The organism is Streptomyces sp. NPDC053513 (assembly GCF_044544765.1).
Lineage (GTDB): Bacteria > Actinomycetota > Actinomycetes > Streptomycetales > Streptomycetaceae > Streptomyces > Streptomyces litmocidini.
The window spans coordinates 242,647-297,457 of the sequence record NZ_JBITXP010000006.1; the positions used below are offsets into that span (position 1 = coordinate 242,647).

A 54,811-nucleotide genomic window follows, 5' to 3' on the forward strand; every position below is an offset into this window, starting at 1 on the left:
CCGGCGGATCGGCCTTGTACCAGCTGACGTTGTCGAGCCGCGGGCCCACCGAACCCCAGCCGCCGTTCGGCAGGTACTCGAAGTCGAGCTCGCTGTACTTGTCCGAGGAGTCCGAGGGGGAGATCGGGAAGAAGGTCTGGACGACGTGGTCGCCGTTGCGGCCGCTCGTGGGCTTGTCGCTGAGGTGGACGCGGGCGGCGAAGGTCCCCGTGAAGAAGTTCTTGCCGGTGGTCTGCACCTCGACCTGCCGGGTGCCCTGCGCGGTGCCGTCGGTGGAGGACCGCAGCTGCAGGGCCCTGCCCCCCTGGGCGGTCGTGTCGGAGGGGAAGCCGACGCCGTCGGCGGACCAGGTGTCCTTGATTCCCGGGCCGCCCCCGCCGGTACGGATCTCCCAGCCGTGGGCGGCGAGATCGGGGTCGTCGGCGCCGCTGTAGTGGAAGTCGTCGAACAGGGTCCCCGGCGGGCCGGTCGGGGTCGGCGAGGCGTCCTGCGCGGGCGGGGCGGCGTCGGCGCCCCCGCCGGAGGCGGGGCCGGCGGAACACGCGGCGAGCACGCACAGGAGGGCGGGCAGCGTGAGCACGGTCCACGCGCGGCGACGAGGGGTGCGGCGAGGCTGGCTCACACGGGCTCCTTGGGGGCGTAGAGGCGGTACTCGGACACGCCCGTTGCATGAGGACCGATCGCTGATCGGATGAATCGAGCGGTCATCCTAGCGAAGGTTTCAAGCCCTCCCGTCTCGTGTTCACGACCCGGCCGGCCAGGGCGGGCGCGTGCCCGTCCGGAGGGCGAAATCGCTTGCTGACATACCGATCCGGTTACGACACCTGATCGGATCACGCCAAAAGCGCATATGGCACACCAATCGATTCAGGCCATGCGCTACGGTCCGCTCTACGCTTCAACGGTCTCCATACCCTGCACAAAAAGGCCACAAGAGATGCGTCACGTCACCACATCCTTCGGGCACGGGCCGGCATACCCGGCGCAGCCCGGCGTGTCCGGATCGCATTTCCCCGGTGTGCCCGATTTCCCCGGTATGCGCGAATCGCATGTCGAGGATCCTGATCCGGCGTTCGAGGATCCCGATCCGGCACCGGTGTTCGTCGACCAGTCGGGTCTGCGCAGCCGTCTGTTCCGACGCTTCGGCTGGCCGGTCTCCGTGGTCGGCGCGATCCTGGCGGCCGCCATGGGCAGCAGCCTGGTCGGCATGCAGTCGGACGCCCCGGCGATGGGGATACCGCCGAAGCCCTCCTACCTGCCCACCACGGGCCCGCTGTCGCCCTCCTGGCCCTAGAGGCGCGGTCCGCGACACCCCACCCGAAGAGTTCGGCCACCACGCCGAACCCCGCGACATTCCACGACGTACCGCGACCGTCGTGCCGCCGGAGCAACGCCTGAGGGCCGGCCGAGCGTGCCTGATCGTCCGCACCACCCATCTCCAGGAGCGCCCTTGTCCCGCCACCAGCGTCGTCGGCAGTCCCTGCTGAGGCCGCGCCGACTGGCTGCGCCGCCGCTGCGCTTCTTCATGCCGCTGTCCCTGCTGGCCTGCCTGCTCGCGCTCCTCGTCCTGCGCGGCCTCGCCACCAACGAGGCGTTCCACGACACCCGGATCGCGACCTCGGTCGACAAGACGACCGTGCCGGAGAACCTGCTCAAGGGCGGCCCGATCATCGACGCGCGCGGCGCCAAGAACCAGCGTCCGGTGAGCTATCGGATCCCCAACCACACCGTGGTCCTGAGCTTCGACGACGGCCCCTCCCCGGAGTGGACCCCGAAGATCCTGAAGCTGCTCGCGGACCACGACATCCGCGCGGACTTCTTCGTGACCGGTGCGATGACCACGCGTCATCCGGAGCTGATCCGGCAGATCGTCGCGGGCGGCCACGAGATCGGCGTGCACACCTTCACCCACCCCGACCTGGCCTACCAGTCCCACGCGCGGATCAGCTGGGAGCTGGCGCAGACGCAGTTGGCGCTGGCCGGCGTCGCGGGCGTCCACAGCGCGCTGTTCCGTCCGCCGTACTCCTCCGACGCCTCGGCGCTCGACGACTGGAACTACCCGGTGATCAAGTACGTGGGTTCCCACGGCTACCTCACCGCGTTCATCGACCGCGACACCGACGACTGGAAGCGTCCCGGCGTCGACGAGATCGTCAAGGCGGCGATGCCGCGCAAGCCCGGCGCGGGCGAGCTGGTCCTGCTGCACGACGCGGGCGGCGACCGTGCCGAGACCCTCGCCGCGCTGGAACAGATCATCGTGAAGCTGAAGGGCGAGGGGTACCGCTTCGCCACCATCTCCGAGGCGCTCGGCGCCACCGACGCCACCGTGCCGGTGCACGGCTACCAGCTGTGGGCGGGCAAGAGCTTCATCTGGGCCAGCCAGGCCGCCGTGCTCACCCTGCCGGTCCTGGTCGCCCTCCTCGCCGTCGTCGGCTTCCTCAACTTCGGCCGGTTCGCGCTGATGCTCGTCCTCGCGCCGCTGCACGCCCGGCGCTCCCGGCGGCGGAACGCGTGGGGGCCACCCGTCACCGAGCCGGTCACCGTCCTCGTCCCGGCCTACAACGAACGCGAGTGCATCGCGAACACCCTCAACTCCCTGATCGCCAGTGACCATCCGATCGAGGTCATCGTCATCGACGACGGCTCCACGGACGGCACCGCGGACATCGTCGAGGCGATGAACCTGCCGTTCGTCCGGCTGATCCGCAAGGTCAACGGCGGCAAGTCCTCCGCGCTCAACACCGGTATCGCGGCCGCGTCGCACGACATCATCGTGATGATGGACGGCGACACCGTCTTCGAGCCGTCCACCGTGCGCGAGCTGGTCCAGCCGTTCGGCGACCGGGGGATCGGCGCGGTCGCGGGCAACGCCAAGGTCGGCAACCGCGACAGCCTGATCGGCGCCTGGCAGCACATCGAGTACGTCCTCGGCCACAACCTGGACCGCCGGATGTACGACATGCTCAACGTCATCCCGACCATCCCCGGCGCGGTCGGCGCCTTCCGCAAGGAGGCCCTGCGACGGGTCGGCGGGATGAGCGACGACACCCTCGCCGAGGACACCGACATCACCATGGCGGTGCTCTGCGACGGCTGGCGGATCGTCTACGCCGAGCGCGCCCGCGCCTGGACCGAGGCCCCCGCCAGCATCCAGCAGCTCTGGTCCCAGCGGTACCGCTGGAGCTACGGCAGCATGCAGGCGATGTGGAAGCACCGGCGCGCCGTGATCTCCCGCGGTCCGGCCGGGCGCTTCGGCCGGATCGGACTGCCGCTCGTGGTGCTGTTCGGCGTGGTCGCCCCGCTGCTCGCGCCGCTGGTCGACATGTTCCTGCTGTACGGGGTGCTGTTCGCGGACGCCCCGATCACCCTCGCCAGCTGGGGCGGCTTCATCCTGCTCCAGGCCGTGCTGTCCTGGTACGCCTTCCGGCTCGACGGCGAGAAGCCCCTGCATCTGATCAGCCTGCCGATCCAACAGGTGGTCTATCGGCAGCTGATGTACATCGTCCTGTTGCAGTCCGCGATCACGGCGCTGACCGGTGGCCGACTGCGCTGGCAGAAGCTCCGGCGCACCGGCGAGGTCGCCGCCGCACCCGTGGAGGCCTGACCATGACCGCATCCTTCGGGTTCGGGGGCACCCAGGACACCATGCAGCTGCGGATCCCCGCCGTTCTGCGACAGGAGCAGGAGCAGGAGTCGGAGCCGTCGGCACCGGCCCCGCGCAAGGGCGGCCGGGACCGCTATCTCGACCTGCTGCGCGCGCTGGCGCTGTTCCGTGTGGTGCTCTACCACAACTTCGGCTGGTTCTGGCTGCCCATCGTCTTCCCTTCGATGGGCGTGATGTTCGCGCTGGCCGGGTCGCTGATGGCGCGCTCGCTCAGCCGTCCCGCCCTCGGCGTCATCCGGGGCCGTCTGCGCCGACTGCTGCCGCCGATGTGGCTGTTCGGCGCGGTCATGCTCACCCTCGAGATCGCCGACGGCTGGGGGCCCGACGCCGAGGGGCACCCCGACTGGTGGTGGGGCAAGCTGCTGTTCTGGCTCGTGCCGCTGAGCACTCCGCCGTACGCCGAATCGCTGAACGGTTTCGACCATCTCGTGGGTCAGGGCTGGGCGGTGCAGGTCATCGTCCCGCTCTGGTACCTCCGCGCGTACCTCTGGTACGTCCTGCTCTCGCCGTTGATGCTGTGGGCGCTGCGGCGGATGCCGGTGGTGACGCTGGCCGCGCCGATCGCGCTGGCGATCGTCATGAACACGTTCTTCATCGACCAGGAGTTCATCTACAGCCGGGTCTGGGAGACCGTCAGCGACTTCGCCACCTTCGGCTCCTGCTGGATCCTCGGCATGGCCCACCAGGAGGGCCTGCTCAAGAAGATCCCGCAGTACGTCGTGCCGTCCGTCGCGCCGCTGATCATGGTGGCCGGCTGGTGGTACCTGCAGACCCGGCCGGTCGACCCGACCGTGCCCACCGACATCGAGAGCTGGCCGATAGCCCAGGCCCTGTGGTCCTTCGGCTTCGTCGCCATCCTGCTCCACGTCAGCCCCTCCTGGGAGCAGTGGCCCAGGCCGCTGGAACGCTGGAACGGCCTGGTCAGTCTGCTCAACTCGCGCGCCGTCAGCGTCTACCTCTGGCACGAGACCGCGCTGGTGGCCGCCATCCCCCTGATCGACCCCCTCTGGTCCGTCGGCTTCTTCTACGAGCACTGCCAGTGGCTGCTGACCAGCCAGTGGTTCCCGTTGCTGGTGGCCATCCCGCTGATCGGGCTGCTGGTGCTGGTCTTCGGCTGGGTCGAGGACGTGGCGGCCAAGCGCTCCCCGCGCCTCTTCCCGTATCCGCGCCGTGTCCGCGGCAGGCGTCGGGCCGGCATCTGACGCGGCTGCGGCGGGCCGTTCCCGGCTGATCGAAGCCGCAGGTCAGGGGCCGTTCCGGAGACATCCGGAACGGCCCCTCCGGCGTTCTCGGGGCCACTCGGGCGACTGTGATGCTCGTCTCCCGTGATAGGGGGATTCGCGGTGATTCGCACCCCTTCGTGTTGCGGCTGCGTGAACGGAGAAACGTTCTGGAAATCCAAGGCAATCTTTCTCTGTGACCTTGGAATGTTGCCTATTGCTGCCCTCTCGATCTTCCTATCTAATGGCCGATGTCCGGAGCGGTGACCCCGTCTCCGAGGTGATCCAGGGCGTTCCTCCACAGATCGGCGCGCCCCGACGAATCGGGAGTACGGCAGCGTGGCAGCGGTATCGGTGAGGGGTGCGTTCCGGCGCGATCGGGTCGGAACCGTCTCGCTCTGCGTCGTCGGGTTCTTCGTGCTCCTCGCCCTCGCGGCGCCCCTGGTCACCGCCCTCTACGGCAAGAACCCCACCGAGCACTACGGGCAGAACGAGCCGGGCCTGCTGAGCCCGGAGGGCCTGCCCGTGCTGCCCAACGGCGGCATCTCGGCGCAGCACTGGTTCGGCATCGAGCCCGGCCTCGGCCGCGACGTCCTCGCCCAGCTCCTCCACGGCATCCGCACCTCGCTGCTGATCGCCCTCGCCTCGGCCGTCGTCGTCGCCGTCGTCGGCGTGGTCGTCGGGGTGGCCGTGGGCTACCTCAGCGGCCTCGTCGACAGGGCGTTCACCTTCGTCTGCAACGTCCTGCTCGCCTTCCCGGCCCTGCTGTTCCTGATCACGCTGGGCCCGGTCGTCCAGACCCGCCTCGTCGGACCGGGCGAGAACGAACCCGTCTGGATGCAGTTCACCGTCCTCGTCCTCGTCTTCTCCGTCTTCGGCTGGGTGCCGCTCGCGATGGTGCTGCGCACCCTCGTCCGGTCCCTGCGCGAGCGGGAGTTCGTCGAGGCGGCCCGCGCCCTCGGCGCGAGCCGGCGGCACATCGTCTTCCGCGAACTGCTGCCGAACGTCTGGGCGCCGGTCCTCGTGCACCTCACCCTCGCCGTGCCCGCGATGGTCACCACCGAGGCGGCGCTGTCCTTCCTGGGCGTCGGCGTCAACGAGCCCGTCCCCGACTGGGGCCGCATGATCTCCCGGGGCGCCGACGTCTTCTACGACGACCCCACCTACATGGTCTTCCCCGGCGTCTCGCTCCTCGTCTTCGTCCTCGCCTTCAACCTCCTCGGCGACGCCGTACGGGACGCGCTCGACCCGCACACCATCCGCTGAGCCCCGGGCCCCCACCCTTTCCCACCCGTCACACCCGCACGACACAACGGAGTTCGTCATGCCCGCAATCACCCTGCGCGCCGCAGCCGTCCCGGCTCTCGCCACCGCCGCCGCCCTGCTGCTGTGCTCCTGCTCCGCGGGCGCGGGCGCGGACACGGCCGCCGGACAGGGGAAGAACAGCACCGCCGCCAAGAGCGGCCAGAGGCTGACCGCCACCCTCGGCACCGCGAAGGACAGCCGGGGCCCCGCCCCCGAGGTCCCCGGCGCCCGCAAGGGCGGCACCGTCACCGTCGCCAACGAGGCCGACTTCTCCCACCTCGACCCGCAGAAGATCTACGCCGGCGAGAGGTACAGCACCTCGCTGCTGTGGGGCCGGCAGCTGACCCAGTACCAGATCGTCGACGGCAGGCCCCGGCTGGTCGGCGACCTCGCCACCGACACCGGCACATCCTCCGACGGCGGCCGCACCTGGACGTACCACCTGAAGGACGGCATCGCCTGGGAGGACGGCAAGCCCGTCACCGCGCGGCAGGTCAAGTACGGCATCGAGCGCACCTTCGCCCCCGGCTTCGAACTCGGCCCCACCTACTGGCCGCAGTGGCTCACCGGCTCCGAGGACCGCACCGAGGCGGTGAAGAAGTACGGCGGCCCCGAGAAGGACGGCGACCTCGCGGCCATCGAGACGCCCGACGACAGGACCATCGTCTTCCACTTCCCCGAACCGCAGTCCGACGTGCCGTACATGGCCGCCCAGTCCTCCTCCTCGCCGGTCCGCGAGGACAAGGACACCGGCACCGGCTACGACCTGAAGCCCTTCGCCACCGGGCCGTACCGGATCGTCGAGCACAAGCAGAACCAGAGCCTCACCCTGGAGCGCAATCCGCACTGGAAGCCGGAGACGGACCCGATCCGCCACGCCTACCCGGACCGCTTCGAGTTCACCTTCGGCAAGGCCGCCCTCAACACCGCGCAGGAGGTGTTCAACAGCCAGGGCGCCGGCGCGACCACGCTCACCACCAAGGACACGCTCCCGCCGGAGCTGATCTCGACGGTCGAACGCGACCCCGCCAAGCGGAAGCTGGTCGTCTCCGGCAGCCAGGGCGCCTACACCCAGGACCTGTACATCAGGAACGACCGGGTCACCGACCCCGAGGTCCGCAAGGCCATCCACTACCTCTTCCCGCGCGAGCAGGCCCGCCAGGTCCTCGGCGGCCGCTACGCCGGCGACCTCGCGACCACCCTCTCCTCACCGGCCGTCGTCGGCTGGAAGAAGTACGACCTCTACCCCGTCGCCCCCACCGGCGACGTCGCCAAGGCCAAGGAGCACCTGGCCAAGGCGAGGACGAAGGTCACCAGGCTGACGTACGCGTACCCCACCGAGAGCCCGCAGGACGACCAGGTCGCCCAGGTCCTCGCCGACGCCTTCGCCAAGGCCGGGATCGAGCTCGTCGTGAAGGGCCTCACGCCCGCCGCGTTCAACGACGTGGTCTTCGGCGGCGGCGACAACCCGTACGACCTGTTCCTGTCCACCAACTCCGTGGACTGGCCCACCCCGTCGACCCTGCTCCCCCTCGGCTACGAGAGCCACCTGGACGCGGTGTCCAACCCCATCCGCTACGGCAACCCGCGGGTGGACGGGGAACTGGCCCGCATCGCGAAGATCGGCGACGCGCGGAAGAAGGCCGAGGAGCTGATCGCCCTGGAGCAGACGGTCATGAAGGACGTCCCCCTGGTGCCCTTCCTCTACAAGAGCGTCTCCCAGTTCCGCGGCGAGCGGATCGGCGGCGCCGCCACCCACCCGATCTACGGCGTCCCGGCCCTGACCAACGTGTACGTCAAGAACTCCTGACCCCTGCGACCATGACCCGATACCTCCTCAAGAGGGTCGCGCAGGCCGTGGCGGTGCTCCTCGCGACCACCGCCACGGCCTTCGGGCTCTTCTACGCCGCCCCCTCCGACCCGGCCCGGATCGCCTGCGGCCCCAAGTGCACCTCCGCACAGCTCGCGGCCGTCCGCACCAGCATGGGACTCGACCGGCCGCTCGTCTCCCAGTTCACCGACTACGTCGGCGGCGTCGTCACCGGCCGCACCATCGCGGACGTCGACGGCACCCCGATCCCCTGCCCCGCCCCCTGCCTCGGCTACTCCTACACCCTCCACCAGCCCGTCCTCACCGCCATCGAGGACCGCCTCCCGGTGACCGCCTCCCTCGCGGTCGGCGCCCTCGCGGTCATCCTCGTCCTCGGCGTCGGCTCGGGCCTGACGGCGGCGCTGCGGCGGGGCAGACCGACCGACCGTCTGCTGTCCGGCTTCAACCTGCTGGGCGCCAGCGTCCAGATCTACTTCCTCGGCTACGTGCTCCAGTTCCTGCTCGTCTACTCCACGGGACTGCTCGCACCCCCGCGCTACGTCCCCTTCGCCGACGGCCCCGGCCAGTGGGCCCTGGGCCTGGTCCTGCCGTGGCTGGTCCTCGGCTTCGTCAACGCGGCCGTCTACGCCCGCCTGACCCGCTCGCAGATGCTGGAGACCATGCACCACGGGTACGTCCGCACGGCCCGCGCCAAGGGCCTGGGCACCCTGCGCACCCATCTGAAGTACACCGCGCGCGGAGCGGCAGGCCCGCTGGTGCAGCTCCTCGGCCTGGAGGTCGGGGCACTGCTCGGAGGCGCGTTCATCACGGAGACCGTGTTCGGGCTCGGCGGCGTCGGCAGGCTCGCCGTCGACGCGGTGACCGGCAACGACCTGCCCACGGTCGTCGGCACCGTCCTCGTCGCCGCCTTCTTCGTCGTCGTGTTCGTGGCCGTGGCCGACCTCGTGGTGGCCTGGCTGGATCCCCGAGTGAGGCTCGCATGACCGATCGTCCCGCACTGAGCGTCCGCGACCTGGCGGTCACCTTCCGTACGGCGCACGGCCCCGTCCCGGCCGTCCGGGACGTCTCCTTCGACCTCGCCCCGGGCGAAGTCCTCGGCCTCGTCGGGGAGTCGGGCTCGGGCAAGTCGACGATCGGCCTCGCCGCCCTGGCCCTCCACGACCCGGCGCGCACCCGCGTCGAGGGCAGCATCCGCCTCGGCGGCGACGGCCTCGAACTGGTGGGCGCGCCCGAACCGGTCCTGAAGGGGGTCAGGGGCTCCCGCGTCGCGATGGTCTTCCAGGACGCCCTGGACGCGCTGTCGCCGTACCACACCATCGGCGCCCAGGTCGCGGAGGCGTACCGCGTCCACCACCCGCGGGCCGGCCGCAAGGAGGCGCGGGAACGGGCGGCGGCGATGCTGGACCGGGTGGGCATCCCGGCCGCCCGCGCCGCGGACCACCCGCACCACCTCTCGGGCGGCATGCGCCAGCGCGTCGTCATCGCCATGGCGCTGGTCAACGACCCGGGCGTCCTGATCGCCGACGAACCGACCACGGCACTGGACGCCCGGGTCCAGCACCAGGTCCTCGACCTGATCCGCGAACTCCGGTCGGACGCCGGCACGGCCATGCTCCTCGTCACGCACGACGTGGGAGTGGTGGCGGCGACCTGCGACCGCACGCTGGTGATGCGCGACGGCGAAGTACTGGAGGAGGGCCCCACCGGACGCCTCCTCACCACCCCCGCCCACCCCTACACCAGGGCCCTCGTCGGAGCGGCCCCCACCCTGAGCACCGTGCCCGGCACCCGCCTCCCCACGGTCGACGACCCGGAGCCGAAGCCCCGCACCAGGGCCCGCCTCCGCGCCGCCCCCGACCCCGGGGTCCTGGCCGAGGTCCGCGACCTGCGCGTGGACTACCCGGGACGCCTCCGTGCCCGCCCCCACCCGGCGGTGCGGGGCGTCAGCCTGCACGTGGCACGCGGGGAGACCCTCGGCCTGGTGGGCGAGTCCGGCTCGGGCAAGTCCACCCTCGCGCGGGTCCTCACCGGACTGCGCCGCCCCACGAGCGGGGAGGTCCGCTTCGACGGCCGGGACGTCTCGGGCGCGGCGACGGACACCCGGCTGCGCCGCGAGCTGAGCCGCGACGTCCAGCTGGTCTTCCAGGACCCGTACGCCTCGCTCAACCCCCGCCACACGGTCGAGCAGATCGTCACCACCCCGCTGCGCATCCACACGGACCTGGACCGGTCCGCGCGGCGGAGACGGGCGGCGGAACTCCTCGAACAGGTGGGCCTGTCCGCCTCGCACCTCTCCCGCCACCCGCACGAGTTCTCCGGCGGCCAGCGCCAGCGCATCGGCATCGCCCGCGCGCTGGCCGTCCGGCCGCGCCTGGTCATCGCCGACGAGCCGGTGTCCGCGCTGGACGTGTCGGTCCAGGCGCAGGTCCTCAACCTCCTCATGGACCTGCGCGAGGAACTCGACCTGTCGCTGCTCCTCATCTCCCACGACCTCGCGGTGGTACGGCACTTCTGCGACCGGATCGCGGTCCTGCGGAAGGGCGAGCTGGTGGAGACGGGCCCGAGGGACGCCGTCTTCGACTCACCGGCCGCCCCGTACACCCGGGAACTGCTGGCCGCCTTCCCGCAGGACCACCTGGCCGGGCGGTGAGGCGGGGGTGCCGAGGGGCAGCTCCGCGACCTCCAGGTGGCAGCGCACCCGGTGCCCCGCCCCCACCTCCCTTATCGGCGGCGGAACTTCGGCGCACAGCCCGGTGATCCGCCGGGCGCAGCGGTCGGCGAACCGGCAGCCGGCCGGCCGCGCGGACGACGGCGACGGCGCCCCGGCCCCCACCGGTGGTGCCGTCGCCCCGGACCCCCCGGCCGCCCCCACCGGTCGTGTCGCCGCCTCCACCAGGAGGGCGGTGTACGGGTGCGAGGGGCCGTGCAGGACGTCGGCCGCCGGACCCTCCTCGACGACCGCGCCCCGGTACATGACGGCGATCCGGTCGGCGAGGTGGCCGACGACGGCGAGGTCGTGCGAGATGAACAGGTACGAGGTCCCCGTGCGGTCGCGCTGCTCGGCGAGGAGCTCCAGGACGGCCGCCTGCACGCTGACGTCGAGCGCGGAGACGGGCTCGTCGCAGATCACCAGGTCGGGACGGCCCGCGAAGCCACGGGCGATCGAGACCCGCTGCTTCTGGCCCCCGGAGAGCCGTCCGGGGAGGCGGTCGAGCAGCTCCCGGTCGACGCGGGTGCGCTCCAGGAGGTCGTCCAGGGCGGCGGGCTCCCGCCCCGCCCCGGGCACGGCGAGGGTGGCCAGCGCCCTGCGCAGCACCGTACGGACGCGGTGACTGGGGTTGAGCGAGGCGTCGGGGTTCTGGAAGACCATCTGGACGCGCCGCCGTACGTCCGCCTCCCGCCGGGACAGCCGTGGGGGCAGCGGCGCACCCCGCAGGGCCAGGGTGCCCGTGCCGTCGGGGGCGAGGCCGGCGATCGCGCGGGCGAGGGTCGTCTTGCCGCTGCCCGACTCGCCCACCAGGCCGAGGACCTCGCCCTCGTGGACGGTGAGGTCGACGTGGTCGACGGCGACCGTCGCGCCGAACCTCCGGACGAGGTCCCGTACGTCGAGGAGGACCGCTCCCGCCTTCCGGGGCGCCGGCGCGTCCACGGCCGTCGGCGGCGCGGCCGGCGGGACCTCTCCCGGACGCAGACAGCGCACCGTCCTGTCCCGCGCCGCCCCGGCGACCGGCGGGGGTTCGGCCGCCCGGCAGGCGTCCTCGGCCAGGGCGCAGCGCGCGGCGAAGGCGCAGCCCCCGGTGGTCTCGCCGGGCAGCGGCAGCCGGCCGGGCACGGGCCGCAGCGGCCGGTCGCGGCGCGTGGTGCCCAGCACCGGGACGGCGGCCAGGAGGCCCGCGGTGTACGGGTGGGCGGGGGCGGCCAGTACCTCCCGCACCGGCCCGCCCTCCACGAGCCGTCCCGCGTACAGCACCCCCACCCGGTCGCACATCCGGCCGATCAGGCCCAGGTCGTGGCTGACGAGGACGACGGCGGCGTCCAGCCGGTCGCGCAGCTCGGCGAGCAGGCCGAGCACCTCGTGCTCCACGGAGGCGTCCAGGCCGGTCGTCGGCTCGTCGAGGACCAGCAGCCGGGGCTCGGCGGCCAGGGCCGCGGCGATGACGACGCGCTGCTGCTGCCCGCCGGACAGCTGGTGCGGGAAGCGGCGCGCCAGCCGTTCGGGGTCGGGTAGCCGGACGGCCCGCAGCAGCTCCAGGACGCGCGCGGCCGTCTCCTGCCGGGACAGGCCGCGGCCCCGCAGCACCCCGGCCAGCTGCCGGCCGATCCGCTTCGTCGGATCCAGGACGCCGGCCGCGTCCTGGTGGACGAAGGCGAGCCGCGAGGCCCGCCACTCCCTCAACTCCTTCCCTTCCAGGGCGAGTACGTCGATGCCGTCCAGGCGCACGCCGCCGTCGAGCACGCGCCCGCCGGGTGCGAAGTGGCGGGCCAGCGCGTACGCCAGCGTCGACTTGCCGCACCCGGACTCGCCGACCAGGCCGAGGATCTCGCCCGGTGCGACACGGAAGGACACGTCGTGCAGGACCCGGGCGGAGCCGTAGGCGACGCTCAACCCCTCGACGACCAGGCCTCGTTCACTCCTGCTCATGCCCTCCTCCTCGCCGGTCGGACCCGGTGCGTCCGCGCTCGTGCCCCGCCTCCCGTCGTCCGGCGCGAACCGTCCGCGACGAGCGCGACGCCGACCACCAGCGAGACGACGGCCAGCGCGGGCGCGAGGACGGTCCAGGGCGCGTTGGCCAGCCACACCCGGTTGTCGGCGACGGACGCGCCCCACTCCGGAGAGCCGGGCGGCAGGCCGAGGCCGAGGAAGGAGAGCGTGGCGGCGGCGAACACCGCGTCGCCGAGCCGCGAGGTGGCCTCGACGTACACCGTGGAGCGGATGTTGGGCAGGATCTCGCGGATCAGCAGCGACCACGGGGGCTCGCCGCGTAGCCGGGCGGCCTCGGCGTACGGCTTGTTCCGTTCGACGAGCGCGGCCGCCCGCACGCTGCGGGTCACGAGGACCGCCAGGGACGCCGCGACGACCAGCACCAGGACGGGCGCGGAGTGGCCGAGCATCGCCGCGAACAGCACGGCGACGACGAGCGCGGGGAAGACCACGACCGCGTCGACGACCCGCATCACCACCTCGTCCAGCCGGCCGCCGACGCCGCCGGCGAGCAGCCCCAGGACGGTTCCCGCGAGGACGGCGAGGGCGGTCGCCGCCGGCGCGACCTGGAGGACGGGGCGGGCCCCGGCGAGGGTGCGGGACAGGACGTCGCGCCCGAACTGATCGGTGCCGAGCCAGTGCGCGCCGCCCGGCGGCAGGAAACGGTCCCGGGGCCGCTGGACGTCGGGCGCGTACGGCACCAGATGCGGCCAGAGGACGGCGACCGCCGCCCACAGCGCCACGACGGACGCCCCCACGAGCCGGGCCGCGGGCGGCCGCGACCACGGGGCGACGGCCGGGAGGAGGGCGCTCATGCGGCGGCCTCCGAACGGATCCGCGGGTCGAGGAGCCGGTGGACGACGTCCGCGAGCAGGACCACCAGCATGTAGAGGGCGCCGAGCACCAGAGCGCTCGCCTGGAGCGTCGGCAGGTCCTTGTCCTGGGCGGCCCGCAGCAGCAGGGCCCCGGCACCGGGGTAGTCGAAGAGGAGCTCGACCACGACGATCCCGCCGAGCAGGTACTGCAGCTGGACCCCCAGCGCGCTGGTCGCCGGCACCGTGGCGTTGCGCAGCACGTGGCGGACGACGATCCGCGGGGACGACAGCCCCCGCAGCCGGGCGGCGCGCACATGGGCCCCCTCCAGCGCCGCGATCGTGCCGGCGCGCACATGACGGGCGACGTACCCGGTGCACACCAGGACCAGCGAGGCCGCCGGCAGCGCCAGGTGCCACAGCGTGTCGCCGAGCCCGTCGTGCCCCGGTCGAGGCTGCGCGGAGGCCGGGAACCAGCGCAGCCGTACGGAGAAGACCACGAGCAGCACGACGCCGGTGACGAACTCCGGTGTGGCGCCGAGCGCGAGGGTCGTCGAGGTGACGAGCCGGTCCAGGGCCCGCCCGTGGAACAGGCCCGCGAGCAGACCCAGGGCGAGCGCGACCGGCACGAGCAGCAGGAACGCGAACCCGGCCAGGAACAGCGAGTGCCCCAGGCGTTCCAGGAGCAGGGCGCGCACCGGCACGCGCAGGGTGTACGAGGTGCCCCAGTCGCCGGTCACGAAGTGCCCCAGCCAGCTCGCGTACTGCACGGCGAGCGGGCGGTCCAGGCCGAGGTCGTGGCGGAGCGCGCGGACCGAGCCCTCGTCGGCCTCGCGGCCGAGGACGGTGCGGGCGACGTCGCCGGGCAGCACCTGCGTGGCGAGGAAGACCAGTGAGGAGACGGCGAGCAGGGTCGGCGGGACGGCCGCGACCCGGCGCAGCAGGAAGCGTCGCATGTGGTCGGAGTCCTCTCCGCTCAGGCCCGGGAGACGGCGGAGAGGTCGACGTACTGGCTGGGGTGCGCCTCGATGCCCCGGAAGGAGCGGCGGGAGGCGCGCGTGTTGCCGTTCCAGAACCCGATGACGAGGGGCACGTCCTCGTGGAGGATCCGGGCGATGATCGCGGCCTGTCTGCGCCGCTCGGCGTCGTCGGTGGCGGCGTCGTAGGCGTCGGCGGCCGCGTCCAGGGCCTTGTTGGCGTACTTGGAGCCGTTCCACACGCCGCCGCTCCTGACCATCGGGTTGACCAGCTGGCTCGGCACGGGCCGCCCGGCCCAGTTGACCAGGTTGGCGTCCGTGAACAGCCAGGGCGTGTCCTTCGTCTGGTCCCCGCCGTAGAACTCCTTGGAGGTCCGCTGGTCGAGGTCGACGGTGATGCCGGCCTCCTTCAGCTGGCTCTGGAGGGTGACGGCGTAGTCCTTGTTGGGCGGGTCGAAGGTGAGCGTGAAGCGGAGGCTGTCGATCCCCGCCTGCTTCAGCAGCGCCGTGACCTTCTCCTTGTCCCTGGTCCGCTGCGGGAGGTCGGTGGGCGCGGAGCGGAACAGCGGCGCGAACAGGTGGTCGTTGCCGAGGTCTCCGAGGCCGCTGCCGGCGGCCTGGCGCAGCGCCGGTCGGTCCAGGGCGTGGGCGACGGCCTGCCGGACCTCCTTGCGGTCGAACGGGGCCCTGTCGACGCGGAGGGTGAGGACGGTCACCGCGGTGCTCCGGACCTCGTCGACGACCAGGTCGCCGCCGCCGTCGCCGAGCGGTTCGACGAGGGCGGCGCGGCTGAGGAACTGGGTGTCGACGTCCCCGCCCTGGAGGGCCAGCAGATCGGCCTGGTCGTCGGCGTAGAACTTCACCTCGACGCCGTCGAGGTGGGGCTTGGGGGCGTCCCAGTAGCGGGGGTTGCGGGTGAAGGAGGCGCCGGTCGAGACGTCGTAGGAGGTGAGGACGAACGGGCCGGTGCCGACGCCGTGTTCGGCGAAGTCGCCGGCGTAGTCCTTCTTCAGGACGACGGCGTTGTAGTTGCCGGCCGAGACGAGGTAGGGGAAGTCGGAGAAGGGCCGTTCGAGGGTGAAGACGACCTTCGTGGCGCCGTCGGCGCGGACGCCCCCGGCCTTGAGGACGGTGTCGAAGGCCGACAGGGCGGCGGACCTGCCCTTCGGGTCGAGCAGCCGGTCGAAGGAGGCCTTCACGGTGTCGGCGTCCAGCCGGGTGCCGTCGGAGAACACCACCCCCTCGCGCAGGGTGAACGTCCAGATCCGGCCCGTCCTGTCGGACGTCCACGCGGTGGCGAGCCTCGGCACCAGCTCGTAGTCCTTGTCCAGCCAGATCAGGTAGTCGGCGACCAGCTGGTAGAGGGCGATCGCGCTGCCGTCGTACGCGGTGACCGGATCGAGGGCGGTCGGCGGCGGGGGCGTTCCCACGCGGAGCGTGCCGCCGCGCCGGGCCGTTCCCGGGCCCGCCGTCGCCCCGGCGGCCGCGTCGCCCGCCGCGCTCGGCGCGCAGGCCGCGAGCAGGGCGGCGAGGGCGCCGCTCCCGGTGAGGGAGAGGAAGCGGCGGCGGGACGAGGCGGCGGGCAGCAGGTCCTGCCAGCGCTGCGGCAGGGCGTCGACGTCGGGTTCGGACACGGGGACTCTCCAGGGCCTTCGGAGGGGCGGAAGCGCGCCACCGGTCGGGCGGCGCGGAGCTCGTCGGGATGCCCGGCGCGATTCCTCCGGATCGGACGGGAAGGGGCCCGGCGATGAGCAATTCTGCGATCACGTCCGCTTCCCCGGGAGGGCTCGAAGGCACCTGCCACGCGATCGCAAAGCTCACGTCACACTCGCCCGCCCGGGGCCGGGCGCAACGGCCTTCCCGAGGGGCCGGAAGGGCCGTTCACGGGCCGAGGGGCGCTGCGGAGGGGGCCGGGGCGGGCCCTCTATCGTTGTCCCGCCGGGTGATCCGCGCCCGTACCGCACGGACCGCCCGTATCGTCCGTACCGCACGCAGCCCAGGAGCCCCCATGCACCGCTTCGATGTCGAGACGCTGACGGCGGGCCGGTGGCGCAACGGCGGGGGAGCCACCCGGGAGATCGTCTCGTGGCCGGTGGGCGCCGAGGACTTCCTGTGGCGGGCGAGCATCGCCGACATCGACCGGGACGGGCCGTTCTCGGCGTTCCCCGGGGTCGATCGGACGCTGACCCTCCTGGCGGGCGACGGCGTGCGGCTGACGGCCCCCGGGGTGTTCGACCGGACGACGCGCGCGGAGGAGCCCCTCGCGTTCCCCGGCGACCTGGAGCTGTCCGCCGAGCTGCGGGGCGGCGCGTGCCGGGTCCTCAACATCATGGTGCGGCGCGGCCGCGCGGTGGCCCGGGTGGAGCGGGTCACCGGGCCCGTCGTGCCGGCCGGCGGGCACGCCGGGGTCCTCCACGTGCTGCGCGGCCGGTGGCGTACGGAGGCGGGGGAGAGCCCGCTGACCCCGGGCCGGGGCGTGTGGTGGGACGGGAACGACGGGGCGCCGGGCCGGGCGGTCGTGCCGCTCTCGCCCGACGCCGCCGCCCTGTGGGCGGATGTCGTGCCGGTGGGATGAGTACGGATCGGCCGACGGGGGCCGTACGGCTCAGCCGACGGGTGCCGTCGGCCGGTCGCCGCCGTCGAGGGCGGCCGGGTGCACGGTCTCGGCGGGCGGGTCGGCGGTGCGCCGCACCCACAGCCAGTACAGCGCCGCCGTGACGGTCAGACCGACGATCCACGAGATGTCGGCGCCGTCGAGCCGCTTGGTGATCGCGCCGGTGTACAGCTTCGTGGCCAGGAACGGGACCTGCACGGCGACGCCCACGACGTAGCAGGTCAGCGCGGTGACGTTCCAGCGTCCGTAGCGGCCGTCCGGGTCGTACAGGGCGGGGACGTCCACGCGCTCGCGGGACACCAGGTAGTAGTCGACCAGGTTGATCGCGCTCCACGGGGTGAACACCATCAGGATCAGCAGCACGAAGTTCTTGAAGTTGTTCAGGAAGTCGGCGCTGGCGGCCAGCGCGATGCCGATCGACACGGCGGTGAAGCCGACGATGTAGGCGGCGCGGGCGGCGGCCGAGATCCGCGAGCGGCCGTCGAAGGCGGTGACGGTCGTCAGGATCGACATGAAGCCGCCGTACGCGTTGAGGCAGTTGACGGTCAGCTTGCCGACCACGATCACCAGGTAGATCAGGAAGGCGAGGGCCGCGGGCCCGGCCAGGTCGCCGAGGAAGCCCACCTGGTCGGGGAGGAAGGCCTCGCCCGCGACGGCCGCGGTGAGCGCCCCGAGGGTCATGGCCCACTGGGAGCCGATCACGGAGCCGGCGAACGTGGACCAGAACGTCGCGCGCGTGCCGGTGTCGCGCGGCAGGTAGCGCGAGTAGTCGGCGACGTACGGGCCGAAGGTCAGCTGCCAGCCGGCGCCGAGCCCGACGGCGAGCAGGAAGGTGGCCGCCTCGAAGCCCTTGTTCCCGACGTGCGCGCCGACGTCGTACTGGGTGAACAGCCGCACCAGCAGATAGCCGAGGCCGAGCACCCCGGCGACGGTGGCCACCCGGCCGGCGGCGTGGATGAGCCGGTAGCCGGTGACGGCGACCACGGCGGTCAGCACGCCGAAGACGAGGATGCCGACCCGGGCGTCGTCGATGTGCAGCAGCTCGGCCAGGGCCTGGCCGGCCAGCACGCTGCCGGTCGCGGCGAAGCCGAGGTACATGAGGATCACGAGGAGCAGCGGCAGGACCGCGCCGTGGACGCCGAACTGCGCGCGGCTGGAGATCATCTGCGGCACGCCGAGGCGCGGGCCCTGCGCGGAGTGCAGCGCCATGACGATGCCGCCGAGCACGTTGCCGATCAGCAGCGCCGGTATCGCCCAGAGCGCGTCGGCGCCGAAGACGACGGACAGGGCGCCGTCGACGATCGCGGTGATCTGCATGTTGGCGCCGAACCACAGCGTGAACTGGCTGCGCGGCGTGCCGTGCCGCTCGGCGTCGGGAATGACCTCGATGGTGCGCCTCTCCATCGCGAGTCGTTCCCCGGGGGCGTGTTGGACCGGCATGTTGAGACCTCTCCCGGCGGCGATTCCTGTGGATCCGGACGGACCGCGGCCGTCGACCGGCACCGCGGTGCGCCGAATCTCGCATAGAGGCAAACAGGGATCAATACTCTGAATGAACAATTTCAGCAGGTGGGACGCGGCCGGGCCCGCCGGGCGGCGTCAGGCCACGCCCCGTACGCGGCCGACGAGGAGACCGCCGAGGAGGATGACCAGGGCCGCTGACACGTACAGGCCCGTGTAGCCGCCGAGGTGGGCGATGACCGGCGACGCGAGGGCGGGGGCGAGGACCTGGGGGCCGGAATTGGCGATGTTGATGACGCCGAGGTCCTTGGCCCGGTCGGCGGCCTCGGGCAGGACCTGGGTGACCAGCGCCTGGTCGACGGCGAGGTAGACGCCGTACCCCGCGCCGAGGACGGCCGCGGCGACGAGCGCGGACGGCCAGGTGTGGAGCAGGGCGAGCAGGAGCGCGGCGGCGGCCATGACCAGCGAGCAGAGGACGACGAAGCCCTTGCGGCGTCCGGAGCGGTCGGACAGCACGCCCACGGGGACGGCCGTGAGCGCGGCGCAGAGGGTGTAGACCACCGTGAGGACCAGCACGCCGGTGCCGGGATCGTCGTGGTGGACGGCGTCGGCGAGGAAGTAGAACAGGTAGAGGGTGCCGAGGGCGTTGCCGAGGTTGATCAGGAACCGGGTGAGCCACGCCCAGCCGAAGTCGGGATGCCGCCGGGGGCTCAGCCGGAAGGAGCGGGCGAAGGCGCGGGCGTCGAAGGCGGGGCGCAGCGCCCGGGGCAGGGGCGGCTCGGTCTGGCGCAGGACGAAGGGGAGGGCGAGCACGACGGTGAGCAGGGCGAGCACGAGGTAACCGGACCGGACTCCGGTGACGAGGAGGGTGGTGATCAGTGCGCCCAGGACCAGGCCGACGGACTGGGTGAGGCCGGTCCAGCCGGAGACCTGCGCGCGCTGGGCGAGCGGCACCCGGTCGGCGATCGGGGTGGTGACACCGGCCAGCATCGCGTTGAGTCCCGCCTGCGCCAGGCACCAGCCGACGGCGACCCCCGCCACGGTGTGCTGGGCGGCGGTGGCCGCGAGGCCCGCCGCCCCGGCGAGGGCGCCGCCGAGGATCCAGGGCCGGCGACGGCCGAACCGGCTCGTGGTCCGGTCCGACCACGCTCCGGCGAGCGGGTTGGCGAGGACCGCGACGAGCGCGCCGAGGCCGGTGACGAGCGACAGCGCGGCGTTCTTGTGGTGCGGGTCGATGTGCTCCAGCTGGAGCGGCAGCAGGATCTGGATGGGCGTCATGAACGCCATGAAGACGGCGAGGGTGGCCAGCGAGAGGCCCGCCGTCCACCCGGCGCCGACCGGGAGGGTGGGCTCGGCGAGGACGGCGGCGTGGTCGGACCCGTCCTCCGCGCACGCCTCGGTCATGAGGGCGTGCGGCCCCGCTGGGAGGCGATCAGGTCGCGGTACCACGCGAAGCTCGCCCGGGGCGTGCGGCGTCCGGTGGCGAAGTCGACCTCGACCAGCCCGAAGCGCTGGTGGTAGCCCTCGGCCCACTCGAAGTTGTCGAGCAGCGACCAGGTGAAGTAGCCGCGCACGTCCACCCCTCGGGCCACGGCCTCCGCGACGGCGGCGAGGTGCCCGGCGAGGTAGTCGATCCGTGCCCGGTCGTCCGTGCCGGCCGGCTGCGAGCAGCCGTTCTCGGTGATCCACACCGGTGGGAGGGCGTCGCCGTACCGGTCCTTGAGGCCGGTGAGCAGCTCCGTGAGCCCGTCGGGGACGACCGGCCAGCCGAACGCGGTCCGCGCGTAAGCCTCCTGAGGCTCGGTCAGGTCGAAGGGCAGGCCCGCTCCGGGATCGGCGGGGGCGGTCACCCAGGTCGGGTTGTAGTAGTTGACGCCCAGTCCGTCGAGCGGCGCGGAGATGGCGGCGAGGTCGCCGTCGCGCACCACTCCTCCCCAGCTCGGGTCGCTCATGCCGTAGGCCGAGAGGTCGGGGTGACTTCCCGTCAGGATCGGGTCGTTGAAAAGGCGGTTGTGCAGGACGTCGTACGCCGATGCCGCCGCCGTGTCCGCGTCCGACCGGGTGTCCGCGCGCAGCCGTACGGGCGTACAGTTGTTGGCGATCAGCACCTGGCCGTCCGGGACGGCGGCCCGCAGCGCCGCGGTCGCGAGGCCGTGGCCGAGCAGCTGGTGGTGCGCGACGGGCAGGGCGTCGAGGAGCAGGGCGCGGCCCGGGGCGTGGACGCCGAAGCCGTAGCCGAAGGACATGTGCACGAAGGGCTCGTTCAGGGTGATCCACCGCTTCACCCGGTCGCCGAGCCGGTCCGCCGTCACCGCCGCGTACTCGGCGAACCGGTACGCGGTCTCCCGGTTCAGCCAGCCGCCCTCGTCCTCCAGGGCCTGCGGCAGGTCCCAGTGGAAGAGGGTGGGGGTGGGCTCGATCCCGGCGTCGAGCAGCGCGTCGACCAGCCGGTCGTAGAAGTCGAGCCCGCGCGGCTCCACCTTGCCCGCGCCGGTCGGCAGGACGCGCGGCCAGGAGACGGAGAAGCGGTACGCGTCGAGCCCGAGCCGGCGCATCAGCGCCACGTCCTCGCCGGACCGGTGGTAGTGGTCGCAGGCGACGTCACCGGTGTGGCCGTCGCGGACCACCCCCGGGCGCCGCACGAAGGCGTCCCAGATCGACGGCCCCTTGCCGTCCTCGTCGGCCGCGCCCTCGATCTGGTACGCGGCGGTGGAGGCCCCCCAGACGAAGCCGGCCGGGAGCCGCGGGAGTCGGGTGGGGTCGGTGGGGCTGCTTGTCACGGGCACCTGCCTTCACTGCCGGCTTGCCGTCCGAGGTGGGCCGCACCGTAACATGAACGCGCGTTCACGTTCTATGGCTCTGACGGCACGGATCCCCGGCCCCCGGCCTCACCCCTCCCCGGCCGTCAGCCGGACGCGCAGGTCCTCCCAGTAGCGGTGCAGCATCCGCTTCAGCTCGTCCACGGTCTCCAGGTCCGGCTCGCCGTCGCTCTTGAACACCTCGTGCAGCACGGCGTTGGCGGCCCACACCGCCATGCGCGTCGCCCGGCGCGCCCGCTCGTCGCCGGATCCGCCGGTCAGGTGCTCGACGATGCGCCGCAGGCCGTCGGCGACGAGCGCGTTGCTCGCCTCGTCGGCGCGGGCGAGCTCGGGGCTGAGGTGCCGGCCGGCCCACAGTGCCATGCCGCCCGGCTGCGACCGGAACAGCTCGGCGTAGACGTCCACCATCGTGCCCACCAGGTCGGTCAGTTCACCCGCGAGGGCCCGCTCGACGAGCTCGTCGACGGCCGTCCCGAAGGCCTCCAGATAGCGCCGGCCGAGCGCGTCCACCACCGCGCCCTTGTCGGGGAGGAACTGGTAGATGCTGCCGACCGGCACCCCCGCCTCCTCGGCGATCCGCCGCATCGTCAGCGCCTCGTACCCCTCCCGGGAGAGGATCCGGTCGGCCGCGCCGAGGATGGCCTCGACCCGGGCCCGGCTGCGCGCCTGCCGCGGCTGTCTGCGCACGCGCGCAACCGGCTCCGTCGCTTCCGTCACCACACGCTCCCGGTCCTCCGGCGGTCCCAGCGCCGGCCAGCGTACTCTCTATCGCCAATCCGCGTTGTTCCTAGAATGGCCCGATGGAGGACATCGACGCGATCGCGGTGCTGCAGGACCCTGTGCGGCGCCGCCTGTACGAGTACGTGGTGGCGCAGGGCCGCGAGGTCGGCCGCAACGAGGCCGCCGAGGCGACCGGAGTGGCACGGACCCTCGCCGCCCACCACCTGGACAGGCTGACCGGGGCCGGACTGCTGGAGAGCGGCAGCCGCCGCCTCTCGGGGCGCTCGGGGCCGGGGGCCGGCCGCCCCGCCAAGGTGTACACGCGGGCGCGGGGCGAACGGTCGGTCTCGCTGCCCGCCCGCGACTACCGCACCGCCGCCGAACTGCTCGCCGAGGCCGCCGAACAGGCCGGGCTCGACGCCGGTCTCTGCGCGGCGGCGCGCCGCCGGGGCGAGGCCCTGCGCGACCCGGCGGGACCCTGCGGGAACCTCGAAGAGGCCCTGGAGGTGCTGGCGGCGCGCGGCTACGAACCGTACCGGGAGGGCGCCGAGGAGGAGGCCGTGGAGGTCGTCCGGATGCGCAACTGCCCCTTCCACGCCGTCGCCGAGAGCTTCCCACCCCTCGTCTGCGGCATGAACCTCGCACTTCTCGAAGGGCTGTTCGGTACGGAGGGTCCCGTCCGCGCCCGCATGGACGCCCGGCCGGGGGAGTGCTGCGTGGTGGTCGAGGCGGCGGCCGAGGTGACGGCCGAAGCTTCTAAAAACAATCTTCATTGACATAGAAAAGCGGTGCGTGCTGGGATGAGGTCATGACCACGCCCCGGCACTCCGCCCACCTCGCCCAACTCAACGTCTCCCGGCTCCTCCACCCCCTCGACGACCCGCGCGTGGCGCCGTTCGTCGAGATGCTCGACCCCGTCAACGCCGCCGCCGACACGGCCCCCGGCTTCGTGTGGCGGCTCATCGGCGAGGGGGAGGCCGACGCCACCGGTCTGCGCCCGCTGGGCGACGACGTCATCGTCAACCTGTCGGTCTGGGAGACCCAGGAGGCCCTGTGGGACTTCGCCTACCGCAGCGGGCACCTGGAGGTCATGCGGAAGCGCCGCGACTGGTTCCACCGGCACGTCGAGGCGCACCTGGTGCTCTGGTGGGTCCCCGCCGGACACGTCCCCACCCTCGACGAGGCCGTCGAACGGCTGGCGGACCTGCGGGCGCACGGCCCGTCCCCGCGCGCCTTCACCTTCGCCTCCTCCTACACCGCCGCCGAAGCCGCCGGGCACACGCCGGACGCGGACCCGGCGGCGGTCTGAGGCCGCCGGGCGCATGCCGGTCGAGGACCCGGCGGCGGCCCGGGGCGGCCGTCAGCCGAAGTCGGGGACGGGGTGGGCCGGGGCCAGGGCGGCCGCGATGCGCCGGGCGATCGTGTGGGCCGAGTGGCCGGCCGCGGCGTTCGGGCCGTCCGTGGTCGACACCGCGATGGCCAGCCGCTCGGACGGCAGGTAGTTCTGGGACGCCGAGTACCCGAAGAACAACGGGTGCTGGGACACCCAGTCGCCCAGGACGAGCACCCCCAGGCCGTCGTGGGCGGCCTCCGTCTGCGCGAGGCAGACCTTCGCCGGGCACTTCTCGGTGGCGTGCCCCAGACCGACCGTCCCCGGATCCAGCAGTTCCCGGTACGACGACGGCGAGAGCAGCCGGCCCGAGCCGATGCCGGCGGCCGAACGCGCCAGGTCACAGATGTCGGTGGTCTCCACCGCGCCCGGGGCGGTGGTCCAGGAGGGGTTCCAGAACGTCGACTCCTCGTACGTCCCGCGGTCGGACGTGAAGGCGTGCAGGACGGGCGCGGGGACGTCGGGCGTGAAACCGTTGCGGGTCTCGCGCAGTCGGAGCGGGCCCAGGACCTCGCGCCGGAGCAGGACGTCGAGGCGCGTGTCGGTGATCTTCTCCAGCGCGGCACCCAGGAGGACGAAGTTGGCGTGCGAGTAGCTCCAGTTGGTGCCCGGCTCGTACCAGCGCTCCTTGCTCGTCGACAGCCGTACCAGTTCGTCGGCCGTCCACCGGCGGAACGGGTCCGCGACGACGGCCCGCTGGAACTCCGGCAGCCGGACGTAGTCGACGAGACCGGTGGTGGAGGCGGCCAGCATCCGCAGGGTGATCCTGTCGCCGTCCTTGAGCCCCGGCAGCCAGCGCGCCACGGGGTCGTCGAGGCGCACCACGCCCCGGTCGACCAGCCGCAGCAGCGCCGTGCCCATGTAGCTGATCGCGATGTTCCCGTTCCGGAAGTGCAGGGCGGGAGCGGCCGGAACGCCCGTCATCGACTCGCCGAGCGCGGCGGTGACGACCTCGCGGCCGTCGACGGTGACCCGCAGGATCACGGACTTGAGGTCCATCTCCGCCTTGGCCCGCTCGGCGATCCGCAGGACGTCGCGCGCCGGGCCCCGCTCGGGCGGCCGGGAAGCGACGCAGGGCCGGTGGGGGCGGCCGTCGGCCGCCGGGGCACCGGTCGCCGCGGTGGGGGCGCAGAGGGCGAGGAGCGCGGCGACGGCGGTGACCGCGGCACGGCGCGACCGGGGGACGGACCGGAGCGGCCCGGTCCTGGTGCGGAGTGGGCTCATGGCCGGAGTATTGGCCGGTGGGGGCGGCGCGGCGGCCCGGGGCGCCGCCGACCCGCGCGAACATCACCCGTCAGGCCCGCGCGGCCACCGGCTCGCGGGACCGCGCCGTCGCCGCCGCGTCCGCCGTACGGGAACGCGGCGGCGGTGCCGGTACGGGGACCGGGTCAGCCGGCGGTCTCGCGGACCGCCTCCTCGATCAGGTCGACGACCTCCTCCGCCCGGGAGGCCAGGGAGGCGTGGCTCGCGTCGAGTTCGACGATCCTGCGCGCGTTCGTGCGCCGGGCCATGCGGCGCTCGTTGTCCGGGTGGATCATGCGGTCCTCGGTGGACACCTGGTACCAGACCGGCTTGTTGCGCCAGGCCGCCGCGGTGACGTTGTCGCCGAAGGCGGAGGCGAGCGGCGCCTTCTGGGTGACGGCCATGACGAACGCCTCGTCGGGCGCGAGGTCCTGGGCGAAGCTCTCGTGGAACTTGTCCTGTCTGATCCAGAGGTAGCCGTCGGAGTCAGGGGCGAGGTTCTCGATGGCGGCGGGCGGCACCTCCTGGCTCAGCCCGCCCGGGCTCTCGCCCTCGGCCGGCGCGAAGGCGGCGACGTAGACGAGCGCGGTCACGTTCGGCAGGTCGCCCGCCTCGGTGATGACCGCGCCGCCGTAGGAGTGGCCGACGAGGACCACCGGACCGTCCACCTGCTTGATCATCTTGCGGGTGCGTTCGGCGTCGTCGGCGAGGGAGGTGAGCGGGTTCTCGACGGCGCGGATCCTGTCGTGGCCGCGCTTGTTCAGCTCGACGATGACGTTCGCCCAGTGGGCGGCGCCGCCCCAGAAACCGTGGACCAGGACGATGGTGGGCTTGTCGGCCATGCTTCTCTTCCTTCGTGCGGGGGATCGGTCCAAACGAGTCTCACGGGCGGTGACCGACGCGGCGCGGTGCGCCGTCCAGGGGAGTGATGGCCCCCCTCGGACCGACCCCACGGGGAGTACGCGCCGAGCCCACGGGGTAGCCGCCCGGGAGGTCCGGGAGGTGACGACCCCATGCCCGCCACGACTCCGCGGAGCCCCGCGCACCGGCCCCGGCCGCTCGGCGACTACGCGCTCCTCGCCGACGGCGAACGCGCCGCGCTCCTGGGGCCCGACGGGGACCTGGTGTGGCTGTGCGTCCCCGGCTGGGACGACCCCGCGGTCTTCTCCGAACTCATCGGCGGCGCGGGCGCCTTCCAGGTGTGCCCGGAGGAACCGTGGCGCGTGGCCGAGGGCGCGTACCACGACGGCTCCCTCGTGTGGACCGGCCACTGGACCCTCGAGGACGGCGTCGTCGAATGCCGCAACGCCCTCGCCGCACCGGCCGACCCCCACCGCGCGACGGTGCTGCGCCGCCTCCACGCCGTAAAGGGCGCGGCGGCCGTCACCGTACGGCTCGCCGTGCGCGGCGGCTACGGCGCGGACCCGCCCCTGCTGCCGCACCGCACCGGCCCCGACACCTGGGAGGCCTCCCGGGGCGGGCTGTGGATGCGGCTGCGCGGCCTCACGGACGCCCGCGTCGGTTCCGACGGCGAACTCACCGCCCGGCTGACCCTGCCCGAGGGCGCGCGGCACGACCTGGTCCTGGAGCTCTCCGACCGCCCCCTCGACACCCCCGTGCCCCCCGGACGGGCCTGGTGGAGCACCGAACGGCACTGGACCGCGGCGATCCCCGACTGCACGGCACTGCCCGCGACCCGTGACGTCCGCCAGGCGTACGCGGTCCTCACCGGTCTCACCAACCCGCGCACCGGGGCGATGGTGGCCGCCGCCACCACCTCGCTCCCCGAGCACGCCGGCTCCGAGCGCGACTACGACTACCGGTACGCCTGGCTGCGCGACCAGTGCTACGCGGGCCTCGCCGTCGCCGCCCACGGCCCCCACCCGCTCACCGACGCCGCCGTGGGCGTCGCCACCGCGCGCGTGCTCGCCGACGGCGACCGGCTGCGGCCCGCCTACCGCGTCGACGGACGGCCCGTACCCGACGAACGGACCCTGCCGCTCAGCGGCTACCCCGGCGCCGCCGACCGCGTCGGCAACCGCGCGGGAAACCAGTTCCAGCTCGACACCTTCGGCGAGATCCTCGAACTGCTCGCCGCCGCGGGCCGCCAGGACCGGCTCGACGCGGACGGCGTGAAGGCCGCGCACACCGCCGTCGCGGCCCTGGAGGAGAACTGGACGCGCCCGGAGGCGGGCCTGTGGGAGCTGCCGCCGGCGTGGTGGACGCACTCGCGGCTCGCCGCGGTGTGCGGGCTGCGGGCCGCCGCCAGGGACATCCGCCCGCCCGACGCGGACCGCTGGCGGGACCTCGCGGACCGGATCCTCGCCGAGACCCGCCGCCGCTGCGCCCACCCCTCGGGGCGCTGGCAGCGCGCCGCCGGCGACCCCCGTCCCGACGCGGCCCTGCTGCGGCCGCTGGCCTCCTCGACCTGGCCGCCCGGTGACCCGATGCTCACCGCCACCCGCCGGGCCGTGGAACGGGAGCTCACCGAGGACGGCTTCGTCTACCGCTTCCACGGCGACGACGCCACCCGGCTCGGCGACTCGGAGGGAGCGTTCCTCCTCTGCGGCTTCCTCATGACGGCCGCCTGCCGCGTCGAGGGCCGGCCGGTCGCCGCGGCGCGGTGGTTCGAGCGCACCCGCAGCGCCACCGGTCCGCCGGGCCTGTTCTCCGAGGAGTACGACGTCCGGCGCCGCCGCCTCCGCGGCAACCTCCCCCAGGCCTTCGTCCACGCGCTCCTCCTGGAGAACGCGGCCCGGACGGCGCGGGAGGAGACGGGCGGCGACGGAGCGGGTTAGAGGCCGGAGGCCAGAGCTCACGCCCCCGCCGCGTGACCCGCCACGCCCCTGCGCCGGTCCCCGTCACACTCCGGCGCCGGTCCCCGTCACGCGTCCCACCAGACCCGCTCCGTCAGTTCGTGCGTCAGCTTCATCAGCCGCTCGCGGGCCCCGGCGTCGTACGCCTGCTCATGGGCCCGCGCATCGGTGAACCGGTCGAAGTAACGGCCGGTGACCGTGGCCAGGTCCGGGTCCAGGAGCAGTCGTACGGTGGGGCGGACGCCCTCCTCCGTGGTGGTGACGGGTGCGAGGCCGTAGGCGCGGAGGCCGGGCGTGTCCATCAGGTGGGCGGGGTGGAGGGCGTTCACCGTGACGCCGGTGCCCTTCAGCTCGGCCGCCAGCTCGAAGGTCGCCATGATCATGGCCAGCTTGCTCCGGCAGTAGGCCCGCAGGCCTTCGTAGCCCCGCTCCAGCATCACGTCGTCGAAGTCGACGGCCTCCTGACCTATCGAGGCGACGTTGACGACCCGGGCCGGGGCCGAGGCGGTGAGCAGGGGCAGCAGGGCGCGGGTGAGCGCGTACGGAGCCAAGTGGTTCACCGCGAAGCGGAGTTCGTGGCCCTGGGCGCTCAGCTCCCGGACGAGCGGCTGCGCGCCGCCGCCCGCCACCGCGTTGTGGATCAGCCCGTCGAGGTGCGGCTCCGTCGCCCGGATCCGGGCGGCCGTCGCCCGCACCTGGTCCAGGTCGGAGAGGTCGGCGAGAAAGGTGCGGACCGTGGTGCCGGGCCCCGCGGCACGGGCCTCGGCGGCCACGGCCTCAAGGCGCCCGGCGTCCCGGCCGTGCAGGAGGAGGGTGCCGCCGCGGGGCGCCAGATCGAGCGCGAGCGCGCGCCCCATCCCCGTGGTGGCGCCGGTGATCAGAGTGCTGTGCTGGGTCATGGGACGACAGTGGCAGTGCCCGGCGCCCCGAGGGAGTGTGTGCCGCACCTGGTGTCCACACCACCAGGCAGGGCCCCGCACCCGCGGCGGCCGTTTCAGCCCGGCGCGCCTGGGCAGCCGCCGTGGATATCGACGAGAGCCGAGGGAGCGAGGCCGATGTCGACAGGAACGATTCTGGCCATCGTCATACCCGTCGTGGTGGTGATCGCGCTGATCGTGCTGGCCATCGCCCTGGACCGGCGGCGCCGCCGTCGGCTGCGCGAGCGCTTCGGGCCCGAGTACGACCGCGCCGTCGACGACGCCGGGAGCAGGCGGGCCGCCGAGCACGACCTCCAGGAGCGGGAGAAGCGCCACCAGGACCTGGACATCAAGCCGCTGTCGAGCGGGGCGCGGGAGCGCTACGCCCAGCAGTGGAGCAGCGTGCAGGAGCAGTTCGTGGACCGCCCCGACGGCGCGGTGCACGACGCGGACACGCTGGTGACCTCGCTCATGCGCGAGCGGGGCTATCCCACGGAGGGCTTCGAACAGCAGATGAGGGACCTCTCCGTGGAGCACGGCCGCACCCTGGAGCACTACCAGGCGGCGCACGAGATCAACGCCCTGAGCTCCTCGCGGCAGGCCACGACCGAGCAGTTGAGGGGCGCGATGGTCCACTACCGGGCGCTCTTCGACGAACTTCTCTCGAACGGCGACGCGTCCGGACAGGGCCGGAGCTGACCAGGAGGACGCGCCATGCGACGCGAGTACGACACACCGGCACGGGGCGGCGACGCCGAAGCGCCACCCGTGTACCCCGGGGAGAGCACCGACATCCCGCCCGACACGCGCGCCGACGAGGACGTGCGCGAGGCGGAGCCGCGCGAGGCCGACCGGCGCGGGGCCGAGCTGCGCGAGGCGGGGTCCGGCGCAGAGGTGGGAGCCGGTACCGACGCAGGGCCCGGTACGGACGAGGGGCCGGGTACGGACACGGGACCCGGCACGGACAGGAGGACCGGCGCGGACAGGAGGACCGGCACCGACAGGAGGACCGGCACCGGCACGGAGTCCGGCATGGGCACGGAGTCCGGCACCGGCGCGGAACCCGGCTCCGGCGATCAGCTGCCGCGCCTCCTCGACGCCGAGGCCGACGAGGCGTTCCGTACGCGCTGGCGCGAGATCCAGGGCCGGTTCGTCGACGACCCCCGGGGAGCCGTGCACGAGGCCGACGAGCTGGTCACCGAGGTGATCCAGCGGCTCGCCGCCACCTTCGCCGACCGCAAGAAGGACCTGGAAGGCCAGTGGAGCGAAGGCGAGGACGTCGACACGGAGGACCTGCGCACCGCCCTGCGCCAGTACCGCTCCTTCTTCAACCGGCTCCTCACCACCTGACGCCACCACCCGATGCCGGAAGAACGCCCCGGCCGGCCCGTGAGCCGGCCGGGGCGCGCCGCGCTCAGCGCAGGTCGAACCGGTCGAGGTTCATCACCTTGTCCCACGCGGCCACGAAGTCGCGCGCGAACTTCTCGCCCCCGTCCGCCGCCGCGTACACCTCGGAGAGGGCCCGCAGCTGGGAGTGCGAACCGAAGACGAGGTCGACGGGGGTGGCGGTCCACCGCACCTCGCCCGTGACGCGGTCGCGGCCCTCGAAGACGTTCTCCTCGGACGCCGAGGCCTTCCACTCCGTGCCCATGTCCAGGAGCCCGACGAAGAAGTCGTTGGTCAGCGTCTCCGGCCGGTCGGTGAAGACCCCGTGCCGCGCCTGCCCGAACCCGGTGCCCAGCACCCGCATGCCGCCGACGAGCACCGTCATCTCGGGAGCGGTCAGCGTCAGCAGGTTGGCGCGGTCGAGCAGCAGGGTCTCCGGCGACAGCTTCTCGCCCGCCCGGAGGTAGTTGCGGAAGCCGTCCGCCCGGGGTTCGAGGACCGCGAACGACTCCACGTCGGTCTGCTCCTGCGAGGCGTCCGTGCGCCCCGGCGCGAACGGGACCGTGAGGTCGTACCCGGCGTTCTTCGCGGCCCGCTCCACGGCCGCGCAGCCGCCGAGCACGATGAGGTCCGCGAGCGAGATCCTCGCCCCGTCCGCGCCCTCGAAGTCCCGGCGGATCCCGTCCAGGGTCTCGATCGTCCGGGCCACCTCGGGCGCGGAGTTGACCTCCCAGTCCTTCTGCGGCGCGAGCCGGATCCGCGCCCCGTTGGCGCCGCCGCGCTTGTCGGTGCCGCGGAAGCTCGCGGCCGACGCCCAGGCGGTGGTGACCAGCTGGGAGACGGAGAGCCCGGAGTCGAGGATCCTGGACTTGAGGGCGGCGACGTCCGCCTCCCCGACCAGCGGGTGGTCGACCGCGGGGACCGGGTCCTGCCAGATCTGCGGCTCGGGGATCCACGGGCCGAGGTAGCGCGAGAGCGGGCCCATGTCACGGTGCAGCAGCTTGTACCAGGCCCTGGCGAACGCGTCGGCGAGCTCGTCGGGGTTCTCGTGGAAGCGCTTCGCGATCGGCGCGTAGACCGGGTCCATCCGCAGCGCGAGGTCCGTCGTGAGCATCATCGGGGCGTGCCGCTTCGACGGATCGTGCGCGTCGGGCACGGTGTCCTTCGCCGACGCGTCCTTGGGGGTCCACTGCTGCGCGCCGGCAGGGCTGGTCGTCAGCTCCCACTCGTACCGGAACAGGTTGTCCAGGTAGCCGTTGTCCCACTTGGTCGGCTCGTTCGTCCACGCTCCCTCGAGCCCGCTGGTGAGCGCGTCGGCGCCCTTCCCGCTGCCGTACGAGTTCCGCCAGCCGAGGCCCTGCTGCTCCATGGGGGCGGCCTCGGGCTCCGGGCCGATGTACTCGGGGTCGACCGCGCCGTGGCACTTGCCGAAGGTGTGGCCGCCGATGATGAGCGCGGCGGTCTCCTCGTCGTTCATCGCCATGCGCCCGAACGTCTCGCGGATGTCCCGGGCGGCGGCGATCGGGTCCGGGTTGCCGTTGGGGCCCTCCGGGTTGACGTAGATCAGGCCCATCTGCACGGCGCCGAAGGGGCCGGTGAGCTCTCTGTCGCCGCTGTAGCGCTCGTCCCCGAGCCAGGTGTCCTCGGGGCCCCAGAAGATCTCCTCGGGCTCCCAGACGTCCGGACGTCCGAAGCCGAACCCGAAGGTCTTGAACCCCATGGACTCCATGGCGCAGTTGCCGGCGAAGACCAGCAGGTCGGCCCAGGAGATCTTCCGCCCGTACTTCTGCTTGACCGGCCAGAGGAGCCGGCGCGCCTTGTCGAGGCTCGCGTTGTCCGGCCAGCTGTTGAGCGGGGCGAAACGCTGGGCGCCCTGGCCGCCGCCGCCCCGGCCGTCCGCGATGCGGTACGTCCCCGCGGCGTGCCAGCTCATCCGGATGAAGAGCGGCCCGTAGTGACCGTAGTCGGCGGGCCACCAGTCCTGGGAGTCCGTCATCACCGCGATGACGTCCCGCTTCAGCGCGTCGACGTCGAGCTGCGCGAACTCCTTCGCGTAGTCGAAGTCCGTGTCCATCGGATCGGAGAGGGGCGAATGCTGATGGAGTACCTGCAGGTCCAGTTGGTTCGGCCACCAGTCCCTGTTGGTCTTGGGCCGGGTCTCGGTGGGGGTGGGCGAGGGGATCGCCGGGTTCTCGCTCTCGCTGCCGGGCACGTGGGTCCTTCTTCCGCTCATCGTGACGGTTTCGGCGTCCGTCATGGTCGCGTACGGCGGACCGTGCAGGGGTGATAACACGCAGAGCCCGCCCAACCGACAGGAATCATCGGAAGGAGTGACTTTCCGACCGAGGCGGCCGGGACGACCGAGACGGGCGGAAGGATCGAGGCGACCGAGGCGACCGAGACGGGCGGGTCGACCGAGGCGGCCGGGAGGGCCGAGATGATCGGGACGGCCGAGGCGATCGGGACGACCGGGAACGCGCCTACCGCGCGACCAGCGCCCGGGCGGCCCCGGCGACCTGGGTGCGGGAGATGCCGCACGCGTCGAGGAGTTCGCCGGTGGTGCCCGAGCCGGGCAGCTCCGTGACGGCGAGATGGGCGAAGGCAGGATGCGCCCCGGCCACGGCGAGGGCCGACAGGACGGCCTCGCCGAGCCCGCCCTCGGGATGGTGGTCCTCGACGACGACGAGCGCGCCGGTCTCCCGGGCCGCACGGGCGAGGGTGTCCACGTCGACGGGCTTGACCGAGTACAGGTCGACGACCCGGGCCCGTACGCCCTCGTCGGCGAGCTCCTCCGCGGCCGCCAGGCACTCGTGCAGGGTGACACCGGCGCCCACGAGCGTGACCCGGTCGTCCGCGCTCTCGCGCAGGGTCTTCGAGCCGCCCACCGGGAACGTCTCGTCGCCGTCGTAGAGGACGGGGTACGCCCCGCGAGTGGTGCGCAGATAGGAGATCCCGTCCAGGTCCGCCATGGTCGTGGTCAGGGCGGCCGCGGAGGTGGCGTCCGAGGGGTACAGCACGGTGGAGCCGAGGACGGCACGCATCATGGCGAGGTCCTCCACCCCCATCTGCGAAGGGCCGTCCGCGCCGATCTCGACCCCGCAGTGCGTCCCGCACAGGGCCATCGTGATCCGCGAGACGGCGGCCATCCGGACGAAGTCGTGCGCGCGGGTGAGGAAGGCGGCGAAGGTCGTGGCGTACGGGCGGAAGCCGCGCACGGCCATGCCCACGGCGTCCGCGATCATCTGCTGCTCGGCGATGTACGTCTGGAAGTACCGCTCCGGGTGGGCCTTCGCGAACTCCTCGGCATGGGTCGAGTTGCCGACCTCCGCGTCCAGGGCGACGACCTCGGGGCGGGCGCCGAGGGCGGCCAGGGCGGCGCCGAAGGCGACCCGGGTGGCGACCTCGTCGCCGACCTCGTAGCGGGGCGGCTCCACCGGGCCGGCGTGCCGGCCGTCGGGGTGCGCGGGGCCGGGGTGCCCGGGTGGGCGCGGGCCGCGCACCCGCAGGTCGCGGACGCCGCCGAGTTCGGCGACGGCGCGTGCGGCCAGGTCCTCGGGGAGCGCCTTGCCGTGCCAGCCCGCCTTGTCGGCCACCTCCGCCACGCCACGGCCCTTGACGGTCCTGGCGACGACGACGGTGGGCGCCCGTCCGTCGGCGGCCTCGGTCAGGGCCAGGTCGACCGCTTCGAGGTCGTGGCCGTCGACCTCGATCGCCCGGCAGCCGAAGGCCTCGACGCGGCGGGCGTACGCGTCGGTGTCCCACTCCAGTTCGGTGGGCCCGCTCTGGCCGAGGCGGTTCACGTCGAGCAGGACGGTGAGGTTGGCCAGCCGGTGGTGCCCGGCCTTGTCGAGGGCCTCCCACACGGAGCCCTCGGCGGTCTCGCTGTCACCGCACAGCACCCACACCCGGGAGGCCCGCCGCTCCAGGTCCCGGATCGCGAGCGCGATCCCCACCGCGTAGCCGATGCCCTGGCCGAGGGAGCCGGTGGCCACGTCCACCCAGGGCAGCTCGGGCGTGGGATGGCCCTGGAGGCGGTGGCCAAAGCGGCGGTACGTCGTCATCAGCTCGTCGTCGCCGATCGCCCCGGCCGCCTTGAACATCGCGTACAGCAGGGGCGAGGCGTGCCCCTTGGAGAAGACCAGGTGATCGCCGTCCGGGTTGTCGGGCGTCGCCCAGTCGTAGCGGAGGTGGCGGGCCATCAGGACCGCCATCAGGTCGGCCGCCGACAGACTGGAGGTGGGGTGGCCGGAGCCGGCGGCCGTGCTGGCGCGCACCGAGTCCACCCGTAGCTGCTGGGCGAGTTCGAAGACCCGGGAGAGGTCGCTGTCGGGGCCGAGCGTCGTGGGGGTGGTGGGTGCTGCGGTCATGACCGAGTCCTTTCCGGCCGTACGGGGCCTCGCGCCGCGTGCGGCTGCTCCGCCGCGCGGAGCCCGCCGGCGCGCCGACGGCCGTCAGTGCCCGAAACGGAAGTGGTGGCGGCGGGGGTTCCGTCCCCCGGCGGCCGTGGTCTCGTTCTCCGTACGGGACGTCACGTCCCGCTCCTCGTAGGGGTCGCGGTCCCGCGGACGGGACGGCGACCCCGCCGGCTCGTGGGCGCGGTGGCCGAGGGCCCGGCGGCGCCGGGACCGTGCGGCGCCCGCCGCCGTCATCGCGCAGGCGAGGCCGACGATCACGGCCAGCGCCATGCCGGCGAGGAAGATCGCGAGGCCGTTCATGGTGGCGATGCGGTGGTCCAGCATCATGACGGTCTGGTCGGGGCCTCCGGTGTTCTCCGAGACGGCCAGCCCGATGAAGGCGCCGGTCGCCCCGAGGAGCAGCAGACCCAGCAGGAACAGCATGGTCGTCCGTCCTTCCGCTGTCCGCCCCCGCGTCCGGCGCGTTCCTCCGCCGTCCCGCCCTCCTTCGGCCCCGCGTCTACCCGCGCGATCCGGCCCTCACGCGTACGCGCGCGGACGGCACCGGGCGTGATCCACGCGTACGGCACCGGGCACCGGGTAGTCGGTCGGGAGGAAGGACGGGACCGGAACCCCGCCCGCTCCTCGGGCCCGATCGGGAGAAGGCGGACCCGCTGCCCTGACTGCTCGTCCCGCACCGCGGAGGTCGGTTCCCCATGAACGCGTCGATGTCCCTCGTCCACGTCCCCGGCGGTCCCCTCCTGCTCCCCGCCGACGAAGTGACCCTCCTGCTGCGACACCTCGCGTCCCACTGGCTGGACTCGGCCGACGCCGACGACTCGGGCCTCGAACCGGAGACGGTCGAGGCGCTGGTCGGCGCGCTGACGGAGGTCGCCGACAGGATCGACGCCGAGTGCATCGCGCTGATGCCGCTCAGCGAGGAGGGGGAGGCCGGGCGCGACGGAGGCGTTCCACCACCCCTGTGAACCGGGGCGGCCCGAGGGCCGGAAGCGAGGAGGCCAGGACGCCGGAAGAGAAGACCAGGACGCCGGAAGGCGAGGAGACGAGGAGATCAGGATGAGTGAGCACCGGAAGCCGCGTGCGGACGAGCCGCTGCCCCGGGACCCCGAGGACCAGCAGGCCACGGCGGACGACCCGCTGTCCGTCCCCGTCCCCGACGGGCGCGACGGGGGGAAGGCGCCGGCCACCGACGAGGCGGGCACGGGCCCCCGGGGCGGGACGCGCGACGGCACCGTCCATCCCGAGCACCCCGCGCCGGGCGAGCCGGCCGACTGACGGGACGGGAAGCCCGCCCGGGAGCAGGGCCGCAAGCCCGCCCGGGAACTCCGGAGCCTCTCGAAGGCCGAGACGTACGACGAGGCGGCGGGCGCCGGGACACGGGGCCGCTCCACCATGACCCGCGACGTGCTCATCGAGGCCTTCACCGCCTGAACCCGCCGCCCGCGAGCGGCCACGGACGCGAACGCGCGAGTAGAATCCGGAACGGATCCACCCACAGACTCCGCACGCCCGCACCCAGGCGGGACGGAGGTCCACTTGACCGGTTCCGCAGAACCCACGGGATCCCCGTCCGCCGCCCGTGCGGACCGAGGCTTCCCCGCCCTCGCCGCCGAGAACCGCTGGCTGCGCGACCAGCTCGCCCGACGCCACCTGCTCGACCTCGCCGCCGGCGCGCTCACCGCCCAGCTGCGGCTGCCCCCCTGCGAAGCGGCCGAGCACCTCTCCGCCCTCGCGCAGGCGACCGGCCTGTCCGCGGAGGACCTCGCCGCGGACATCGTGAACGCGGCCGCGGGCGACGGGTCCGCCGTCACCGTCCCTCCGGAGAGCGACGGCCCCGCACCCGAGGACGGGCGGCCCGTGGAGGAGCGCCGGGCCCGCCGGGCGGCCGCCGCCGCGGAGACCGCCGACACGGTCGGCGAGGCGGCACGCACCCTCCTGGAGGAGGGCCTCGCCCCGCTCGGCGCGGACAGCCTCTGGCTGTGGCAGCGCGTCGACAGCGGCTGTCTGCGGCTCGTCGGCTCCGCGGGCGCGGGAGCCGCCGAGGCCGCCGCCTGGCAGTGGATCCCGCCCGCCGCCCCCGAGGCGTTCCGTGCCGTCCTCGCCGAGAACATCCCGCTCTGGCTGGAGGAGGGCCCGCCCGCCGGTGAACCCCTGCCCGGACCCACCGCCCGCGCCGCCCGCGCCCTGCTCCCGCTGCGCCGGCGCGACAGGACCGTCGGCCTCGCGCTCGTCGGCTGGCCGGGCCCGACGACGCTCGACGCGACGGCCCGCCGGGCCGTCACCGGGCTCGTGGGCGTGGCGGGCACCGTGCTCGACACCGCCGGATCGCCGTCGGCCGCCGCCCCCGTCCTCGTCGACGTGCTCGACTCCCTCGCCCGGCCGGCGATGCTGCTCGCCGTGCCCGACACGGCGGGCGAGCCGATCGTGGAGCACCTCAACGAGGAGGGAGCCGGCGCGCTCGGCGGCACCGCCTCGGGGAGGGACACCGCCCTGGCGCGCGCCTTCCCCCTCGTCCACGCCGACCTGGCGCGCATGGCGCGACGCGCCACCGGCACCGCGCGCACCCAGCGGGCCGCCCGCCTGCCGCTGTCCGCCGCGCCCGGGGACCCGCCGCCGCTCCTCGACGTGCGGGTGCTGCCGGCCGGCGGGAAGCACGCCGTGGTGATGTGGCACACCGTGGGCGCGACCGGGCTCGCCGCGGCCCGGGCGGTCGCCCGGCTGCAGAACACGGCACCCTTCCAGGACAGCCTGACCGGCGGCGGGACGGTGTGGTCGCCGGAGGCGTACGGCATCTTCGGCATGGCGCGGGACGAGCCGCCGGTGCCGCTCGCGGAGCTGCGCGACCGGGTGCGCCCGGACGACCGGGAGGCCCTCGCCGACCTGGTGGCGACGGTGACCGAACGGCAGACGGGCGGGCAGACGGTCCTGCGGATCGTGCTCCCCGACGGGACCGTGCGCCATGTGCGCGTGGCGGCCGAGCCGCTCATCGCGGAGGGCACCGTCACCGGCCTCGCCGGGGTGTACCAGGACGTGTCGGACAGCCGCAGGACCGAGGCCGCGCTCACCGCGACCTTCGACCACCTCACCGCCCTGCACGGCCAGGCGGAACTGCGCCACCAGCTGGCGCTCCAGCTCCAGCAGGCGATCGTGCCCGAGGTCCCCGGGCTCCAGGAGATGCCCGGGGACCTGGTGGTGGCCGCCCGGTACCGGCCGGCGGCGGAGGAGTACCGGGTCGGCGGCGACTGGTACGACGTGCTCGCGCTGCCCGACGGCAGGATCCTCCTGGCCGTCGGCGACATCGCGGGCCACGGCATCGACGCCGTCACCGGCATGGTGGCGCTCCACAACGCCCAGCGCGCGCTCGCCTTCACCGGCCGCTCGCCCCGGCGGCTGATGGAGTGGCTCAACGAGGTGACCCTGCGCACGAGCGGCGGCGTCACGGCGACCGCCGTCTGCGCCCTGTACGACCCCGAGGACCGCGGCCTGCTCTGGACGAGCGCCGGGCACCTGCCGATGGTGCTGCTCAGGGACGGCCGGGCACGGCTGCTCGAACCGCCCCGGGACCTGCTGCTCGGCGCGGTGCCCTCGTACGCCTACCACGAGCAGCGGATCGGGCTGCGCCCCGGGGACACCCTGCTGCTGTACACCGACGGGCTGATCGAGCGCCGCCACGACGGCCTCGACGAGGGCGTGGCGCGGCTCGCCGCCGAGGCGGAGCGGCTCGCGGGCCACGCGCCGGACACCCTCGTCGACGCCCTGCTCGCCACGGCGGCCGGGGACACCGACGACGACACCAGCATCGTCGCCGTACGGGTCCGGGCCCGACCGCCGGCCCGCTGACGCCCGCCGTCCGGGGGCCTGCGGCCGGTTCGTCGAGGCCCGCCGTCCGGGGGGGCCTGCGGCCGGTCCGTCGGCGCTCGCCGTCCGGGCTTCCGGCTTCCCTGCGCCGGTGGGCGCGCCCGCGGGTGGTTGTGTCCCCGCCTCAGCCGGTGAGCCAGTCGCGGATCTTGCCGATCAGTTCCTCCTCGTCGACCGGCTTCGACACGTAGTCGTCGGCCCCCGCCGCCAGGGCCTGGGCGCGGTCGCCCGGCATCGCCTTCGCGGTGACCACGATGACGGGGAGGCCCGCGCGGTCCGGCATCCGCCTGATGGCCTTGATGGCCGAGTAGCCGTCCATCCCGGCCATCATGACGTCCATCAGCACGAGCGCGACCTCGTCGTGCGCGGCGAGCACGTCGAGACCGGCCCGGCCGCCGTCGGCCGTGAGGACGTGGAGGCCGCGCCCTTCGAGGACGGCGGTGAGGGCGAACACGTTGCGCGCGTCGTCGTCCACCACGAGCACCGTCCGGCCCGCCGACCCGTCCGGGGAGCCCCTTCCGTCCGGGTGGACGGCGTCCGTCCGGACAGTGGGGGAGGAGGCGGGGACGGTCCGCGCCCGCGCGGTGGAGGCCGCGCCGGCCGCGGCGAGCTCCGCGGGGCGGGGCACCGGCAGGTAGAAGGTGAAGGTGCTGCCGCGGCCCGCGACGCTCCGCGCCTCGATGGCCCCGCCGAGGAGGCCGGCCACCTCCCGGCTGATCGACAGTCCGAGTCCGGTGCCCCCGTACCGCCGGGCGGCCGTGCCGTCGCCCTGCTGGAAGGCCTCGAAGACGTGTTGGAGCTGCTCGACGGGGATGCCGATGCCGGTGTCGGTGACCCGGAAGGCGAGGACCTGCCCGGCCCCGGCCAGGGGCGGCGGGGTCTCGGCGGAGGACGCGTGCTCGACGGCGAGCGAGACGCCGCCCTCCTCGGTGAACTTCAGCGCGTTGGAGAGCAGGTTGCGCAGGATCTGGCGGATGCGCGCCTCGTCGCTGTTCAGCGACTCCGGCAGGTCGTCCGCCAGGGTGACGGTGAACCGGAGGTGGCGCTCGTCGGCGACCGGCCCGAAGGTCGCCTCCAGGTACTCCACCAGCTGGCTCAGGTGGAACGGCTCCCGCCGGAGGTCCATCTTGCCGGCCTCGACCTTCGACAGGTCGAGGATGTCGTTGATCAGCTGGAGGAGGTCGGAGCCGGCCGAGTGGATGACCTCGGCGTAGTCGACCTGCTTCCCCGTCAGGTTCCCCTCGGCGTTCTGGGCGAGCAGCCGCGCGAGGATGAGCAGGCTGTTGAGCGGGGTGCGCAGCTCGTGGCTCATGTTCGCGAGGAACTCGGACTTGTACATGGAGGTGCGGGACAGCTGCTGGGCCCGGGCCTCCAGTTCCTGGCGGGCCTGCTCGATGACGAGGTTCTTCGACTCGATGTCCTTGTTGCGCTCCGCGAGGAGCGCTGCCTTCTCCTGCAACTCGGCGTTGGACCGCTGGAGTTCCTGCTGTCCCGTCTGCAGCTCCTTGGACCGGAAGCTGAGTTCGTCGGCGAGCTTGCGGTACTGCCCGAGGAGTTCGTCGGTGCGGAGGTTGGCGACCAGGGAGCTGAGGACGGCTCCCGCGCTGACGGCGAACCGGTCGAGGAACTCCCGCCGCAGGGGCGAGAAGGGGTGCAGCGAGGCGAACTCGACGGCGCCGAGCACCTGTTCCTCGACCACGAGGGGCAGGACGACCAGCATGCCCGGATCGCCCGCGCCCACCCCGGAGGCGATGGTGGCGTACCCGGGGGGCACGTGCTCGACCACGAGGGCGCGCCGGTCCCGGGCGGCCTGCCCGACGAGGGACTGTCCGAGCCGGAAGCGACGCGGTGGGGAGCCCGGGTCGTCCGGGGAGCCGTAGGAAGCGGTCATGACGAGTTCGGTGCCCTTCTCGTCCTCCCCCGCGAGGAAGAAGGCCCCGTACTGGGCGCCGACCAGCGGCGGCACCTCGGCCATGATCAGCTCGGCGATCTCGGGGAGGCTCCGGGTGCCCTGCAGCAGGCCCGTGGTCCGGGCGAGCGTGGTCTGGAGCCAGTCCTGTTCCTCGTTGGCACGGGTCGTGGCGCGCAGCGACTCGACCATCGAGTTGATGTTGTCGCGGAGGTCCCTGACCTCTCCGGGTGCGTCGACGGTGATCGACCGCGTCAGGTCGCCCTCGGCGACGGCGCTGGTGACCTCGGCGATGGCGCGCACCTGGCGGGTCAGGTTCCCGGCGAGCTCGTTGACGTTCTCGGTGAGCCGCTTCCAGGTGCCGGAGACGCCCTCCACCTCGGCCTGGCCGCCGAGTTTGCCCTCCGTGCCGACCTCGCGAGCGACCCGGGTGACCTCGGCGGCGAAGGAGGACAGCTGGTCGACCATCGTGTTGATGGTGGTCTTGAGTTCGAGGATCTCGCCGCGCGCCGAGACGTCGATCCGGCTGGTCAGGTCGCCCTGGGCGACGGCGGTGGTGACCTGGGCGATGTTCCGCACCTGGTTGGTGAGGTTGTCGGCCATGGAGTTGACGTTGTCGGTGAGGTCCTTCCAGGTGCCGGAGACGCCGTGCACCTGGGCCTGGCCGCCGAGTTTGCCCTCCGTGCCGACCTCGCGGGCGACCCGGGTGACCTCCTCGGCGAACGAGGACAGCCGGTCGACCATCGTGTTGATGGTCTCCTTCAGCTCCAGGATCTCGCCGCGCGCGTCCACCCGGATCTTCCGCGTGAGGTCGCCGCCGGCGACGGCCGTGGCGACCTGCGCGATGGACCGGACCTGGGAGGTGAGGTTGTCGGCCATCGTGTTGACGCCGGAGGTGAGCTCGCGCCACACCCCGCGCGAGCGGGGTTCGCGGATCCGGCCGCCGAGCAGCCCCTGGGCGCCGACCTCGTCGGCGACCCGGGTGACCTCGGAGGTGACCAGCGAGAGGTGGCCGACCATGTCGTTGTAGACGCCGGCGATCTCGCCGAGGATGCCGTCCGCGGCGACGGGGAGCCGGACCGACAGGTCACCCTCCCGTACGGCGGTCAGCCCGGCGAGCAGCTGCCCGAGGCCGTCCTCGCCGAGTTCCGTCTGCGGCACCGCCCCGTTCGGCGTGGAACCGTGCTCTGTCATGAACGACCTCGCACAGGGTGAGTGAACCGGACCCGGGCACGGAGTGCAGGCGGGTCCCGCGTCGTTCCTCCACTCTAGGCCGAGTGGGGCGTCTCGGTCGGTGCCGTCACCTCCACCTCGAACCAGACGGCCTTGCCGCGGGCCCGGGGGACGCAGCCCCAGGCCGCCGCCAGCCGCTCCAGGAGGTAGAGGCCGTGGCCGGAGGGGTGGTCGGCGTGGTGCCGCCCGTGGGGCCGGGGCCGTACCGGGTTCGTGTCGCTGACCTGCACCCACAGCCGGCCGTCGATGCCGTCGAGCCGCAGCTCGTACGGGACGCCACCGTGGGTGAAGGCGTTGGTGACGACCTCGGAGACCAGCAGCAGGGCGTCCTCGACGGCGACCTGCCCGGGCTCCCCGGCGGCTCCGAACCATTCGCTCAGGGCCCGCTGGGCGTGGTCGCGGCACTCCCGTACCACTCCGTCACCCTCCGCCAGCTCGTAACGGCGGGTACGAGTGGTCCCATGCCGGATGTGTGGGCCGGTCATGACGGGCTGCTTCCCCGGTCCCACCCGCCGAATCGCGCGGCGCGGAATCTTCCCCGAGCCGTTCTCCCGCGTCAGCTCCCGGCGCCGCTCTCCGCGAGGGCGGCGTCGGCGTCGTCGTACACCCGGAAGACGTTCAGCGCCCCGGTGATCTCGAAGATGCGGCGCACCGGCGGCCGCAGCCCGGCCAGATCCACCCGCCCTCCCTCGGTGAGCAGCCGCAGCCGCGTCCGTAGGAGCACGTTCAGACCGGTCGAGTCGCAGAACCGCAGCCCCGCGCAGTCGACGACGACGCGCACGGCGCCGGTGCTCTGCTGCAAGGCCGCCCGGAGGGGTTTCACGGTGTCGTGGTCGAGTTCGCCTTCGAGCGTCAGGACGACGGTCCCGGGATGTCCGCCGTGCCGGCTCACCACCAGGAGACGGTCCTCCCGTGAGGCCCTGGCCCCTTCCGTTCGGCTCGCAGCCTCCATGGGGCTCACCCGTCTCCTCGCGCGTGAATCCGGACACCTGTGACGCCGGGCACCTCTGACGCCGATGCCTCCCCGGCCGGAAGCTCCCGCTTCACCGGCCCCTACTTCACTTCTGCCCCTTTTATACCGTTTATGACATCCGGAGCGTGTCCGTTCCGTCGCGGCGTCTACGGCTCCGCGCCCGGGGTAGCCGCCGGGGTGCAGGAGGGAGCCGAGCATGGACGTCAAAGGGCGGGGCCGCCGTCTGGTGGTCGGGATCGACGGGTCTCCGGCCTCCTACGAGGCGCTGCGATGGGCGGTGCGCCACGCCCGGCTGATCGGGGCCGCCGTGGACGCGGTGGCGGCGTACGAGCTGCCCGGGATCGCGGGCTGGTCGGCCCCGCCGGTGGACGCGGGCTTCGACGGGACCCAGGCGGAGCGGGCGCTGGCCGACGAGATCCAGACCGTCCTCGTCGGGGCCGAGGGCGTGCGGCTGCGCGAGCACGTGGTGCGCGGCAACCCGGCCGAGGTCCTGACGGAGGCGGCGTCGGGCGCGGAGCTCCTCGTGGTGGGCAGCAGGGGCCGCGGCGGGTTCACCAGCCTCCTCCTGGGCTCCGTCAGCCAGCAGTGCGCCCTGCACGCGCCCTGTCCCGTCGCCATCGTCCGCCCGGACACCACCGAGAGGACGTGAGAACGTCATGACACCCTTCGAGCTGACGCGCGTGAGCCTGGCCCAGGAGGAGCGGGGGACGGCCGTGCTGCCCCTGGACGGGGACGGCGACCCCGTCGAGCTTCCGGAGGGCGGGACGATCAGCATCGCCCTCGCCTTCCGGGTGGGCGAGGCGGTCGACGGGCTGGTCTTCGAGGAGACCCGCAGATACGCCGGAAGAGTGATCGGCACCACCAGGACCACGCTCGGCGGATACCGGGCGGGCGGGCCGTACGAGGTCCACCTGCCACCCGAACGGCTGCCCGTCGGTCGCGGCAACTGCGGCGTCTACGAGGTCACGGGCCGCTTCACCGACGCCACCGGGCGGGTGCTCGGCCGGGAGCACCACCGCTTCCGCATCGTCCACCAGCCGGCCCGGCACCCGGTCCGGCCGGCCGGGCCGGAGCGCGCCGCGCCCCCGCCGCGTACGCCCGCCGCCCCGCCGCCCGCGACGGAGGCCCCGGACGGCCCCGTCCCCGTATGACCCGAGCCGTCCCCGCGTGACCCGAGCGATGCGTGACCCGAGCGAGCCCGCGTGGCCTCGATCCGGTCCGGGTCGAGTGCGGCGGGGTCGGCGGTGCGCCGGGACCGGCACGTACGGAAGCCCCCGGGCGGCGAGGAGCCCGTGACGGCCTCGCGAACGAGTCCGTGGGGCACCGCGTACGGGCCCGTGGCGGCGCTACGTGCGGGCCCGCGGCGGCACCACGTACGGACGGAGCCCGGCACGTCTAGACGTGCCGGGCTCCGTCCTCGTTCCCCTGGTCGGGCGGCGGCCCCTTCTCGAACCGCACCGCGTCGCGGCGCAGACGCCGGCCCGCCTCCCCGACCTCCTTGCGGATCCTGGTCGCGACCTCGTCCACCGACTCCTCGGGCGGTACCTGGGAGCGGTCGGGTCCGTCGTCCTCGTGCTGCTGCTTCGCCACGTGACGGCGGCTGCCCCGGATACCGGCACCCATTCTCCGGGCGGTCGGCCGATTCCGGGGCGAGCGCGGGACGGGCGGTCAGTCGTCCGGGCCGTCCGCCGCGGCGTCGTCACGGAGGAGGCCGTCCCTGAGTTCGCCGAGGATGCGCGTGAGCAGACGCGAGACGTGCATCTGGGAGAGGCCGATCCGGTGGCCTATCTCCGCCTGGGTGAGCTCCTCGCCGAAGCGGAGCTCCAGGATGCGCCGGTCGCGGTCGTCGAGGCGGGCGAGCAGCGGCCGCAGTGCCGTCAGCGACTCGATCAGCTCGTACGAGGGTTCCGCGCTGGCCAGGTGGCGGGCGCCCGCGCCGGGCGCGGCTTCCTCGTCGCCGGCGGGGATGTCCAGGGACCGGGCCGCGTAGCCGTGGGCCGCGAGCTGGCCCTCGGAGACCTCCTCCTCCGTGAGGTGCAGCCGGGCGGCCAGCTCCGCCCGGGTGGGGCGGCGCCCGAGGTCCTGTTCCAGGGCGTCGGCCGCCTTCGCGAGGTCGATCCGCAGCTCCTGGAGCCGGCGCGGGACCCGTACGGCCCAGCTGGTGTCCCGGAAGAACCGCTTCATCTCACCGACGATGGTGGGGAGCGCGAAGGCGGAGAAGTCGACGGTGCGGTCGGGATCGAAGCGGTCGATCGCCTTGATCAGGCCGATCGTGCCGACCTGGACGATGTCCTCGACGGGCTCGGCGCGGTTCCGGAACCTCCGGGCGGCGAACTTGACGAGGCTGAGGTTGAGCTCGACCAGGGTGTTGCGGACGTACGCGTACTCCGGGGTCCCCTCCTCCAGGGCCCGGAGCCGGGAGAACAGCGCGACGGACAGGGTCCGGGCGTCGTCCGTGGAGACGGCGGTCGGACACGCGGGCTCGGGCAGCCCGTCGAGCGCCGCCCGGCGGGTGGCGGCCCCCGTGGTGTCGGGGGCGGGTCCGGCGGTGGCGAGCAGGGTGTCGGAGCGTTCTCCAACGGTGGACATGAGGGCTCCTTCGACGGGGGGCGATGGGCCTGCGTCGTGGCGGGAAAGACCGGCGACGGGGTCCGTCGTTCGAGCGTCCTGAGGAAAGGATGCCCTTTTTGAGGCGGTTTGACACGAATAGCCGGGGAACACGCAGAGGCATGACGCGCTCACGTCGGCGCGCAGGGATCGGGAGGAGGTGTCCGCGATGGACGAGGCCCGGCTCTCGGCGCACGAGCGGCGCGTTCTGGCGGAGATCGAGGAGCAACTGAACCAGGACGCGTCGCTCGCGCGCCGTCTGCGCACGATGCGACGGACCCCGCGCCTGCCCGTGCCCTCGCTCGCCGGGATCCACCGCCGCCTGCCCTCCCTCGGCCTCGTGGCGCTCGGCGCCATGACCCTCGCCCTGCTCGTCCTCGCGGTCGACACCGAGGCCCCGGGACTCATCTGGGCGTTCGCCTCCGTGTGGGTCCTGACCCTGGTCACGGCACTGCTCCTGGCCCTTCGCCGGGCGAAGCGCCGGAGGGTGGAGACACGGACGGACGGGTGAGGCGAGGGCTCCGGCCCGGAACCACGCACCGCCGCCCCGGAGAGTTCCGGGGCGGCGGTGGCGTCTCGGGATCGCGGGTCCGCTCACCAGCGGTACCAACGGCCGCTGCCGCTCCTCAGCACGAAGCCGAGCACCCACACCACGAGCAGGGCGATGGCGATCCACCAGAGCACATCGAGGGCGAATCCCGCGCCGAACAGCACCAGGATCACGAGAAGGAGGAGAAGAAGGGGAACCATGGCTGCACCTCCGCTGCCTGCGGGGCCCGGCCGGTAGGTCTCGGCACGGGAACTCGGTAACAGCGCGGTTTCCCCCATCCTCCGAGAACATGCGGGCGATATGTGAGGTTTGCGGCGGCCGGTGCGGGTGAGGCGCAGGAGTGGTGGGGGCAACGACGCCGGAGAGGAAACGCATCGTGACGTCCGACCGAAAGACCGACGGAAAGCTCGACGGGAAGAGCGTTCTCGTCCTCACGACGAACTACGGGACGGAACAGGACGAGCTGCAGAAGCCCGTGGCCGTCCTGCGGGAGAACGGCGCCCGCGTCACCGTCGCCGCGCAGAAGGACGAGTCCGTCCGGACCCTCGTCTCCGACCAGGAGCCCGGAGCCGTCGTCCGGCCGGACACGACCCTGGCGGAGGCGACGGCGGACGGATTCGACGCCGTGATCGTGCCCGGCGGCACCATCAACGCCGACCAGCTGCGGAGCGACGACGAGGCGCGACGCCTCGTCTCCGCCTTCGCCGAGGCCGGCAAGCCCGTGGCCTCGATCTGTCACGGGCCGTGGCTCCTCGTGGACAGCGGCCTGGCCCGGGACCGCGAACTGACCTCCTACCCCTCCCTCCGACCCGACCTGGAGAACGCGGGCGGGACCTGGGTGGACCGGGAGGTCGTGGTCGACACCTCGGCGGGCCACACCCTGATCACCTCCCGCAGGCCCGACGACCTCGACGCCTTCGCCGCGGCGATCGTCGACGCCCTCGACGGTGCCGGGAAGGCGGCATGACCACCCCGTACACGAACCGCCCCGTGCATGACCATCCCGTGCACCACCCGATGACCCGACAGACCCAGCGACCTGACAGGTGATGGCCATGACCACCGCACGCGACATCATGACCCCGGACGCGACCTGCGTCCGTTCCTCCGAGACCCTCGTCGACGCCGCCCGGAAGATGGCCGAGCTCCACGTCGGAGCACTGCCGATCTGTGGTCCCGACGAGAAGCTGAAGGGCATGCTCACCGACCGCGACATCGTCGTGAAGTGCGTCGCCCAGGGCAAGGACCCGCAGCAGTGCACCGCCGGGGAGTTCGCCCAGAACGAGATCGTCACCGTCCGCGCGGACGACAGCGCCGAGCAGGTGATGAGCGTCATGAGCGAGCACCAGATCCGGCGCGTCCCCGTCATCGACGAGCACGTCCTCGTCGGCATCATCGCCCAGGCCGACGTCGCCCGCGCGATGTCCGACTCGCAGGTGGGCGACCTCGTCGGGACGGTCTCCGAGGACTCCTGAGACCGGAAGGCAGGCCCCGCACCACGGGGCGCCCCGCCGCCGTCCCACCGCGGCGGGGCGCCCCCGCACCTGCCCGGGGCGCCCCGCTCACGCGCCGTCGCGGCGCGGCAACACGTCCAGCAGTTCGAGCAGATACAGGAAGGCCTCCGCCATCGGCGAGCCCGCCGTGTCCTCGCGCACCCGCCCCCAGTCGACCCGCTCGCGCAGCCCTCGCGCCACCGGCAGCAGCGGGCCGAAGTCGCAGTGGTGCTCGGAGAGCGCGAGGAGCCGGCAGACCATGAGGTCGGTCGGCGCCAGCACCGGCATGTGCACCGAGTCCACCGGCAGCGTCGGGGCGCGGGCGAGGAGCTCCGCCGTGACCGGCCGCCCGGCGAGGGAGAAGATCAGGTCGATCTCCTCGCCGCCCGCGCGGGCCTTGACGAGCCAGTCCTCGGGCGGGTCCACGATCCGCACGCCGCGCTCCCGCAGGGCCTCCGTCACGACCTCGGCGTCCTCGCGCAGGATCGCGAAGTCCGTGTCGTGCTGGAGCCGGACCGGAATGCCGTGCGCGTACGCCGCCACGCTGCCGACCAGGGCGAACGGGCGGCCGGACGCCTTCAGCACGGCCCCGACCTCCTTCGTCGTCTCCAGGATCGCCTGCGTGTGGTCGGGAGGCAGGGCGGGGGAGGGCGCGCGGGAGGCGTGCGCGGGCGCGCCGTGCGGCGAGCCGTTCCGGGAGGATGCCGCTCCGCCCGCCTCCGGGCGTGCGGGCGGGCCTTCCATGAGGTTCATGGCCTGCTCCTCTTCTCGCAGCTGATCGCGACGGCCCTTGCGGAGGGGACCAGCGTCTACCCAACCCGGGGAACCCCATCCGCGCATGGCCGCCCGCCGGACCGGGCAGGCGCCACGCACCCCGACGAGAGGACACCGATGACATCCGTCCGTCGTGCCCGGCACGCCCCTCACCCCGCCCCCGCCCCGCGCCCCCGGCGCGCGGGTCTCGCCCTGGGGACCTTCCTGGAGGGCCTGGTCGTCATCCACGAGCGCCGGCGCGTGCGGCCGCCGATGGCCGGCCGGACCGTCGTCGTCACCGGCGCGAGCGCCGGCGTCGGCCGCGCCGTCGCCCGCGCCTTCGGAGCCCAGGGCGCGAACGTCGCGCTGCTCGCCCGTGGCCGCCGCGGTCTGGAGGCCGCGGCCGCCGAGGTCGAGGAGGCCGGCGGACACGCCCTCGTGGTGCCGGTGGACATGGCCCTGCCCAGCCGGGTGGAGGAGGCCGCCGACCGCGTCGAGAAGGTCCTCGGGCCCATCGACGTCTGGGTGAACGCCGCCTTCACCTCGGTCTTCGCCCGCTTCCCGGACGTCACCCCCGACGAGTACGCGCGGGTCACCTCCGTGACCTACCTCGGCTTCGTCAACGGCACGCGTGCCGCGCTCCGGCGCATGCGCCCCCGCGACTCCGGGGCCGTCGTCCAGGTCGGCTCCGCGCTCGGCGAGGCCTCCGTGCCCCTCCAGGCGGCCTACTGCGGCGCCAAACACGCGATCAACGGCTTCACCGCCGCCGTCCGGATGGAACTCCGGCACGAGCGCAGCGCCGTGGCCGTCACCGTCGTCCAGCTGCCCGCCGTCAACACCCCGCAGTTCTCCTGGGTCCTGTCCCGCCTGCCGCGCCGCCCGCGCCCCGTGGCCCCCGTCTACCAGCCGGAGGTGGCGGCCCGCGCCGTGGTGTACGCGGCCCGGCATCCGCGCCGCGCGGAGTACCGGGTGGGGGCCTCGACGGCGGGCACCGTCCTCGCCCACCGGTTCGCCCCCGCCCTCCTGGACCGCTACCTCGCCCGTACCGGATACGACGCCCAGCAGACCGACGAGCGGGCGCGGCCGGCCGCCCCGCACAACCTGTGGGAGCCCCTCGACGGCCCCGACGGCCGGGACTACGGCGCCGAGGGCTCCTTCGGGGAGGAGGCCGCCGAGCGCTCGCCGTACACGGTCGCGGCCCGGCACCCCCTCCTGCTGTCGGCGGCCACCGGGGCGGCGCTGGTCACGGCCCGTGCGCTGCGCACCCGGGCGGCACGGACCTGAGGCCGACGGGCCGGCCGGGCCGGGGGAGACGCCCCACGGCCCCGGTCGTGGCCGTGACGGTGGCCGGAGCGTCTCCGGTCGCCGTCGGCGCGGTGCGGAAGTCGAGCAGCGTCGGCCGGTCCGCCGCGAGGGCCGTCCGCCAGGCGTCCGTCACCTCCTCCGGGGACGACACCCCGACGCCGTACAGGCCGAGGGAGCGCGCGAAGGCGGCGTGGTCCGCGTCGGGCGGCGACGGCCGGCCGGACGGGCCGGGACCCCGGGTGTTCCAGACCGCTACCACCAGGCGCGGATCGGTCCACTCGTCCGCGTACCGCGCCGCCGTCGCCAGCTCCGAGAGCCCGCCCGTCCACGGCGCGCCGTCGCCCACCAGCGCGATCGCCGGACGGCCCGGGTGGGCGAACTTGGCGCCGACCGCGTACGGGACCGCGCCGCCGGGACCGGCGAGCGGCGCCGAGAGGGCGCCCCGCATGTCCTGCCGCAGCCTCAGGTGCCCCGCGTACCAGGCGGCGACGGGGCCCGCGTCGCAGGTGATCATCGCGTCGTCGGGGAGCAGCGGATCGAGCGCCCGGGCCACGTACTCGGGGTTCACCGGATCTGCGTCCAGGGCGGCGCGCCGGGCCAGCGCCGCCCGCCAGCCCCGGACGCCCGCCGCGACCCTCTCCTGCCACGGGCGTTCCGTCCGGGGCGTCAGCAGGGCCAGGAGCCGGCGCAGGGTGACGGCGGCGTCGCCGACGAGACTGATGTCGTACGGGTAGCGCGACGCCACGGGATCGGGACCGCTGTCGAGGCGCACCGCCCGGGCCTGCCCGTACGGCGGCAGGAACGCCGCCTGCGGGAAGCGGGAGCCGACGGCCAGGAGCGTGTCGCACTCCTGGACGAGATCGGAGGAGGGACCGGTGCCGAGGGGGCCGATCGCCCCCGTGACGTACGGCAGTTCGTCGCTGAGCGCGTCCAGGCCGGGCATCGCCTTCGCCACCCCGGCGCCGAGCCGTTCCGCCACCTCCTGGACCTCGCGCGCGGCCCCCGCCGCGCCCAGCCCGACCAGGATCGCCACTCGCTCGCCCGCCTCCAGGAGCGCGGCGACCCGTTCCAGCGAGCGGTCGTCGGGCACCGGCGCGGGGGCACCGGCGTCGAGGCTCGACGGCCTCGCGCCGGGCGCGTGCCCGGGAGGCGGACAGGTCTGTTCCAGTACGTCCGCCGGAACGACGAGCACGGCCGGTGCGCGCTGCGCGTACGCCGCGCGCACGGCCCGGTCGAGGGCGCCCGGCACCTCCTCGGGCCCGGTGACGGTCTCCAGGGAGGCCGCCGCCACCGCTTCCAGGAGGGCCCGCGGATCCTCCGGGCCCGGGCACGGACCGGCCGACGGGGCACGCGGCCCCGCGCCCCGGCCCGGAGAGATCCGGTCCGGAGAGATCCGGCCCTGAGAGGCCCGGTCCTGAGAGGCCCGGTCCGGAGAGACCCGGCCCCGCCCGGGAGGGGCGGCGTCCCCACCGGCCGGGATCGTCGTCGCCCACGCCGCGTCCGCGCAGAGCAGGGCGACCACCGGCACCCCGTCCGGCCGCGCGTCGCACAGGCCCCGGAGGAGGCGGACGGCGCCCGGCGCGGACGGGGCGGCGCAGACGCCGACGTGGCCGGAGAACGTGGCGTACCCGACGGCCTCGAAGGCCGCCGTCTCCTCGCGGCGCGCCCCCACGAGACACGGGTCGTCGTCCGCCCGCGCCCACGCCGACACCGGGCCGTCCGGGTCGGGACGGCCGAAGACGTGGCACACCCCCCAGGCCCGCAGACCGTCGAGGAGCACGTCCCCGACGGTCGCGCGGTTCCTCACGGCCCGCTCCCGGAGGTCTGCGGCAGGGGCGCGCGCAGGGCGCTCTCGTCCCTCGACCAGGCGTCCAGCACCCGGTCGCCGAGCCGGTCCTCCAGGAAGGAGGTCGCGGCGATGCCGAAGGCGACGTCGTCGGCGAGGTCCGGCTCGTCGTCGAGGAGGCCGCCGACGACCTCGCGGCGGACGACCTGCTCGTGGACGGCGTCGGCCTCCACGTGCTCCTCGTAGTACCGCTCCGCGGCCGGTCCGGCCCCGGTCCTGCGCAGCGCCGCGGCGATGCGGGCGGCGGCGGGCGGCGACGTCGTCTCTACGACGGCGAAGTGCCCCACGAGCGCCCCGCGCAGCCTCCGGTGCAGGCCGAACATCGTCATCAGGTTCGAGACCGCGAGGACCTCGGCGCCGGCCATGTCCACGTGGCGCCCGTACGAGGGGTCGAGGCCCAGATCGGCCATGAGCTCCGCGTAGAGCCGGGAGTGCATCCGCTCGGGCCGCCCGCAGCCGTACTCGTCGTACTCGACGGCCACCATCGCCGCCTTGGCGCGCCCGCGCAGCCGGGGGATCACCCACAGGTGCGGATCGGCCTCCCGCAGCTGGTGCACGGAGCGCAGCGCGACGTACTCGCGCAGGTGCCACGGCTCGCCCGAGGAGGCCAGGAAGTGGGAGACGCCCGTGCCGTCGACCGGCTCCAGGAGGAGGGCGGCCAGCGCCTCGTCGACCCCCGCGTGGTGGCGGCAGTCGTGGCGCAGCGCGCTCTCGAAGCGGTGCTCCATGAGGGCCCGGACCCTGAGCAGGCCGGGATCCCATTCCAGGGTGTCGGGGACGCCCGCGAAGCCCTGGTAGTGGAGCTCGTAACAGAGGTGGAGGGCGAGCTGGAGGTCCTCCCCGTACGGGGAGGAGCGCGCGATGTCCGCCTCCAGGGGCAGCCGCCCGCCTTCCAGCAGTCGGTCCCGGACCATGCGGGAGATCTCGCCGCGGGCCTCGGGCACCTCCGGCGGCGCCGTGACGACCGTGGGGAGCAGGGTCATGACGCCTCCGCCTCCCCGGCCGTGTCCCGCGTCGGCGAGACGCCCCGGGCCGCCTTCGGCGAGCCGGTGCGGTTGCGGAGCCGCGGGCGGTGGCTGGTGTCGCAGAACGGCGCCCGCAGGCTCCGACGGCAGGTGCACAGGGCCATGACGGGCCGGTCGCAGCGGATCACCGAACCGTCCGGCATGACGATCTCCGCGGGCCCCTCCACGAGCAGCGGACCCTCGGGGAGCGGACGGAACCGGGGCGGGGACGTCCGGGGCCGGGCGCCGCCCGGGTCGTCCGGACCGCCGTCCTCCGGAATCCTCACCCTCGGGGCGCCCTCGTTCGGGGAAGCAGACATCACACACCACCCATCAGCTCGGTTTGCGTCGGTACCGCGCGACTGCCCGGCTCCACGGCTTCGAATCACGACCGGCACGCTTCGCGTCACGACCGGGACGCCCGGATCGCGACCAGCTGCTCCGTGCGCGTCCCCGGCGGGACCAGGCCCCGGGCCGCGAACCAGTCGGCGCGGGCCGACATCACCGGCCCGAACGGCTCGGTGCGCCGTTCGACGACCCGGGCCCGCAGCCCGGCGCGCCCGAGCGCGTCGAGCGTGGGGGCGACCCCGGAGAGCGAGGACTGGACGAGCAGCAGCACTCCGGAGGGCGTCAGGAGGCGGGGCGCCCGCGCGCAGATCCGGTCGAGGAGCAGCCGGCCGTCGGACCCGGCGTCCCAGCTCCGGCGGGCGCCGCGCGTGGGCAGCCGCGGGTCCTCGCTGGGCACGTACGGCGGGTTCACGGTGACGAGGTCGAAGCGTTCCCGCCCCACCGGCCCGTCCAGGTCGCCGCGCAGTGCCCGGATCCGGCAGCCGTGCAGCAGTGCGTTGAGGCGGGAGGAGGCGATCGCGGCGCGCGAGATGTCGACGGCGGTGGCCCGCGCGCCCCGCAGGGCGGCGGCGACCGCGACGATGCCCGTACCCGTGCACAGGTCGAGCGAGCGGACGCCGGGCCGCAGCTCCTCGCGCCGCACCTGCTCCACCAGGAGCCCGGTGTCCGCCTGGGGCGCGTACACCCCGGGGAGCCGGCACACCCGGAGGTCGGCCGGCTGCTCCTCCGCGGGGACGGGGCGGCGTACGGAGACGGGAAAAACCATGGAATCAGCTCCTCATCGTGGCGGCGGCCAGCGCGTCGACCACCGCGCTGAACCGGCCGTGTCGTCGAAAGACATCGCGCTGACGGGCGGCGCCGCCGCCGTCCGCGCGGATCCGCTCCCACTGGGCGTCCACCCAGTCGGTGTCGCCGGTGGCGTCGAGGCCCGGCCGGGCGAGGGCGATCAGGGCGTCGAGGAGCCTCGCGGCGGGCCGCTCCCGGCCGTCGACCGGATCGAGACCGGTGCCCGCGAGGCCCTGGGAGGCGGCGAGCCGGTGGGCCCTGAGCAGGCTCGGACCGGGGACCACGGGCGCGGGGACGCCCGCCTCGACGCGGGGCAGCAGGGTGGCGGCGAGACCGCGGACCAGGATCGCGAGCAGCACCACCGTGTCGAGTTCCGCGTTGGCGTCGGCGACCCGGATCTCCAGGGTCGGCACGTGCTCCGAGGGCCGGGCGTGCCAGTACACCATGCGGTTGTCGAGGAGCGTGCCGTCCCTGACCAGACGGGCGACGTGGGCGAGGTACTGGGGCTCGTCGAGGACCGGCGTCGGGCCGACGGTCGGCCACCTCGCGTGCTCGACGGCGCGCCAGCTCTGGTAGCCGGTGTCGTGCCGGCCGGCGTAGGGCGAGTTCCCCGCCAGCGCCTGGAGGACGGGCAGCCACGGCCGCATGTGCTGGGCGAGCGCGAGGGCGTGCTCGCGGTCCAGCGTCCCGATGTGGACGTGGCAGCCGCAGACGAGCCCGTCGTCGCGCGCGACGCCGTCCGCGCGGGTGACCAGCGAGGCGAAGCGGCTGGCCATCAGCCGGTACCGCTCGGTGTCGGTCACCGTCAGCGGTTCCTCGGGCGGCAGTACGGGAGTGCCGCAGGCGACCGGCATGCAGTGCTCCTCGCGCGCGGCCGCGCCCACCGTCGCCCGCAGCCGGGAGAGCTCGTCGCGCAGGTCCCGCCGGCTCGCCGTGGCCTGTGTGCAGATCTCGATCTGCGCGTTGAAGAACTCGGTCTGCACCTGCTCGCCGAGGACCCGGCTCGCCCGGCGGATGACCTCCGGCGCCCGGTTGACCGGGGCCCGGGTCGTCCGGTCGACCAAGACGAACTCTTCCTCGACACCCATCGTCAGGATCTTCATCTCGGGCTCCTCCTCGCCTCGGCGCGCGACTACCCGCCCCCGGGCCCGCCATGCCACGGCCCCGCCCCGCGGCCGCCCGCCCGGGCAGCCGCCCGTCGCGCACGGCCGCCCGCCCGGGCAGCCGCCCGTCGCGCACGGCCGTCCGCCCGGGCGCGGCGGCTCCGGAGCGGGGCCGTGGCCGTTTCCGCGCGCGGCCGTCCCGGCGTCGAACCGTTCGCGCGGGCCGTTTCCGCGCGGCGCCCCGCGGGCACACGCCCGCGCGTCAGCGGCGCGTTCCGGCACCGGCCGGACGGACCCGCTGCCGGGAGGTGCGCGATGGCCGGTACCGGCGACCGGGGGACCGCCCCCGAGGCGTACGACGCCACGCCCTATCTGCCGAGCCGCGGCGGACTCCCGGCGCACCGCGAGGCGGCCGCGGAGTGCCGGGGCTGCCCCCTCCACCGCGACGCGACCGGCACGGTCTTCGGCCGGGGCGCCCCGCACGCCCGGCTGATGCTGGTCGGCGAGCAGCCCGGCGACCAGGAGGACCGCGAGGGCGCCCCCTTCGTGGGACCCGCCGGGCGGCTGCTCCACCGCGCCCTGGAGGAGGCGGGCATCGACGAGGAGGACCTGTACGTCACCAACGCGGTCAAGCACTTCAAGTTCGCCCGCGACGAGGCCCGGGGCCGCCGTGTCCACAAGACGCCCACCGTGCGCGAGGCCCGCGCCTGCCGGCCCTGGCTCATGGCCGAACTCCGGCTCGTCTCGCCCGA

General features: G+C 73.9%; 50 protein-coding genes (2 of these 50 running past the window's edge). 23 read left to right on the plus strand and 27 right to left on the minus strand.

Going from position 1 to position 54,811, the window contains the following annotated elements:
• Positions 1-622, minus strand: partial view of a glycoside hydrolase family 16 protein gene (locus tag ACIGW4_RS13275; RefSeq protein WP_398709315.1) — the 5' portion only. It extends 329 nt beyond the left edge of the window; the window shows 622 of its 951 coding nt (coding positions 1-622); the start codon lies at positions 620-622; the stop codon falls past the left edge of the window.
• Positions 623-937: 315 nt separating this feature from the next.
• Here ACIGW4_RS13275 and ACIGW4_RS13280 point away from each other — a divergent pair, with 315 nt between their 5' ends.
• The 7 genes from ACIGW4_RS13280 (at position 938) to ACIGW4_RS13310 (ending at position 10,670) form a co-directional block, all read left to right on the plus strand.
• Positions 938-1,294, plus strand: coding sequence for a hypothetical protein (locus ACIGW4_RS13280; protein ID WP_359590422.1), 357 nt, complete (start codon positions 938-940; stop codon positions 1,292-1,294).
• A 231-nt stretch (positions 1,295-1,525) separates the two neighbouring features.
• The gene (locus ACIGW4_RS13285) at positions 1,526-3,604 is read left to right on the plus strand and encodes a bifunctional polysaccharide deacetylase/glycosyltransferase family 2 protein (RefSeq protein ID WP_398709487.1); all 2,079 of its coding nucleotides are present in this window, start codon (positions 1,526-1,528) and stop codon (positions 3,602-3,604) included.
• A 2-nt stretch (positions 3,605-3,606) separates the two neighbouring features.
• On the plus strand, positions 3,607-4,866 hold the full coding sequence (locus tag ACIGW4_RS13290; RefSeq protein WP_260174560.1) for an acyltransferase: 1,260 nt from the start codon (positions 3,607-3,609) through the stop codon (positions 4,864-4,866).
• A gap of 357 nt (positions 4,867-5,223) precedes the next feature.
• Positions 5,224-6,150, plus strand: coding sequence for an ABC transporter permease (locus tag ACIGW4_RS13295; RefSeq protein WP_399580245.1), 927 nt, complete (start codon positions 5,224-5,226; stop codon positions 6,148-6,150).
• A gap of 58 nt (positions 6,151-6,208) precedes the next feature.
• Positions 6,209-7,999 carry an ABC transporter substrate-binding protein gene (locus tag ACIGW4_RS13300; protein ID WP_399580248.1) on the plus strand — a complete coding sequence of 597 codons (1,791 nt, stop codon included), beginning with the start codon at positions 6,209-6,211 and terminating at the stop codon, positions 7,997-7,999.
• A gap of 11 nt (positions 8,000-8,010) precedes the next feature.
• The gene (locus ACIGW4_RS13305) at positions 8,011-9,003 is read left to right on the plus strand and encodes an ABC transporter permease (RefSeq protein ID WP_359590416.1); all 993 of its coding nucleotides are present in this window, start codon (positions 8,011-8,013) and stop codon (positions 9,001-9,003) included.
• Positions 9,000-10,670, plus strand: coding sequence for an ABC transporter ATP-binding protein (locus tag ACIGW4_RS13310; protein ID WP_123456394.1), 1,671 nt, complete (start codon positions 9,000-9,002; stop codon positions 10,668-10,670). The genes ACIGW4_RS13305 and ACIGW4_RS13310 overlap by 4 nt, the downstream gene beginning before the upstream one ends.
• Here ACIGW4_RS13310 and ACIGW4_RS13315 read toward each other — a convergent pair.
• From ACIGW4_RS13315 to ACIGW4_RS13330, 4 genes are read right to left on the minus strand one after another with little or no spacing between them, the layout of a single operon-like run.
• Positions 10,602-12,662, minus strand: coding sequence for a dipeptide ABC transporter ATP-binding protein (locus ACIGW4_RS13315; RefSeq protein ID WP_399580251.1), 2,061 nt, complete (start codon positions 12,660-12,662; stop codon positions 10,602-10,604). The genes ACIGW4_RS13310 and ACIGW4_RS13315 overlap by 69 nt on opposite strands.
• A complete protein-coding gene (locus ACIGW4_RS13320; protein WP_398709305.1) occupies positions 12,659-13,537 on the minus strand; it encodes an ABC transporter permease in 879 nt (292 codons plus the stop codon). Before ACIGW4_RS13320 ends, ACIGW4_RS13315 begins: the two co-directional genes overlap by 4 nt.
• Positions 13,534-14,490 (minus strand): ABC transporter permease, encoded by a 957-nt coding sequence (locus ACIGW4_RS13325; protein ID WP_398709303.1) that lies wholly within the window; start codon positions 14,488-14,490, stop codon positions 13,534-13,536. Before ACIGW4_RS13325 ends, ACIGW4_RS13320 begins: the two co-directional genes overlap by 4 nt.
• Positions 14,491-14,510: 20 nt before the next feature.
• Positions 14,511-16,145: an ABC transporter substrate-binding protein gene (locus tag ACIGW4_RS13330; protein WP_399580255.1), complete on the minus strand. Its 1,635-nt coding sequence runs from the start codon at positions 16,143-16,145 to the stop codon at positions 14,511-14,513.
• A 374-nt stretch (positions 16,146-16,519) separates the two neighbouring features.
• Here ACIGW4_RS13330 and ACIGW4_RS13335 point away from each other — a divergent pair, with 374 nt between their 5' ends.
• On the plus strand, positions 16,520-17,086 hold the full coding sequence (locus ACIGW4_RS13335) for a HutD family protein (RefSeq protein ID WP_359590409.1): 567 nt from the start codon (positions 16,520-16,522) through the stop codon (positions 17,084-17,086).
• A 30-nt stretch (positions 17,087-17,116) separates the two neighbouring features.
• Here the strand turns inward: ACIGW4_RS13335 and ACIGW4_RS13340 are convergent, their stop codons facing one another.
• From ACIGW4_RS13340 to ACIGW4_RS13355, 4 genes are all read right to left on the minus strand, one after another.
• Positions 17,117-18,529, minus strand: a complete 1,413-nt coding sequence (locus tag ACIGW4_RS13340; protein WP_399580258.1) for a purine-cytosine permease family protein — start codon at positions 18,527-18,529, stop codon at positions 17,117-17,119.
• 195 nt (positions 18,530-18,724) lie between these two features.
• A complete protein-coding gene (locus ACIGW4_RS13345) occupies positions 18,725-19,990 on the minus strand; it encodes an MFS transporter (RefSeq protein ID WP_399580260.1) in 1,266 nt (421 codons plus the stop codon).
• Positions 19,987-21,372, minus strand: a complete 1,386-nt coding sequence (locus ACIGW4_RS13350; protein WP_399580262.1) for a GH1 family beta-glucosidase — start codon at positions 21,370-21,372, stop codon at positions 19,987-19,989. Before ACIGW4_RS13350 ends, ACIGW4_RS13345 begins: the two co-directional genes overlap by 4 nt.
• A gap of 102 nt (positions 21,373-21,474) precedes the next feature.
• Positions 21,475-22,092, minus strand: a complete 618-nt coding sequence (locus tag ACIGW4_RS13355) for a TetR/AcrR family transcriptional regulator (RefSeq protein ID WP_359590406.1) — start codon at positions 22,090-22,092, stop codon at positions 21,475-21,477.
• Between the two features lie 113 nt (positions 22,093-22,205).
• Between ACIGW4_RS13355 and ACIGW4_RS13360 the strand changes: the two genes are divergently transcribed.
• Together ACIGW4_RS13360 and ACIGW4_RS13365 are read left to right on the plus strand one after the other, a co-directional pair.
• Positions 22,206-22,901 (plus strand): helix-turn-helix transcriptional regulator, encoded by a 696-nt coding sequence (locus tag ACIGW4_RS13360; protein WP_399580264.1) that lies wholly within the window; start codon positions 22,206-22,208, stop codon positions 22,899-22,901.
• A 32-nt stretch (positions 22,902-22,933) separates the two neighbouring features.
• A complete protein-coding gene (locus tag ACIGW4_RS13365; protein WP_123456405.1) occupies positions 22,934-23,434 on the plus strand; it encodes a DUF3291 domain-containing protein in 501 nt (166 codons plus the stop codon).
• A gap of 51 nt (positions 23,435-23,485) precedes the next feature.
• On the opposite strand, the gene ACIGW4_RS13370 is transcribed toward ACIGW4_RS13365, so the two are convergent.
• Positions 23,486-24,739 carry a serine hydrolase domain-containing protein gene (locus tag ACIGW4_RS13370; RefSeq protein ID WP_359590403.1) on the minus strand — a complete coding sequence of 418 codons (1,254 nt, stop codon included), beginning with the start codon at positions 24,737-24,739 and terminating at the stop codon, positions 23,486-23,488.
• A gap of 164 nt (positions 24,740-24,903) precedes the next feature.
• A complete protein-coding gene (locus ACIGW4_RS13375; RefSeq protein ID WP_359590402.1) occupies positions 24,904-25,599 on the minus strand; it encodes an alpha/beta hydrolase in 696 nt (231 codons plus the stop codon).
• 171 nt (positions 25,600-25,770) lie between these two features.
• On the opposite strand from ACIGW4_RS13375, the gene ACIGW4_RS13380 reads away from it, so the two are divergent.
• Positions 25,771-27,555, plus strand: coding sequence for a glycoside hydrolase family 15 protein (locus tag ACIGW4_RS13380; protein WP_399580268.1), 1,785 nt, complete (start codon positions 25,771-25,773; stop codon positions 27,553-27,555).
• An 86-nt stretch (positions 27,556-27,641) separates the two neighbouring features.
• On the opposite strand, the gene ACIGW4_RS13385 is transcribed toward ACIGW4_RS13380, so the two are convergent.
• Positions 27,642-28,472 (minus strand): SDR family NAD(P)-dependent oxidoreductase, encoded by an 831-nt coding sequence (locus tag ACIGW4_RS13385; protein WP_123456409.1) that lies wholly within the window; start codon positions 28,470-28,472, stop codon positions 27,642-27,644.
• Positions 28,473-28,628: 156 nt separating this feature from the next.
• Between ACIGW4_RS13385 and ACIGW4_RS13390 the strand changes: the two genes are divergently transcribed.
• The gene (locus ACIGW4_RS13390) at positions 28,629-29,189 is read left to right on the plus strand and encodes a hypothetical protein (RefSeq protein ID WP_123456410.1); all 561 of its coding nucleotides are present in this window, start codon (positions 28,629-28,631) and stop codon (positions 29,187-29,189) included.
• 15 nt (positions 29,190-29,204) lie between these two features.
• On the plus strand, positions 29,205-29,840 hold the full coding sequence (locus ACIGW4_RS13395) for a hypothetical protein (protein ID WP_398709286.1): 636 nt from the start codon (positions 29,205-29,207) through the stop codon (positions 29,838-29,840).
• A 64-nt stretch (positions 29,841-29,904) separates the two neighbouring features.
• Here ACIGW4_RS13395 and katG read toward each other — a convergent pair whose 3' ends face one another.
• From katG to ACIGW4_RS13410, 3 genes are all read right to left on the minus strand, one after another.
• Positions 29,905-32,109, minus strand: a complete 2,205-nt coding sequence (gene katG, locus ACIGW4_RS13400) for a catalase/peroxidase HPI (protein WP_399580270.1) — start codon at positions 32,107-32,109, stop codon at positions 29,905-29,907.
• Positions 32,110-32,356: 247 nt separating this feature from the next.
• Positions 32,357-34,243 (minus strand): transketolase, encoded by a 1,887-nt coding sequence (locus ACIGW4_RS13405; protein WP_399580272.1) that lies wholly within the window; start codon positions 34,241-34,243, stop codon positions 32,357-32,359.
• A gap of 84 nt (positions 34,244-34,327) precedes the next feature.
• Complete coding sequence (locus ACIGW4_RS13410; protein WP_399580274.1) at positions 34,328-34,714, minus strand: hypothetical protein; 387 nt, start codon at positions 34,712-34,714, stop codon at positions 34,328-34,330.
• 272 nt (positions 34,715-34,986) lie between these two features.
• On the opposite strand from ACIGW4_RS13410, the gene ACIGW4_RS13415 reads away from it, so the two are divergent.
• From ACIGW4_RS13415 to ACIGW4_RS13425, 3 genes are all read left to right on the plus strand, one after another.
• Entirely contained in the window at positions 34,987-35,256 is a 270-nt protein-coding gene (locus tag ACIGW4_RS13415) for a DUF6213 family protein (protein ID WP_123456414.1), read from the plus strand.
• A 91-nt stretch (positions 35,257-35,347) separates the two neighbouring features.
• Entirely contained in the window at positions 35,348-35,566 is a 219-nt protein-coding gene (locus ACIGW4_RS13420; RefSeq protein ID WP_399580277.1) for a hypothetical protein, read from the plus strand.
• 261 nt (positions 35,567-35,827) lie between these two features.
• Positions 35,828-38,131 carry a PP2C family protein-serine/threonine phosphatase gene (locus ACIGW4_RS13425; protein ID WP_399580279.1) on the plus strand — a complete coding sequence of 768 codons (2,304 nt, stop codon included), beginning with the start codon at positions 35,828-35,830 and terminating at the stop codon, positions 38,129-38,131.
• Between the two features lie 142 nt (positions 38,132-38,273).
• Here ACIGW4_RS13425 and ACIGW4_RS13430 read toward each other — a convergent pair whose 3' ends face one another.
• The 3 genes from ACIGW4_RS13430 to ACIGW4_RS13440 all read right to left on the minus strand — a co-directional run bounded on the left by ACIGW4_RS13430 (position 38,274) and on the right by ACIGW4_RS13440 (position 42,186).
• The gene (locus tag ACIGW4_RS13430; RefSeq protein WP_399580281.1) at positions 38,274-41,252 is read right to left on the minus strand and encodes a HAMP domain-containing protein; all 2,979 of its coding nucleotides are present in this window, start codon (positions 41,250-41,252) and stop codon (positions 38,274-38,276) included.
• A gap of 74 nt (positions 41,253-41,326) precedes the next feature.
• On the minus strand, positions 41,327-41,776 hold the full coding sequence (locus ACIGW4_RS13435; protein WP_398709274.1) for an ATP-binding protein: 450 nt from the start codon (positions 41,774-41,776) through the stop codon (positions 41,327-41,329).
• 71 nt (positions 41,777-41,847) lie between these two features.
• On the minus strand, positions 41,848-42,186 hold the full coding sequence (locus ACIGW4_RS13440) for an STAS domain-containing protein (protein WP_398709272.1): 339 nt from the start codon (positions 42,184-42,186) through the stop codon (positions 41,848-41,850).
• Positions 42,187-42,460: 274 nt separating this feature from the next.
• Here ACIGW4_RS13440 and ACIGW4_RS13445 point away from each other — a divergent pair, with 274 nt between their 5' ends.
• Both ACIGW4_RS13445 and ACIGW4_RS13450 read left to right on the plus strand, forming a co-directional pair.
• Positions 42,461-42,913, plus strand: coding sequence for a universal stress protein (locus ACIGW4_RS13445; protein WP_399580284.1), 453 nt, complete (start codon positions 42,461-42,463; stop codon positions 42,911-42,913).
• Between the two features lie 7 nt (positions 42,914-42,920).
• Positions 42,921-43,415, plus strand: coding sequence for a hypothetical protein (locus ACIGW4_RS13450; protein WP_399580286.1), 495 nt, complete (start codon positions 42,921-42,923; stop codon positions 43,413-43,415).
• Between the two features lie 244 nt (positions 43,416-43,659).
• Here the strand turns inward: ACIGW4_RS13450 and ACIGW4_RS13455 are convergent, their stop codons facing one another.
• Positions 43,660-43,854 carry a hypothetical protein gene (locus ACIGW4_RS13455; protein ID WP_123456421.1) on the minus strand — a complete coding sequence of 65 codons (195 nt, stop codon included), beginning with the start codon at positions 43,852-43,854 and terminating at the stop codon, positions 43,660-43,662.
• Between the two features lie 78 nt (positions 43,855-43,932).
• Positions 43,933-44,853, minus strand: a complete 921-nt coding sequence (locus tag ACIGW4_RS13460; RefSeq protein ID WP_399580289.1) for a SigB/SigF/SigG family RNA polymerase sigma factor — start codon at positions 44,851-44,853, stop codon at positions 43,933-43,935.
• 187 nt (positions 44,854-45,040) lie between these two features.
• On the opposite strand from ACIGW4_RS13460, the gene ACIGW4_RS13465 reads away from it, so the two are divergent.
• Positions 45,041-45,382 (plus strand): DUF3040 domain-containing protein, encoded by a 342-nt coding sequence (locus ACIGW4_RS13465; RefSeq protein WP_399580384.1) that lies wholly within the window; start codon positions 45,041-45,043, stop codon positions 45,380-45,382.
• Positions 45,383-45,465: 83 nt separating this feature from the next.
• On the opposite strand, the gene ACIGW4_RS13470 is transcribed toward ACIGW4_RS13465, so the two are convergent.
• Positions 45,466-45,621, minus strand: coding sequence for a hydrophobic protein (locus tag ACIGW4_RS13470; protein WP_123456424.1), 156 nt, complete (start codon positions 45,619-45,621; stop codon positions 45,466-45,468).
• Positions 45,622-45,797: 176 nt separating this feature from the next.
• On the opposite strand from ACIGW4_RS13470, the gene ACIGW4_RS13475 reads away from it, so the two are divergent.
• A complete protein-coding gene (locus ACIGW4_RS13475; RefSeq protein ID WP_123456425.1) occupies positions 45,798-46,388 on the plus strand; it encodes a type 1 glutamine amidotransferase domain-containing protein in 591 nt (196 codons plus the stop codon).
• Positions 46,389-46,476: 88 nt separating this feature from the next.
• Complete coding sequence (locus tag ACIGW4_RS13480; protein WP_123456426.1) at positions 46,477-46,896, plus strand: CBS domain-containing protein; 420 nt, start codon at positions 46,477-46,479, stop codon at positions 46,894-46,896.
• Between the two features lie 87 nt (positions 46,897-46,983).
• Here the strand turns inward: ACIGW4_RS13480 and ACIGW4_RS13485 are convergent, their stop codons facing one another.
• A complete protein-coding gene (locus tag ACIGW4_RS13485; protein WP_398709260.1) occupies positions 46,984-47,667 on the minus strand; it encodes a nucleotidyltransferase family protein in 684 nt (227 codons plus the stop codon).
• A gap of 273 nt (positions 47,668-47,940) precedes the next feature.
• Here ACIGW4_RS13485 and ACIGW4_RS13490 point away from each other — a divergent pair, with 273 nt between their 5' ends.
• Complete coding sequence (locus tag ACIGW4_RS13490; RefSeq protein WP_399580386.1) at positions 47,941-48,951, plus strand: SDR family oxidoreductase; 1,011 nt, start codon at positions 47,941-47,943, stop codon at positions 48,949-48,951.
• On the opposite strand, the gene ACIGW4_RS13495 is transcribed toward ACIGW4_RS13490, so the two are convergent.
• The 5 genes from ACIGW4_RS13495 to ACIGW4_RS13515 form a co-directional block, all read right to left on the minus strand.
• The gene (locus ACIGW4_RS13495) at positions 48,911-50,779 is read right to left on the minus strand and encodes a thiamine pyrophosphate-dependent enzyme (protein WP_399580293.1); all 1,869 of its coding nucleotides are present in this window, start codon (positions 50,777-50,779) and stop codon (positions 48,911-48,913) included. The genes ACIGW4_RS13490 and ACIGW4_RS13495 overlap by 41 nt on opposite strands.
• The gene (locus ACIGW4_RS13500) at positions 50,776-51,801 is read right to left on the minus strand and encodes an iron-containing redox enzyme family protein (protein WP_398709257.1); all 1,026 of its coding nucleotides are present in this window, start codon (positions 51,799-51,801) and stop codon (positions 50,776-50,778) included. Before ACIGW4_RS13500 ends, ACIGW4_RS13495 begins: the two co-directional genes overlap by 4 nt.
• Positions 51,798-52,142, minus strand: a complete 345-nt coding sequence (locus tag ACIGW4_RS13505; RefSeq protein WP_398709255.1) for a CDGSH iron-sulfur domain-containing protein — start codon at positions 52,140-52,142, stop codon at positions 51,798-51,800. The genes ACIGW4_RS13500 and ACIGW4_RS13505 overlap by 4 nt, the downstream gene beginning before the upstream one ends.
• 86 nt (positions 52,143-52,228) lie before the next feature.
• Positions 52,229-52,936, minus strand: coding sequence for a HemK2/MTQ2 family protein methyltransferase (locus ACIGW4_RS13510; RefSeq protein ID WP_399580296.1), 708 nt, complete (start codon positions 52,934-52,936; stop codon positions 52,229-52,231).
• 4 nt (positions 52,937-52,940) lie between these two features.
• Positions 52,941-54,059, minus strand: a complete 1,119-nt coding sequence (locus ACIGW4_RS13515) for a glutamate--cysteine ligase (protein ID WP_399580299.1) — start codon at positions 54,057-54,059, stop codon at positions 52,941-52,943.
• A gap of 315 nt (positions 54,060-54,374) precedes the next feature.
• Between ACIGW4_RS13515 and ACIGW4_RS13520 the strand changes: the two genes are divergently transcribed.
• Positions 54,375-54,811: the 5' portion of a UdgX family uracil-DNA binding protein gene (locus ACIGW4_RS13520; RefSeq protein ID WP_399580302.1), read on the plus strand. Its footprint extends 220 nt past the window's final position; only the first 437 of its 657 coding nucleotides appear in the window; it begins with the start codon at positions 54,375-54,377; the stop codon falls past the right edge of the window.

What these genes read in the sequence shown, in the direction of transcription:
- ACIGW4_RS13285 (WP_398709487.1), top strand. Translation starts at nt 1,526, where the DNA reads ATGCCGCTGTCCCTGCTGGCCTGCCTGCTCGCGCTCCTCGTCCTGCGC.
- ACIGW4_RS13385 (WP_123456409.1), bottom strand. Translation starts at nt 28,472, where the DNA reads ATGACCCAGCACAGCACTCTGATCACCGGCGCCACCACGGGGATGGGG.
- ACIGW4_RS13505 (WP_398709255.1), bottom strand. Translation starts at nt 52,142, where the DNA reads ATGTCTGCTTCCCCGAACGAGGGCGCCCCGAGGGTGAGGATTCCGGAG.
- ACIGW4_RS13470 (WP_123456424.1), bottom strand. Translation starts at nt 45,621, where the DNA reads ATGGTTCCCCTTCTTCTCCTCCTTCTCGTGATCCTGGTGCTGTTCGGC.
- ACIGW4_RS13375 (WP_359590402.1), bottom strand. Translation starts at nt 25,599, where the DNA reads ATGGCCGACAAGCCCACCATCGTCCTGGTCCACGGTTTCTGGGGCGGC.
- ACIGW4_RS13410 (WP_399580274.1), bottom strand. Translation starts at nt 34,714, where the DNA reads ATGCTGTTCCTGCTGGGTCTGCTGCTCCTCGGGGCGACCGGCGCCTTC.
- ACIGW4_RS13365 (WP_123456405.1), top strand. Translation starts at nt 22,934, where the DNA reads ATGACCACGCCCCGGCACTCCGCCCACCTCGCCCAACTCAACGTCTCC.
- ACIGW4_RS13395 (WP_398709286.1), top strand. Translation starts at nt 29,205, where the DNA reads ATGCGACGCGAGTACGACACACCGGCACGGGGCGGCGACGCCGAAGCG.
- ACIGW4_RS13325 (WP_398709303.1), bottom strand. Translation starts at nt 14,490, where the DNA reads ATGCGACGCTTCCTGCTGCGCCGGGTCGCGGCCGTCCCGCCGACCCTG.
- ACIGW4_RS13320 (WP_398709305.1), bottom strand. Translation starts at nt 13,537, where the DNA reads ATGAGCGCCCTCCTCCCGGCCGTCGCCCCGTGGTCGCGGCCGCCCGCG.
- ACIGW4_RS13515 (WP_399580299.1), bottom strand. Translation starts at nt 54,059, where the DNA reads ATGAAGATCCTGACGATGGGTGTCGAGGAAGAGTTCGTCTTGGTCGAC.
- ACIGW4_RS13500 (WP_398709257.1), bottom strand. Translation starts at nt 51,801, where the DNA reads ATGACCCTGCTCCCCACGGTCGTCACGGCGCCGCCGGAGGTGCCCGAG.
- ACIGW4_RS13490 (WP_399580386.1), top strand. Translation starts at nt 47,941, where the DNA reads ATGGCCGGCCGGACCGTCGTCGTCACCGGCGCGAGCGCCGGCGTCGGC.
- ACIGW4_RS13445 (WP_399580284.1), top strand. Translation starts at nt 42,461, where the DNA reads ATGGACGTCAAAGGGCGGGGCCGCCGTCTGGTGGTCGGGATCGACGGG.
- ACIGW4_RS13315 (WP_399580251.1), bottom strand. Translation starts at nt 12,662, where the DNA reads ATGAGCAGGAGTGAACGAGGCCTGGTCGTCGAGGGGTTGAGCGTCGCC.
- katG (WP_399580270.1), bottom strand. Translation starts at nt 32,109, where the DNA reads ATGAGCGGAAGAAGGACCCACGTGCCCGGCAGCGAGAGCGAGAACCCG.
- ACIGW4_RS13310 (WP_123456394.1), top strand. Translation starts at nt 9,000, where the DNA reads ATGACCGATCGTCCCGCACTGAGCGTCCGCGACCTGGCGGTCACCTTC.
- ACIGW4_RS13360 (WP_399580264.1), top strand. Translation starts at nt 22,206, where the DNA reads ATGGAGGACATCGACGCGATCGCGGTGCTGCAGGACCCTGTGCGGCGC.
- ACIGW4_RS13290 (WP_260174560.1), top strand. Translation starts at nt 3,607, where the DNA reads ATGACCGCATCCTTCGGGTTCGGGGGCACCCAGGACACCATGCAGCTG.
- ACIGW4_RS13430 (WP_399580281.1), bottom strand. Translation starts at nt 41,252, where the DNA reads ATGACAGAGCACGGTTCCACGCCGAACGGGGCGGTGCCGCAGACGGAA.
- ACIGW4_RS13405 (WP_399580272.1), bottom strand. Translation starts at nt 34,243, where the DNA reads ATGACCGCAGCACCCACCACCCCCACGACGCTCGGCCCCGACAGCGAC.
- ACIGW4_RS13305 (WP_359590416.1), top strand. Translation starts at nt 8,011, where the DNA reads ATGACCCGATACCTCCTCAAGAGGGTCGCGCAGGCCGTGGCGGTGCTC.
- ACIGW4_RS13485 (WP_398709260.1), bottom strand. Translation starts at nt 47,667, where the DNA reads ATGAACCTCATGGAAGGCCCGCCCGCACGCCCGGAGGCGGGCGGAGCG.
- ACIGW4_RS13345 (WP_399580260.1), bottom strand. Translation starts at nt 19,990, where the DNA reads ATGACCGAGGCGTGCGCGGAGGACGGGTCCGACCACGCCGCCGTCCTC.
- ACIGW4_RS13420 (WP_399580277.1), top strand. Translation starts at nt 35,348, where the DNA reads ATGAGTGAGCACCGGAAGCCGCGTGCGGACGAGCCGCTGCCCCGGGAC.
- ACIGW4_RS13340 (WP_399580258.1), bottom strand. Translation starts at nt 18,529, where the DNA reads ATGGAGAGGCGCACCATCGAGGTCATTCCCGACGCCGAGCGGCACGGC.
- ACIGW4_RS13460 (WP_399580289.1), bottom strand. Translation starts at nt 44,853, where the DNA reads ATGTCCACCGTTGGAGAACGCTCCGACACCCTGCTCGCCACCGCCGGA.
- ACIGW4_RS13370 (WP_359590403.1), bottom strand. Translation starts at nt 24,739, where the DNA reads ATGAGCCCACTCCGCACCAGGACCGGGCCGCTCCGGTCCGTCCCCCGG.
- ACIGW4_RS13435 (WP_398709274.1), bottom strand. Translation starts at nt 41,776, where the DNA reads ATGACCGGCCCACACATCCGGCATGGGACCACTCGTACCCGCCGTTAC.
- ACIGW4_RS13450 (WP_399580286.1), top strand. Translation starts at nt 42,921, where the DNA reads ATGACACCCTTCGAGCTGACGCGCGTGAGCCTGGCCCAGGAGGAGCGG.
- ACIGW4_RS13415 (WP_123456414.1), top strand. Translation starts at nt 34,987, where the DNA reads ATGAACGCGTCGATGTCCCTCGTCCACGTCCCCGGCGGTCCCCTCCTG.
- ACIGW4_RS13335 (WP_359590409.1), top strand. Translation starts at nt 16,520, where the DNA reads ATGCACCGCTTCGATGTCGAGACGCTGACGGCGGGCCGGTGGCGCAAC.
- ACIGW4_RS13380 (WP_399580268.1), top strand. Translation starts at nt 25,771, where the DNA reads ATGCCCGCCACGACTCCGCGGAGCCCCGCGCACCGGCCCCGGCCGCTC.
- ACIGW4_RS13300 (WP_399580248.1), top strand. Translation starts at nt 6,209, where the DNA reads ATGCCCGCAATCACCCTGCGCGCCGCAGCCGTCCCGGCTCTCGCCACC.
- ACIGW4_RS13480 (WP_123456426.1), top strand. Translation starts at nt 46,477, where the DNA reads ATGACCACCGCACGCGACATCATGACCCCGGACGCGACCTGCGTCCGT.
- ACIGW4_RS13510 (WP_399580296.1), bottom strand. Translation starts at nt 52,936, where the DNA reads ATGGTTTTTCCCGTCTCCGTACGCCGCCCCGTCCCCGCGGAGGAGCAG.
- ACIGW4_RS13465 (WP_399580384.1), top strand. Translation starts at nt 45,041, where the DNA reads ATGGACGAGGCCCGGCTCTCGGCGCACGAGCGGCGCGTTCTGGCGGAG.
- ACIGW4_RS13390 (WP_123456410.1), top strand. Translation starts at nt 28,629, where the DNA reads ATGTCGACAGGAACGATTCTGGCCATCGTCATACCCGTCGTGGTGGTG.
- ACIGW4_RS13280 (WP_359590422.1), top strand. Translation starts at nt 938, where the DNA reads ATGCGTCACGTCACCACATCCTTCGGGCACGGGCCGGCATACCCGGCG.